The organism is Methylobacterium sp. DB0501 (assembly GCF_011043735.1).
Lineage (GTDB): Bacteria > Pseudomonadota > Alphaproteobacteria > Rhizobiales > Beijerinckiaceae > Methylobacterium > Methylobacterium alsaeris.
This window is the reverse complement of the sequence record NZ_JAAKGV010000009.1, coordinates 1-53,639: the sequence shown is the minus strand read 5'-3', so window position 1 is coordinate 53,639 and position 53,639 is coordinate 1. Positions and strand designations below refer to the sequence as shown.

Below are 53,639 nucleotides of genomic sequence, written 5' to 3'. Positions count from 1 at the left end.
CGTCGGGATCGTTCGTTCCGAGGTTGGCCATCACGGTCCACTTGCCCACCAGCGGGCGCAGGCGGGCCGGCACGCCCTTGCGAGCATCGTAGACGCCGTTGTGGTGGGATTGGGATTGGGATTGCCCCGTTTCTGCGGTTCTTGCTCATTTTGCGTGGATCAGGCAGCCAGAACCATGCGGCATTTCAGGAGATTGAGGCCTGCCCGTCCGTAGCATTGGCGCTTGATGAGCTTGAGCCGGTTGACCTGGCCTTCCGCCTGGCCGCTACTCCACGGCTCCGTGAGAGCAGCCCGGACGGCAGCGATGTCCGCCTCCAATCCCGAGGCGAACGTCGCGATGGCAGGAGCGTCGCAGCTCCGGGCTTGCGTGATCCAGGCGGAGATGTCCGCTGCGGCGTCCGCATCCTGATCATCGGTGACGGTCTTGCCCTTCCCTGCGGCGCGCACCAGGGCCGTGAAGCGGCCAGCCAGACCCGTGACTGTCCGTGCGGTGTCATCCTGCTCGACGCGTCTCACCACAGCTGCGTCGCTCGCATCCAGGCCTGCACCTCGCCAAGCCACGCGTGCGCCGGGCGCGCGGCGCGAGGAGGTTCATAGGCGTCTCGGCGAAGGTCCGGCGTCGGCAGGCCGGGTTGAGGCAGTAGAACCGCCGCACCTCGATGCGGAGCGTGGTCCGGGATGCCGATAGCGGCAGGTCGGCGGGATGGCGGTGATAGCGGCTATGGACGGACCGGCTCGCCTGCCCGCAATCGGGACATCGGCCGCTGGCTGCGTCCAGCCGCAACGGGATGACCAGGTGATCCTCATGCTGCTCTACGAACCGCGCGACATGGCACTCGGGGATGGCGAGGGGGATATCCATGTCCTCCACGATGGGGGGGAGGGCGGGCCTGCCCATCAGCGGCCCGGGTCAATCCACCGCTATCCACGCAAAACGAACAAGAACCACCAATCCGGGGCAATCCCAGATCACCTCGTCCGTGCCGAGGAGATGGATCTCGTGGTCGCGCACCAGAGCAGCGATCTGGTCCGCGCTAATCCCTGCCTCCGGCCCCTCGCTCAGCAAGCGCCGTGCTTGATCGACGAGCCGGTGCGCTTCGGCGATGTGAGCGAGCACCCGCCGATCGGCCGTCGGGCCGTCGTTGGTCTGGAGGGAGCGGATGACCTCGGTCTTGAAGCGGCCGGTTCGCACATTGACGAGAGCCGCCAGCGCCTCCGGCCAGGGGGGCGGAGCTGGTTTGCCAGCGAGATCGTCGGGCAGGGGAAAGCGAAACTCGTAACGGCCGGCGCGGCGCTGAACGAACTTCATGCGGCCCATCGTACTTGGTCCCGTAGCACGCGAGTGTAGCACACGCCGACGGGTAAGCACCTGAAAACCAACAGATTCTGGGATTGCAATGACTTAGCCACCGCATGGCGCGCCCTACGGGACTCGAACCCGTGTTTTCGCCGTGAAAGGGCGACGTCCTAGACCGCTAGACGAAGGGCGCTCAAGCGGGACGAGGGGAGCTATAGTGGGGTTCGGCCGGGAGGGCAACCGGATTGATGGGCTTGACGGGACACGAGGGCTCGGTCTTGTCGGCGCTTGGTGGGGCCGTGAACGCGGGCGGGACAACGAGATGACGACGAGGCAGGGGCCGCGCGCGGGTGGGCCGGGCAAGGTCGGGCAAGGCAAGTTCGGGCAGGGCAGGCCCGCGCAGGGGCGGTTCGGCCAGAGCAAGGGCGGCGCGGGGCGGCGGCCCGGCGGCGAGGCGTGGGGCGAGGGCGACGGGCCGGCGGTGCTGTATGGCTGGCATCCGGTCTCGGAGGCGCTGCGCAACCCGAAGCGGGAGCTGCGGCGGCTGCTCGCCACCGAGAACGCGGCACTCCGCCTCGCCGAGGAGGTGGGCGAGTTGCGGATCCCCCCTGAGATCGTCAAGCTCGGCACCATCACCGGGCTGCTCGGGCCGGACGCGGTGCATCAGGGGCTGTACCTCGAGGCGGAGCCCCTGGCGGGCCCGGCCTTCGACACGCTGCCCGACGACGCGGTGCTGCTCGCCCTCGACCAGATCACCGATCCGCACAATGTCGGCGCCATCGTGCGCACGGCGGCGGCCTTCGGCGTCACCGCCATCGTCACCACGGCGCGGCACTCGCCGACGGTCACCGGCGTGCTGGCGAAATCCGCCTCGGGCGGGCTCGAGCACGTGCCGTTCGTGGTGGTGCGCAATCTCGCCGAGGCGCTGATCGAGCTCGGCGAGCGCGGCTTCACCCGGGTCGGGCTCGATTCGGAAGCGCCCGAGACCCTCGACGCGGTCGGGCCGAAGACGCCGCTCGTGGTGGTGCTCGGGGCCGAGGGCAAGGGCCTGCGCCAGCGCACCCGCGAATGCTGCGACGTGATGGCCCGCATCCCGTTCCGCGGCGCGATCCAGAGCCTCAACGTCTCGAACGCCGCCGCGATCACCCTCTACGCCCTGATGCCCCGCGCCTGACGGAGCAGGCGCGGAAGCGGCGCGTCAGCGCCAGAACGGGCGCACGTCGATCAGCGCCGCGTGCGCCTTGGCGGCGTCGGCCAGAAGGTGCCCGGTGCGCGCCTCGGTGTCGGCGGTGGCCATGCCGGCGGCGAAGACCGCGCCTTCCGGCGCGCCCCTGGCGAGGTCGGCCGCGAGCGTGTGGGCGGTGGCGATGTCGTTGAGGTCGCCGAGGTGGTCCTGCAGGTCGGCCAGGGCCTCGACGAAGACCTTGTGGCGCCGGGCGGCCTTCTTGCCCGAATCCTTGCCGGTATAGAGCGCGGCGAAGAACTCTGCGCCGTAGCGCAGCTTCTTGGCGGCGATCCGGACCTGGTGGCGCGCCTCGGGGTCGAGCTCGGCGAGGTGGCGGCCGCGCTTCTTCACCTGGCGGCGGCGGCGCTCCAGCTCCTCGGTGGCGAAGGCCCGGGCCGGGCCGTCGCGGCGGGCGGCGTGCGGGTTGTCGGGGCCGAGCCAGGGGCCGGCCTCGATCCAGGCGACGAGATCGAGCAGGTGGTCGCGCCACTCCCGGCTCTCCAGCACCGCCCGGACGACGTTGTGGGCGGCCTCGCGCTCGGTCTCGAGGTGGCGCTCCAGGATCAGCAGGCCGGCCTCGTCCGGACGCCGCTCGCGCTCCCGCGGCAGGGTCTTGCCGAGATAGACGTCGAGGTTGCGGGCATGCCCGAAGGGCTCGCTCAGGCGCTTCAGCTCGGCCTTGATCCCCGGCATGCGCCGGTCCTCGATCACCACGCCGAACAGCGAGAAGGCCGAGCGCAGGCGGCGCAAGGACACCCGCAGCTGGTGCAGGGCCTCGACGTCGCGGCGGGCGAGCAGCACGGTCTCGTTGAGCCGCATCTGGCGCAGGCAGGCATAGGCCACGGCCTGGAACGCCCGGGCGGCACTCATCTCCGGATCGAGGGCCACCGGCTCGGCCTTCACGGCGCGGCCGAGGCGGCCCCTGACCAGGGCCTCGCCGCGCTCGGACTTGCTCAGCACGCCGAGGCGCAGGGGCACGTCGGCGGCGAGCGACCGGGCGAGGTCGAACAGGGCCGCGGGCGCGCCGCCGGTCAGTTCCAGCTCCAGCTCGCTGACCGGCGAGACGCGGTCGTCCGGCCCCCAGACCCGGCCGCGGTCGAGGGCGACCTCGATGCGGCTGCCGGCCGGTCCGGTATCGGCGAGGCGGCGCATGCTGCGGGTCACCGTGGAGGTGTAGACGGGCGCGAGGTCCTTCGCGTCGTCGAGGAGACCGGCGACGGGGGTGCCGGCGAAGGCGGCGGGCTCCGGCTCCGGCCCGGCGACGGGGCTCTCCCATTCCGGCCGGTCGAACAGGCCGGCGGCGGCCGGGCCTTGCGCCTTCACGGTCTGGATGTGGCGGTCGCCGTCGCGGCGGACCCGCAGGGTGAGGCCGGCCTCGCGCAGGCGGCCGTCCGGCGTGTCGTAATAGACGGAGGTCAGCTCGGACTCGGTCCAGTCCCCGGCGAGCAGCGGATGCTCCCGCAGGCGTGCGAGGTCGGAGGCCTCGACATCCAGCTTCAGCTCGGTCTCTCGCGGTTCGCTCGTCACGGCGGTCCTGATCTCCCGTTCGGCCCTCTCCCGCTCACGGGGGGCGTTCGAGAATCATGGACGAGGCGGAAGGTTTCGCAAAGGCCGCCGCGAAGCGACGCCTTTTTCCGGTGAAATCCGCCCCGGGGGCGGACGCGCCCCGGAGAATCGGGCGCGTCAGCGCGCTCGCAGATGGGCGAGAAGCTTCTCCGCCCCGGCCTCCGGCGTCCCGTCGTTCATCACCACGAGGTCGGCGGCGACCGAGGCCGAGCGGGAGAGCCGCGCCCCGAGATCGCCGTCCTCGCGCCGGCCGCGGGCGGCGAGGCGGGCGGCCAGAACCTCGGGCGGGGCGGTGACCTCGACCACGGTGACGGCGGGCAGGCGCCGGCGCGCCTCGGCCACGACCCGGCGCGAGACGTTGCAGACGACGACGTGCCCGTCGCGGGCGAGCGCCGCATTCTCCGCCGGCAGGGCGTAGCCGAGATTGTGGGCGCGCCAGGACAAGGCGAAGCGCCCCGCCGCCTCGCCCTCCGAAAAGTCCTCCTCGCCGATCGTGTCGTTGTCCTCGTGGACCGAGGGCGGGCGGGTGACGAGGCGGCGCGGGAAGACGTAGCGGGGATCCTCCGCCAGGGCCTCGCGGGCGAGCCGCAGGAGGGTGTCCTTGCCGGCCCCGCTCGGGCCGACGACGAGGACGAAGCCGCCGGTTCCCATCAGGCCACCCGCTGTCCCTGGCGCCAGACCTGGCGCACGACCGGCACGCCCTCGGCGAGGCGCACCCGCACGAGGTCGGCGCGTAAGCGCGGGGCGATGTGGCCGCGGTCGTCGAGGCCGGTGGCCCGGGCCGGGTTGGCGGTGACCGTCGCGATCGCCTCCGGCAGGGCGATGGACGCGACACGCTCGGGCAGGCCGAACGCCGCCATCAGCAGGCTCGCCGGGACGTAGTCGGAGGAGAGCACGTCGAGCAGGCCTTCGCGGGCCAGGTCCTCCGCCGCGACGTTGCCGGAATGCGAGCCGCCGCGGATCAGGTTCGGCGCGCCCATCATCACGGTGATGCCGGCCTCGTGGGCGGCATGCGCCGCTTCCACGGTCGTGGGGAACTCCGCGAGGCGCACGCCCTCTCCCTTCGCCATGGCGACGTCGGCGAGGGTGGTGTCGTCGTGGCTCGCCAGCGCGATGCCGCGCTCTCGCGCCAGCGCCACCAGGGCCGGGCGGTTGACCGCGTTGAAGGCCTCCCCGTCGCGGATCTTCAGTGCGGTGTTGGCCTGGATCTCGACGATCGAGCGGCCGCCCCGGGTGGCGTAGGTGTAGTATTTCTCGATGTCGCGGAACTGGCGCTGGCCCGGGGTGTGGTCCATCAAGGAGATCAGCCCGACGGGGTAGAGCGTCGTGAAGTCCCGCACCGTGTCGAGCAGGTCGGCGGAGGGGATCTCGCAGCGCAGGTGCGTCCGGTGCTCGGCGCGGAAGAGGTCGGCGCCCTTGGCGGTCTCGATCGCACCGGCGAGCTGCATCAGCTCGGGGCCGAGCCCGCTGCCGTCCGGGTCGCTGCCGGCGCGCAAGGAATCGAACACCGTGGTGATGCCCGACGCCGCGATCTGCGCGTCGTAGGCGAGCACGGCGCCGAGCGGGTGCCAGCGCACCTTGGGGCGGGGCGCGTAATGGCTCTCGAGGTGGTCGGTATGCAGCTCGACGAGGCCCGGGATCAGGTGGTCGCCGTCGAGGTCGAGGCCGCGTTCGGGCGCCCGGCCCTCGCCGATCTCGGCGATGCGGCCGTCCACCATGGCGAGCCAGCCGCGCTGGACCCGGTCGGGCAGCACCAGGGTGGCGTTCTCGAGGATCCGGTCTTGCATGGAGGGAGGTCCCCTTTTTCAGGCGGCGCGCGTCTGGGCGAAGGCGGTGACGTCGACCACCCGGGTCGCCACCGCCTCGCGGACGTCGGTGTCGTGGAAGATGCCGAGCAACGCCGCGCCGGCGGCCTGGCGGGCGCGGATCAGATCGACCACCACGGCGCGGTTCTGCGCGTCGAGGGAGGCGGTCGGCTCGTCGAGGAGCAGGATCGGCCGCTCGGCGATCAGCCCGCGGGCGATGTTGACCCGCTGCTGCTCTCCCCCTGAGAAGGTCGCGGGCGGCAGGTCCCACAGGCGCTCCGGGAGATTGAGGCGCGACAGAAGCTCCTCGGCCCGCACCAGGGCGATGTCGGCGGGCAGGCCGCCCTCGCGGCCGGCGGCGGCCACCACCTCGCGGGCGCCGACCCGCGGGATCACCCGCAGGAACTGCGACACGTAGGAAATCGTGCGCCGGCGCAAGGCCAGGATCGCGCGGGGCGAGGCGGAAGCCACGTCGACCACGGTCTCGCCGTCGCGCACCAGGATCTGCCCATGGTCGCAGCGATAATTGCCGTAGGCCATCTTGAGGAGCGAAGACTTGCCGGCGCCAGACGGCCCGCCGAGCACCACGCACTCGCCGGGATGGACGGCGAGATCGGCGCCGCCCATCACCGGCAATTGCACGCCGCCGCGCAGGTGCAGGGTGAAGGTCTTGGCGACGTCGCGGAATTCGAGAGCCGGGTTCATGCGGCGAGCACCGAGGAGACGAGGAGCTGGGTGTAGGGCTCGCGGGGATCGTCGAGCACCTGGTCGGTGAGGCCGGTCTCGATCACCCGGCCGGCCCGCATCACCATCACGCGGTGCGACAGGAGCCGGGCCACCGCGAGGTCGTGGGTGACGATGATCACCGCGAGCCCCAATTCCGCGACAAGGCCGCGGATCAGGTCGAGGAGGCGCGCCTGGACCGAGACGTCGAGGCCGGAGGTCGGCTCGTCCATCAGCACGAGGCGCGGGCCGGTGACGAGGTTGCGGGCGATCTGGAGCCGCTGGCGCATGCCGCCGGAGAACCGCGTCGGCGGGTCGTCGACCCGGTCGGCGGCGATCTCGACCTTGGCGAGCCAGTCGAGCGCGGTGCCGCGGATGGTGCCGTAATGGCGGGCGCCGGCCCCCATCAGCCGCTCGCCGACATTGCCGCCGGCCGAGACCGCCATGCGCAGGCCCTTGGCCGCGTCCTGGCGCACGAAGCCCCAATCGGTCCGCATCAGCGCCCGGCGCTCGGCCTCGCTCAGGAGGCCGAGGTCGCGCAGGATGCCATCGCGCATCCGGTAGGACACGCTGCCGGAATTGGGCTGAAGCTCGGTGGCGATGAGCGACAAGAGCGTCGACTTGCCGGAGCCGGATTCGCCGACGATCGCCAGCACCTCGCCGGGATCGAGGTCGAAGGAGACGTCGGCGCAAGCCAAGCGGGCGCCGTAACGCTTGGTCAGGCCGCGGGCCTGGAGCAGGGCGTCGCTCATGCGGTCTCCTCTGCGGTATCGCGCGTGAAGGGCGGATCGAGGCGGAAGCTGTAGCCGTAAGCCTCGAAGCCGAGACTCTCGTAGAAGCGGTGGGCGGGCTTGGCGTCGACGTTGGAGGACAGGGCGAGCTTGTAGCAGCCCTTCTCGCCCGCGAGCCGGCCGGCCTCCCGCATCATCCGCCGGCCGAGACCGGTGCCGCGCTCGGTCGCGCTCACCACCACGCTCTCGACGAGGGCGGAGGGCGTTCCCCAATGGGCGATGTTGTCGAGGATGAGGAGGCAGAAGGTGCCGACGATCCGGCCCTCGACCTCGGCGACGTAGAGCCCGTAATCGGGATAGGCGTCGAAGCGCCGGAGCAGGGCCTCGGCCCGGTCCGGGGTCGCGACCCGGCCGTCGTTCAGTTCGGCGTAGAGGCCGAGCACGGCCGGCAGGTCGGGCTCGCCGGCGCGGCGGATTGTCGGGTCAGGCATGCGCCGTCTCCATCCCGCCGGTGCCGAGATGGCCCTCCGCCCGGCGCTCCTCGCAATGGTCGGTATCCGAGCAGACGAACATCCGCCCGCCGGCATCGTCGAGCAGCACCTCGTCGAGATAGACCCCTTCCGCGCCGCAGAGGGCGCAGGGGCGATCGAAGGTCTGGACCCGGAACGGATGGTCCTCGAAGTCGAGGCTCTTCACCCTCGTGTGGGGCGGCACGGCGTAGATCCGCTTCTCGCGTCCGGCGCCGAAGAGCTGGAGCGCCGGGCAATCGTCCATCTTCGGGTTGTCGAATTTCGGCGTCGGCGAGGGATCCATGACGTAGCGGCCCGCCACCTCCACCGGATAGGCGTAGGTGGTGGCGATGTGGCCGTGGCGGGCGATGTCCTCGTAGAGCTTGACGTGCATCAACCCGTACTCGGCCAGCGCGTGGAGCTGGCGCGTCTCGGTCTCCCGCGGCTCGAGGAAGCGCAGGGGCTCGGGGATCGGCACCTGGTAGACCAGCACCTGCCCGTCGCGGAGCGGGGCTTCCGGGATGCGGTGGCGGGTCTGGATCACGGTCGCGTCGCGGGTGCGGGTGGTCACCGCGACGTCGGCCGTCCGGGCGAAGAAGGCGCGGATCGAGACCGCGTTCGTCGTGTCGTCCGAGCCCTGGTCGATGACCTTGAGCACGTCGTGCTTCCCCAGGATCGCGGCCGTCACCTGCACGCCGCCGGTGCCCCAGCCATAGGGCATCGGCATCTCGCGGGCGGCGAAGGGGACCTGGTAGCCCGGGATCGCGATCGCCTTGAGGATCGCCCGGCGGATCATCCGCTTGGTGCCCTCGTCGAGATAGCCGAAGTTGTAGCCGGTCTCGGGATTGGCGGTCGTCATTCGGCGGCCTCCTTCATCGCGGGTGCCGCGTTGCGGGCGGCGTGCTCGGCGCGCAGGCGCAGCACCAGCTCCAGCTCGGCCTGGAAATCGACGTAGTGGGGCAGCTTCAGGTGCTCGACGAAGCCGGTGGCCTGGAGCGCGTCGCAATGGGCGAGCACGAATTCCTGGTCCTGCGCCGGGGCGCCGAGCGGCTCGCCCAGCTCCTCGGCCCGCAAGGCGCGATCGACCAGGGCCATCGCCATCGCCTTGCGCTCGCTCTGGCCGAAGGCGAGGCCGTAGCCGCGGGTGAACTGGGGCGGCACCTCGGCGCTGCCGTGGAACTGGTTGACCATCTGGCACTCGGTGAGGTCGATCTCGCCGAGGGGCACGGGAAAGCCCAGCTCCTCCGGCACGAACTCGACCGCGACCGTCCCGACCCGGATCTCGCCGACGAAGGGGTGGGTGCGGCCGTAGCCGCGCTGCGTCGAGTAGCCGAGCGCCAGCACGAAGCCCTCGTCGCCGCGGGCGAGCGCCTGGAGGCGAAGCGCCCGGTCGGCCGGGAAGTCGAGGGGTTCGCGGGTGAGGTCGCCCGGCGGGGTGCCGTCGTCGGGGGCGGAGGGCTCGATCAGCCCGTCCTGGCCGAGGAGGTCGGTGACCCGGGGGGCGTGGGCGGCATCCGGCAGCGGCTCGGATTCCGCAGCCACGGGCGCCTCGCCCTCGGCGGCGAGCGCGAAGTCGATGAGGCGGTGGGTGTAGTCGAAGGTGGGGCCGAGCACCTGGCCGCCGGGCAGGTCCTTGTAGGTGGCGGAGATGCGCCGGCGCAAGCTCATGGCGCCGGTCTCGACCGGCTCGGAGGCGCCGAAGCGGGGCAGGGTGGTGCGGTAGGCGCGCACCAGAAAAACCGCCTCGATCAGGTCGCCGCGCGCCTGCTTGAGGGCGAGCGCCGCGAGATCGGGGTCGTGCAGCGAGCCCTCGGTCATCACCCGATCGACCAGCAACGCCATCTGCTCGCGGATCTGCGCCACCGAGAGTTCGGGCACCGCGGTGTCGCCCCGGCGGGTCTCGGCGAGGAGCCGGTGCGCGTTGGCGATGGCGGCCTCGCCGCCCTTCACGGCCACGTACATGGGTCAGGCTCCGGCGATGCGGGTGGAGCGCGGCAGGGCCGCGAGGCGGCCGGGGGCCGCGAAGATCAGGTCGATGCCCTCAGGGAAGCCGGCGTGGTTGCGGGCGAGGCGCGAGGCGATATCGGCCGGCAGGGGCGAGGCCGCGAGGCGGGCGCTGTCCCGGATGCCCGGGCCGTCGAGGCGCCAGCCCTCACGGTCGGAGAGGTCGGAGACCGCCAGCACCAGGGTGGCGGAGCGGTCGGGATAGGCCGGCGTGCCCTGGGCGAAGGCACCGAAATCCGGGCAGGCGGCGGGATCGGAGATTAGCGCGAAGGCGGCCTCGGCCGGATCTTCGCCGATGCGCGCGCCGGTATGGAAGCGGAGAAACCCCGCCACCGCCGGATTCCGGGCCAGGCCGGCATCGAGCCAGAGCGGCGCGTCGGCATCCGCCAGCGCCAGGGCGAGAGCGGCGAGCTCCGACGTCAGCGGCGCCGGGGGCGCGAGGTCGGTAGCGAGGGCCTGGATCGTGCCGGGACGCGCGAGCGCATCCATCACGGCGCGGAAGACGCCCTGGGCGTCGTGGACGGGGTCGGCGAAGCCGCGGGCGAGCATCGATCGTCCCGACATCAATCCTCTCCCCGGGCCATGGTGAAGAAGTTCACCCGCGTCGCCGCGATCCGGCGTGCCGCGGCCATGCGTTCCTCCGCCCGGCGGGCGGCGACGGGCGCGAGCGCCGCCTCGACCGCCTCGCGCCGCTCGGGCTGCTGCCAGAGGGCGTCGAGGGTGGCGGCGAGCCGCGCCTTCGCCCGGTCGCGGCCGAGATGGTAGGCGAAGCCGGTCTCGCCGCCGCCCAAGCGCACCGCGGCCCGGGTCACCGTCGCCTCGCCGAGGTTGAACGGCCGGCCGTCGCCGCCGATGCGGCCGCGTGTCATCACCAGGCCGGTCTCGGGCGGGCGCAGGTCCTCCACGGCGTCGGTCGCGCCGAGCCGCGTCAGCGCCCGGCGCAGCTCCTCGGGCCGGGCCTCGCCGCAGAGCGCCATCACGGCGCGGCGGGCCGTGAGTTCGGGCGAGGCGACCTTGGGCGCTTCGGGCTGACGGGCGGCCGGGTTAGGATCGGGCATCGCGGGGTCCGCTGGCATCTCGGTTGTCTAATGGTATAGACAACCGACGATCCGGGAGCAAATGAAGTTTGGATGACGGTATGAGCGCGGGCGGCGACGGCACGGTGACGGTCCTGGCGCGGGGCGAGGGCCTGGCGGCCTGGCGCCAAATCGCCGACGGCGTGGCGGCCGACATCGAGGCCGGGCGCCTCGCGGCGGGCGCGCAGCTGCCGACGGAAGCGGCGCTGGCGGCCCGGTTCGGGGTCAACCGCCATACCGTGCGCCGGGCGCTCTCGGCGCTGGCCGAGCGTGGTCTGGTCCGGGCGACGCAGGGGCGCGGCACCTTCGTGGAGACGCCGCGCCTCGCCTATCCGATCGGACGGCGCACCCGCTTCTCGGAGATCGTCAGCAAGGCCGGACGCGAGGCCTGGGGCGACCTGATCGGCAGCGAGACCGTCCCGGCCGATCCCGGGACCGCAGAGGCGTTGAGGATCGCCGCCGGGGATCCGATGCTCGAATTGCTGACGATCCACCGCGCCGACGGCACGCCGCTCTCGACCGCCCGCACCTGCCTGCCGCTGCCGCGCTTCGAGGGATTCGCGCAGGCCTACGCGACGCTCGGCTCGCTCACCCGTGCCTATGCCGAGTTCGGCGTCGCCGACTACACCCGCCTGTCGACCCGCATCCACGCCCGCCCGGCCGCCGCCGACGAGGCCGCCCGCCTCGATCTCGCCCCGGGCCGGGTGCTGATCGTGCTCACCAGCGTCAACGTCGACGCGGCGGGCGTGCCGATCCAGGCGACGCGCAGCCTGTTCGCGGCGGACCGGGTGGAGCTGGTGGTGGAGGGGTAGGGGTAGGGGCAGGGGAGGTCGCTCCGGTCGTCCACGTTCCCGTGTCCCGCAAGGCTTCCCGGGGGCGGGAAGAAGCGCGGGCGCCCCTCGCCCCGCGGGCGGGGAGAGGGGCAGGCCCACATCCACGCGCCGAACTTCCTGCCGCTACGGTCGTTACTGATGCGCCTCGCGCCGGAGTCCTCCCGATGCCCACCCGCCTGACCTGTGCCGCCCTGCTTCTTCTCTCCGGCGTCCTGCCGCTCGCGCCCGCGCAGGCCGGACCGGCACAGGATTACCAGTACCAGCGCCGGCAGCTCGGCCGGGGCCAGGTCTGCCGGCCGCCGCTGAAATTCGCGGCCGGCGCCTGCGTGCGGCGCTGTCCGGCAGGCTACCAGGACAACGGGGGCTACTGCCGCCTGCGCAACATGCAGCGCTGAACCCCTACTTCCCGGCCGCTACCAGCGGGCACCCGCCCTCGTTGAGCGGCCGGAACGCCTGGTCGCCCGGCACGGTGGCGACGAGCTTGTAGAGGTCCCATTCCCCGGTCGATTCCTTCGGGGTCTTCACCTGCATCAGGTACATGTCGTGGACCATGCGGCCGTCCTCGCGGATCCGGCCGTTCGTCGCGAACATGTCGTTGACCGGGGTCTCGCGCATCCTGGCGATGACCGTCCTGGCGTCGTCGGTGCCGGCCGCCTGCACGGCCTTGAGGTAATGCAGCACCGACGAATAGACGCCGGCCTGGTGCATCGTCGGCATCAGCCCGGCCTTCTCCTTGAAGCGGGTCGCGAAGGCGCGGGTCTCCGGCGTGCGGTCCCAGTAGAAGGCGGTGGTGAGCAGCAGGTTCTGCGCCACCTCGATGCCGAGGCTGTGGACGTCGTCGATGTTGATGAGGAGCGCCAGCAGGGTCTGGCCGCCCTGGACGATGCCGAATTCGTGCGCCTGCTTGATCGCGTTGACGGTGTCGCCGCCGGCATTGGCGAAGGCGATGAGCTTGGCGCCCGAGCCTTGTGCCTGGAGCAGGAAGGACGAGAAATCGGCGGTGGCGAAGGGCGCGCGCACCGTGGACAGCACCTTGCCGCCGGAGCGCTTCACCTCCGCGACCGCGTCGCGCTCGAGGGCGTGGCCGAAGGCGTAATCGGCGGTGACGAAAGCCCAGGTATCGAGGCCGCGCTTCACCGCGGCGCTGCCCGACACGTGCGACAGCGCGTAGGTGTCGTAGGTCCACTGGATGCCGGTGGGCGAGCATTGCGGCCCGGTGAGGTCCGAGGTGCCGCCGCCCGAGACGATCAGGAGCTTGCCCTTCTCCTTGGCGATCTGCTGCACGGCGAGCGCCACCGAGGAGGTCGGCACGTCGAGGATCACGTCGACGCCGTCGCGGTCGTACCATTGCCGGGCGATGTTGGAGCCGACATCCGGCTTGTTCTGGTGGTCGGCGAAGACCACCTCGATCGGCTTGCCGTCGAGGCTGCCGCCGAAGTCCTTCACCGCCATCTCGGCGGCGATGACCGAGCCGCGCCCGGTGGAATCGGCGTAGACGCTCGACATGTCGTTGAGCACCGCGAGCTTGACCTTGCCGTCGCTCAGGCGCGGCTCGGCGGAGAGGGCCGGGGCGGCCAGCGCGCAGAGGGAAGCGGCGGCGAGCAACGTGGCGCGGAGGGTGGTGACGGGCATGAGGGGCGTTCTCCCGGGCGCGTCCGCCTCTGGGCGAGCGGATCGTGGCGCCGTGAGCCCATCAGAGGGGGAGTGAGGGCGGTGCGCAAGCTGGGACGCGGCCTGCGAGACGGCACAATGGCGATCGATCTCGTTTCGAGACCGCTCGTCCCACCCTCCGCGTCGTTCCGGGGCCGCGAAAGCGGGGCCCGGGATGACACGGAGCGTCGGAAAGGTCGGCGCTCCTCCTGTCCGTCAAGACGATAGCGCCCTCACCGCAACGCGATCGCCAGCAGCGATCCGGCGATCGCCCACAGCGCCAGGGTCGACCACACCATCCGCTTGGTCTCGATGCGGATGCGGCGCTCGACGCGGGACACCTCGCGCAGGCCCTCCTCGTCGAGGCGGACCAGCACGCGCTTGGCGCGCTGGGCGAGGTCGGGCACGTCGGCGACCACGTCGGCGAGCGTCAGCACCGCGCGCCGCGCCTGGTCGGCCCGGCCGATCGGCCCGAGGTTGCGGCCGAGCCAGGCGCGCACCACCGGCTCGGCGGTGGTCCACATGTCGAGGCGCGGATCGAGGGAGCGGGCGACGCCCTCGACCACCACCATGGTCTTCTGGAGCATCACCAGCTCGGTGCGGGTGCTCATGTCGAAGAGCGCGGTGACGTCGAAGAGCAGGGTGAGCACCTTGGCCATCGAGATCTCGTCGGCCCGGCGCTGGTGGATCGGCTCGCCGATCGCCCGGATCGCCTGCGCGAAATCGTCGACGGAGTGGTGCGAGGGGACGTAACCGGCCTCGAAATGCACCTCCGCCACCCGGCGGTAGTCGCGCAGGATGAAGCCCAGGAGGATTTCGGCGAGGAAGCGGCGTTCCTTCAGGCCGAGCCGGCCCATGATGCCGAAATCGACCGCGACGAGCCGTCCGGCCGGATCGACGAACAGGTTCCCGGGATGCATGTCGGCGTGGAAGAAGCCGTCCCGGATCGCGTGGCGCAGGAAGGACTGGATCACGGTCCGGCCCAAAGCCGCCACGTCGTGCCCGGCCGCCACGATCGCCTCGCGGTCGTTGAGGCGGATGCCGTCGATCCACTCGCTCGCCAGCACGTCGCGGCCCGTCAGCTCCCAGACCGGCTGCGGCACCCGGAATTCGGGATCCTCCTTGATGTTCTCGGCGAGTTCCGAGAGGGCGGCGGCCTCGAGCCGCAGGTCCATCTCCATCGCCACCGAGCGGGCGAGGGTCTCCACCACCTCGCGGGGGCGCAGGCGCTCGGCCTCGGGGCGCAGGGCCTCGACCACCCGGGCCATGAAGCGCATCGCCTGGATGTCGCGGGCGAAGCGCTCGCGCACGCCGGGCCGCATGATCTTGACCGCGACGACCCGATCGGTGCCGTCGGCCTCGCGCACATGCGCCTTGTGCACCTGCGCGATCGAGGCGGCGGCGACCGGCTCGCTGAACGAGGTGAACAGTTCGGAGAGCGGCTTGCCGAGGGTCGATTCGAGGATCGCGACCGCCACGTCCTGCGGGAAGGGCGGAACCCGGTCCTGCAGGCGCTCCAGGTCGCGGGCCGCCGCCATGCCGACGATGTCGGGCCGGGTCGCCAGGAACTGGCCGAACTTGACGTAGGACGGCCCGAGCCGCGTCAGCGCCGCGGGCAGGCGGCCGGGGCCGAGGCCCGGGCGCTCCAGCTTGCGGCCGAGGCGCAGGACGAGGCGCAGGTGGGGCGGCAGCTCGGCGGCATCGACGAAGGACAGGCCGCCCTCGCGGGCCATGACCCAGCCGACATGGATGCCCCGCGCGAGGTGGGCGACGAGGCTCAGCACGGCCGGTGCCTCACGCGAGCTTCCAGCCGGAATGGATGGCGCAGATGCCGCCCGAGAGCGGCCGGTGGGTGACGTGGCCGAACCCGGCGTCCTCGATCATCCGGGAGAAGCTGCCGGGCGTCGGGAAGCGGCGGATCGACTCGACGAGGTACTGGTAGGATTCCTTGTCGCCGGCCACCATCGCGCCGAGGCGCGGGATGACGTTGAACGAGTAGGCCTCGTAGATCTTGTCGAGCCCCGGCACGTCGACGTGGGAGAATTCGAGGCACAGGAAGCGCCCGCCGATCTTGAGCACCCGGTGGGCTTCCGCCAGCGCATGCTCGATCCGCGGCACGTTCCGGATTCCGAAGGCGATGGTGTAGGCGTCGAAGGTATCCGACGGCATCGGCAGCGCCTCGGCGTTGCCGGCCACGAAGTCGATGCGCGAGCCGTACCGGTGGCCGGCCCGCTCGCGGCCGACGCCGAGCATCGCCTCGTTGATGTCGAGCACCGTCACCTTGGTGTCGGGCCCGCCCGCCTCCAGCGTGCGGAACGCGATGTCGCCGGTGCCGCCGGCCACGTCGAGCAGGCGGAACGGCCGGGTGCGCGAGGGGCGAAGCGTGGACACGAAGGCGCTCTTCCACGCCCGGTGCAGCCCGCCCGACATCAGGTCGTTCATGAGGTCGTAGCGCTTGGCCACCGAGCGGAAGACCTCGTTGACGCGCCCCTGCTTCTCCGCGAGCCGGACGCGCTCGAAGCCGAAATCGGTGCTGGTCTCGTCGCCGGCCATGCGTTCAGGTCCCCTGTCGTGGCGGCCTGCATAGCGAAGCCGGTGAGAAATCACCATCTTGGCCTGCATCTTCGCCGGGGTACGCTTCGTCGCGCCCTGAGCCCTTCTCCACGGACGAGTGATGCCCGAACTGCCCGAAGTCGAGACCGTGCGCCGCGGATTGGCCCCTGCGCTGGTCGGCGCCCGCTTCACCGAGGTCGTGCTGAACCGACCGAACCTGCGCTTTCCCTTCCCGCCGCGTTTCGCCGAGCGGGTGCGGGGCCACGCGGTGACCTCCCTGTCGCGGCGCGCCAAGTACCTCGTCGCCGAGCTGTCCTCGGGCGAGGCCCTGATCATGCATCTCGGCATGAGCGGCCGGTTCGACGTGCAGCTCCCCGACGGCCGGCACGTCTCGCCCGGCGACTTCTACCTCGAAGGCGCGCAGGGGCAGTCGAAGCACGACCACGTGCGGTTCGGGCTCTCGAACGGCGCAAGGGTCGTCTACAACGACGCCCGCCGCTTCGGCTTCATGGACCTGGTCCCGTCCGCCGGCCTCTCCGCCTGCCGCCACTTCGCCGGGATGGGCATCGAGCCGCTCGGCAACGAACTCTCGGGCGAGACGATCGCGCGGCTCTTCTCCGGCAAGCGCACGCCGCTCAAGGCCGCGCTCCTCGACCAGCGCCTGATCGCGGGGCTGGGCAACATCTACGTCTGCGAGGCCCTGCACCGGGCTGGCCTCCACCCGGAGGCCGCCGCCGGCACGCTCGCCGACGCCGCCGGCCGCCCGACCGCGAAGGCCAAGCGCCTCGCCACGGTGATCCGCGACGTGCTGACCGAGGCGGTGGCGGCGGGCGGCTCGACCTTGCGCGACTACGTCCACACCGACGGCAGCCAGGGCGCCTTCCAGCACGCCTTCCGGGTCTACGACCGCGAGGGCCTCGCCTGCACGGCGCGGGGCTGCCGCGGGGTGGTGCGGCGGCTGGTGCAGTCGGGGCGCTCGACCTTCTTCTGCGAGACGTGCCAGCCGGGGTGAGGGGGCCGATGTCCAGCTCGATCGCACCCGGCGATCACGGACTGCTCACGGTCGGCGACGGCACCCGGATCTACTGGGAGACCTCCGGGCGTCCGGACGGAATCCCGGCGCTCTTCCTGCATGGCGGGCCTGGCAGCGGCCTCGGCACCGGCGGCTATCGGCGCCATTTCGACGGCGCACGCTACCGCCTCGTCGGCATCGACCAGCGCGGCTGCGGCCGCAGCCGGCCGCTCGCGACGGCGGATCCGGCAAGCCTCTCCGCCAACACGACTCAGGCGCTCATCGCCGATGTCGAGGCGGTGCGGGTACATCTCGGGATCGAACGCTGGCTGGTCTCAGGACTCTCGTGGGGCACGACGCTGGCGCTGGCCTATGCCCAGGCGCACCCGGGACGGGTGAGCGCACTGGTCCTCGCCGCCGTCACAACCACCAGCCGCGACGAGGTGACGTGGATCACCGAGACCGTCGGCCGGGTGTTTCCCGAGGCGTGGCAGGCCTTCGCCGAGTCCTCCGGCCGGCGCGGGAACGAGCGCATCGTCGAGGCCTATGCGCGCCGCCTCGCCGGCTCCGATGCCGAGGACAGGCGGCGAGCCGTCCGGGACCGGATGGCCTGGGAAGCCGCTCACGTCTCGCTCGATGCGCCACCAGCGGCAAGCCCTTCGCAGGACGACCCGGAGCGGGACGCGGTGTTCGCGACGCTGGTGACCCATTACTGGGCGCATGACGGCTTCCTGCGCGGCCCGGACGCGATCCTGTCCCGGATGGGCCGGCTCGGCGGCATTCCCGGCGTGCTGATCCACGGCCGGCGCGACATCAGCGGACCGGCCGCGACGGCCTGGCACGTGCACGGGCTCTGGCCGGGGAGCCGGCTCTGCATCGTGGAGGCTGAAGGACATGGCGGGCCGGAGATGGCCGCGCGGATGCGGATCGCGACGGATTCATTCGCGGGGCAGGTTGACGGCTGAGCCTCGGAGGCGTGCGGGAACCTGTTTGATTGGCCCCAACGCCGGCAATACCAGCCAATTCATTCCGGAGCCGCGCAGCGGAGCCCGGGATCCGGAACCGCAGGAGGTGCAGGGAAGAGCAGATATACCTCCGCTTCCTTCTGCTTCACCTGAGCGTCTGGATTCAGGGCTCCGCTGCGCGGCACCGCAAGGACTCGGACGTTGTGGGCGTCGAGCAAGGCCGGCTTGCCAGATCAGTGGAGCATGCTTCGTCCGCCACCCGCCGAAGAAGGGCAGGGCGCCGGAGCGCCCGCCCTCAGCCTTCCGCCGGCTTTACCTCGGCCTTCGGGCCGCCCTTGGCGACGCCGACGAGCGCCGGGCGCAGGACGCGGTCGCCGATGACGTAGCCGGTCTGCACCACCTGCACCACGGTGCCGGAGGTCACGTCGGGGTTGGGCACCTCGAACATCGCCTGGTGCAGGTTGGGGTCGAAGCGCTGGCCGTGCGGCTCGACCTTCTTCACGCCGTGGCGCTCGAGGGTCTTGATTAGGTCGCGCTCGGTCAGCTCGATCCCGTCGACCAGGGCCTTGAGCGGACCGTCGGCGCCCGCGCGGGCCTCGACCGGGACGGCTTCGAGGGCGCGGCGGACGTTGTCGGCGGCGTTGAGCATGTCGCGGGCGAAGTTGGTCACCGCGTAGGTGCGGGCATCCGCCACCTCGCGCTCGGTGCGCCGGCGCAGGTTCTCCATGTCGGCCAGCGTGCGCAGCAGCTTGTCCTTGAGGTCGAGCTTTTCGGCCTCGAGGGCGGCCAGCGCGTCGCCGTTCGGCGCAGCCTCCGGCGCGGAGGCGGGAGCGCCCTCGGCAGCCGCGGGCTCGTAGGCCCGCGCGGCGTTCTCCGTGTCGTTCGGCGTCATTGTCATTCCGAAAAAGGATCTGGGAGTGACCCCGATATCAGGTGCGAGGCCGGCGAAATCAAGCTTCGCCGGCGGCAGGAGCCGTCTCGCTCGGCTCGTCCTTAAGGGCTCCCTGATGCGTTCCCTTGGCGCTGCGGCGGCCCTGGCCGCCCCGGGGCAGGTCGGCCTCGAACACCGCCATCACGGCCCGGCGGATCGTCGCCTGCCGGTCGGGCTGGGTCACCTTCGTGCCGGTGAGGTCGGTGACGTAGAACACGTCGACCGCCCGCTCGCCGAAGGTCGCGACATGGGCCGAGGTGATGTTGAGGTTGAGCCGGCCCAAAGCCGAGGTGAGGTCGAACAGGAGGCCCGGCCGGTCGAGGCCGGAGATCTCCAGCACCGTCTCGCGGGCCGAGAGGGCGTTGTCGATCGACAGATCCGGGGCGACCTGGAAGGTGCGCGGCCGGTCCTTCACCGGGTGCTTGTCGGCGACGAGGTCGGCGATGCGGATCTCGCCCTTCAGCGCCCGCTCGATCGCGGTGGCGATGCGGCCGGTCCGGCGCAGCTCGTCCTCGTCGCGCTCGAAGGCCCGCGACAGGGTGATGGTGTCGAGCACGAAGCCGTCGGCGGTGGTGAAGATCTGCGCGTCGACGATGTTGCCGCCCGAGGCCGCGCAGGCGCCGGTGAGGATGGCGAGCAGCCGCGGGTGGTCGGGGGAGTAGACGCAGAGTTCGGTCACCCCGCGCGACGGGTCGGTCTCGAAGGCGGTGGCGACGGTGTTGCCGGCCTCGGCCGCCGTCCGGATGAAGCGGGCGTTCGTGAGCTGGCGCCCGGCATCGACCTTGAGCCAGTAATGGGGATAGTGCCGGGCGGCGTAGGCGTCGAACTCCTCGGCCGTCCAGTCCGTCAGCTGCTCGCGCAGGCGCATCTGGATCAGCCGCACCCGGTCGGTGCGCGGGATCTCCGAGCGCCCGCCCGACAGGACCATCTCGGTCTCGTAGTAGAGGGTGCGCAGAAGCGTCGCCTTCCAGGCGGTCCAGGTGCCGGGCCCCACCGCCTTGATGTCGGCGATGGTGATGACGAGGAGCAGCTTCAGCCGCTCCAGGCTCTGCACCACGCCCGCGAAGGTCTCGATGGTCTTCGGATCCGAGAGGTCGCGGCTCTGCGCCGTCATCGACATCAGGAGGTGGTGCTCGACGAGCCACGCGACGGTGCTGGTCTCGGCGGCGTCCAGCCCGAAGCGGGGCCCGAGCTTGCGGGCGACCGCCGCGCCGGCGATCGAGTGGTCGTCCTTCCGGCCCTTGGCGATGTCGTGCAGGAACATCGCCACGTAGAGGGCGCGGCGGTTCTGGATCGTGCCGACGATGCGGTGGGCCAGCGGATGCTCGTCCTCCAGCTCCCCGGCCTCGATCTTGGCCAGCACGCCGAGCGAGCGGATCAGGTGCTCGTCCACCGTGAAGTGGTGGTACATGTTGAACTGCATCATCGCGACGATGCGGCCGAAATCCGGCACGAAGCGCCCGAGCACCCCGGTCTCGTTCATGTGCCGCAGGACCGTCTCGGGGGCGTTCCGCGAGGTGAGCAGCTCGATGAAGAGGCGGTTGGCCTCGCGGTCGACCCGCACCATCGGGCCGATCAGGGCGAGCGAGCGGGTCGCGAGCCGGCTCGCATCGGGATGGATCGCGAGGTCGTGCCGGTCGGAGAGCCAGAACAGCCGGATCAGGTTGACCGGGTCGCGCTCGAAGGCGGCGTCGTCGCGGACGTCGAGACGGCCGGTATGGATGCGGAAATCGTCCGCCTCGAGGTCGGGCGCGCGGAAGTGCTGCTTGAATCGGCGCAGCCAGCGGTCGAGCACCGGCGGGCGCTTGGCGTGGCGCGCCTCCATCTCGGCGCAGACGATCGCCGTGAGGTCGCCGACATCCTTGGCGATCAGGAAGTACGACTTCATGAACCGCTCGACCGCCGCGAGGCCGCCGCGGGCGCCGTAATCCAGGCGCTCGGCGATGCGCGGCTGCAGCCCGAACGACAGCCGCTCCTCGGAGCGCCCGGTAACGAAGTGCATGTGGCAGCGCACCCGCCACAGGAACTCGTCGCAGCGCTCGAACAGCCGCAATTCGTCGGGGGTGAACAGGCCGGCCTCGACGAGGTCCGCCGCCTCCTTCACCCGGAACGTGTACTTGGCGATCCAGAACAGGGTGTTGAGGTCGCGAAGCCCGCCCTTGCCGTCCTTGACGTTGGGCTCGACGAGGTAGCGCGAGGCGCCGCTCTTCTGCACCCGGGCGTCGCGCTCCTTGAGCTTGGCCTCGACGAACTCGGCCGCCGTGCCCTGCACCACCTCGCGGTCGAAGCGGGTCTCAAGCTCGGTGAACAGGGCCCGGTCGCCGAACAGGAAGCGCGATTCGAGGAGGGCGGTGCGGATCGTCATGTCGCCGCGGCCCTCGCGCAGGCACTCGGCGACCGAGCGGGTGGCGTGGCCGACCTTCAGCTTCAGGTCCCACAGCACGTAGAGCATCGCCTCGACGACGCTCTCGCTCCAGGCGGTCTGCTTGTAGGGCAGGAGGAACAGGAGATCGATGTCGGAGCCCGGGGCCAGCAGGCCGCGGCCGTAGCCGCCGGTCGCCACAACGGCGATCTGCTCGGCCGCGGTCGGGTTGTCGGCCCGGTAGAGGCGCTTGACCACCGCGTCGTAGATCGCCCGGATCACCGCATCCATCTGGGCGCAGATCAGGCCGGCGCAGGCATGGCCGTCGCGGTCGGCCAGCAGCCGCCGTTCGGCCTCGGCGCGGCCGGCCTCGATGATGCGGCGCAGCTCCGGCACCAGCCGCTCGCGCAGGCGGGTCGGGTCGCTGAGCGACTGGTCGATGCCGGCAAGCAGCGCGCGCAGGGCGGCGTCGGTGTCGGACGGGTCGATGACGAGTTCGGACATGGCAGCCGGATTCGGGCCTGGAGCGGGGGACGAGCGCGCGGCCGGGTCCCGTCGCGTCGCTTCCTGTTTCGCATTCCGGCCGGCGGAAAGCCAACGCTTCCGCGCGGCGCACAGGCGCCCACAGGAGCCTGCGTTCGCTCCAAAAGGCCAATCCGCTTCATCGGCCGTATCGTTTGACACTCCGAACGGCGCGCCCTAGCTATGACGCCGGCCCGCCCCGCCCGGTGGGCGGGTGACCGAAGGGGAGAGACGATGCGCATCCACCGTCGCGCGCTGATCGGGGCAGCAACTGGCGTCGCTCTCGGGGCCCTCTGCTTCGCCCCCGCCGGTCCGGCGCTCGCGCAATCCGCCAAGGAAGTGCGCCTCGACTGGGCGACCTACAACCCGGTCAGCCTCGTCCTGAAGGACAAGGGCCTCGTCGAGAAGGCGCTCGCGCCCCAGGGGATCACGGTGCGTTGGGTCCAGTCGCTGGGCTCCAACAAGGCGCTCGAATTCCTCAATGCCGGCTCGATCGATTTCGGCTCGACCGCCGGCGCGGCGGCCCTGCTGGCGCGGATCAACGGCAACCCGATCAAGGCGGTCTACGCCACGTCGCGGCCGGAATGGACCGCGCTGGTGACCCGGCCCAATACCGGCATCACCGCGGTCAAGGACCTGAAGGGCCGCCGCGTCGCCGTCACCCGCGGCACCGACCCGCACATCTTCCTGATCCGGGCCTTGCGCGGCGCCGGCCTGACCGAGCGCGACGTGAAGCTGGTGCTGCTCCAGCATCCCGACGGGCGCACGGCGCTGGACCGCGGCGACGTCGATGCCTGGGCCGGCCTCGACCCGATCATGGCGGCGGCCGAGATCGAGAACGGCGACGTGCTCTTCCACCGCGACCCCGCCGCCAATACCTGGGGCGTGCTCAACGTCCGCGAGGACTTCGCCAGGCAGAACCCCGACCTGACCCGCACGGTGCTGGCCGCCTACGAGGAGGCGCGGAAAATCGCGCTCGCCGACCCGAAGGAGCTGACGCGGATCCTGGTGGCGGCGACGAAGCTCCCCGAGCCGGTGGTGGCCCGCCAGCTCGAGCGCACCGACCTGTCGCAGCCGGTCATCGGCAAGCTCCAGGCCGAGACGATCCTCGATGCCGGCACCGCGCTCCTCGATGCCGGGGTGATCCCGGCCGGCACCGATGTCGGCGCCGCGGTCCAGGCGCTGATCGACCCGCGCTTCGGGCCGGCGGCGCCGTGAGGCCGGACGCCGGGGCGCTCACCGCCGCGACTGCGCCGGCCGGGACACCCTCGCGGCGATCCTGGCGCCTGCACGGCGGGCGGGGGCTCGCCGGGCTCGCCCTGCCGCTCGCCCTGGCCCTCGGCTGGGAGGCGGCGGTGCGGGCGGGCCTGGCGCAGGGGCGGCTGGTGCCGCCGCCGAGCCGGGTCCTCGCCACCCTGTGGGGCCTGGCGGAAAGCGGCGAACTCTGGACTCACGTTCTCGCGAGTCTCACCCGGGTCGCGGCCGGGTTCGGCTTCGGGGCGCTCGCCGGCATCGCGGTCGGGGCGCTCACCGGCACCCTGCCCTTGGTGCGGCGCCTGATCGATCCGAGCCTCCAGGCCCTGCGGGCGATCCCCTCGATCGCCTGGGTGCCGCTCTTCATCCTGTGGTTCGGCATCTTCGAGGCCTCGAAGATCACCCTCATCGCCGTGGGGGTGTTCTTTCCGGTCTATCTCGGGGTGGCGGGCGCCATCGCGGGGGTCGACCGCAAGCTCGTCGAGGTCGGACGGGTCTTCCGGCTCTCGCGCCCCGCGCTCGCCCGGCGCATCCTGCTGCCGGCGGTCCTGCCGGCGACCCTGGTGGCGCTCCGCACGGGGCTCGGGCTCGGCTTCATGTTCGTGGCGGCGGCCGAGCTGCTCGGCGCCTCGGAGGGCCTCGGCTATCTCCTCCTCGACGGCCAGCAGCTCGGCAAGCCGGACCAGATCGTCGCGGCGATCCTGGCCTTCGCAGGCCTGGGCAAGCTCTGCGACGCGGTGCTCGTCGGGCTGACCTCGCCCCTGGCGCGCTGGCAGGACACCGCGCGGGAGTCCCTCTGAGATGCTGATCCTCGACCGGCTGTCGAAGACCTATGCCGACGGCACGCGGGCGCTCGCCGACCTCTCGCTGGAGGTGCGGGCCGGGGAGATCGTGGCGCTGATCGGCGGCTCGGGCTGCGGCAAGACCACCTTGCTGCGCCTGATCGCCGGGCTCGACCGGGCGAGCGCCGGGGGCATCAGCCTCGACGGCGAGGCGATCGCCTCTCCGCATCCGGGCGTCGGCATCGTGTTCCAGGAGCCGCGGCTGCTGCCCTGGCTCAGCGTCGCCGACAATGTCGGGTTCGGTCTCGACGGCTTGCCCAGGGCGGAGCGCCGGTCCCGGGTCGCCCATGCCCTGGAGCGCGTCGGCCTCGCCGAGCATGCCGGGCGCTGGCCGCGCGACCTGTCGGGCGGCCAGCAGCAGCGGGTGGCGATCGCCCGCGCCTTCGTCGCCGCCCCGAAGGTGCTGCTCCTCGACGAGCCGTTCTCGGCCCTCGACGCCCTGACCCGGGCCGGGCTGCACCGCCACCTGCTCTCCTTGTGGGAGGAGAGCCGGCCGACCGTGCTCCTCGTCACCCACGACGTCGCCGAGGCGGTGGCGCTCGCCGACCGCGCCGTGGTTCTGCGCCCGAAGCCCGGCCGGATCGACGATACGATCCCGCTGCCCCTGAGCCGCCCGCGCCAGCCCTCCTCGCCGGGCAGCGAGGCCGCCGCCCGCACCATCCTGGCGAGCCTCGACCGCTCGTTGCGCCCGGAGGGCGAGGCCGACAGGGCAAGGCCCGATGCCCCCGCCCTGTGGTGGTGAACGCCTCGCCGCATGCCCTGGCACGAGGCGGCCGCCGGATGCTAAGCCGTTCGCCCATAAACCGGGAGGACACCCCATGGACGCCACCGAACTGCGCTCGCTCCAGGCCCCGATCAAGGACCGCTACCGCACCGACCCGGATGCGGCCGTCATCACCCTGAAGGCGCAGGGGTCGCTGGACGACGGCGGCATCGCCTGCAAGGTCGAGACCGGCCGGGCCCTGGCGGTGGCGGGCCTCCACCCGGCGAGCGGCGGCTCGGGCGCCGAGCTCTGCTCCGGCGACATGCTGCTCGAGGCGCTGGTCGCCTGCGCCGGCGTGACCCTGAAGGCGGTGGCGACCGCTCTCGAGATCCCGCTGCGCAAGGGCGTGGTGAAAGCCGAGGGCGACCTCGATTTCCGCGGTACCCTGGGCGTCGACAAGGGCGCGCCGGTCGGCTTCCGGGCGATCCGGATGAGCTTCGAGGTCGACTCGGATGCGCCGCAGGAGAAGCTGGACCAGTTGCTGAAGCTCACCGAGCGCTACTGCGTGGTGTTCCAGACGATCAACCAGAAGCCGCAGCTGGACGTGGTGATGACGCGGGGGTGACGGGACCCGCCTCCGTCGGCGCGCCGGCTCGCGGCCGGCCGGTGTGCCGCGGCGGTGGCCGCACGCGCGGCGGGGACGAGGGCAGGGGGCACCGGCCGGCGCTCTCGGAGCGTTGCGCTGTCACATTGAAGTTTCAAGCGGACGATGAAAAGCGAGGCGCCGAAAGGCGCCTCGCATCTCCTTTCAAAATCATGGCATGTTATTTATATCTATCTCTATATGTAAATTACGACATTTTGATTTGTATTTATCTCTGATGCGCTTATTTAAATTCTCAAGTTACTAATTCGTATCCTCATCTGCCAATTTTATATTTAGTGTGTAAGATATTGTTGCCGCGCGTTTATTGCTACGGTCCACACCCGTATAGGCAATCAAGCTGGATATTGCGATCATTCATTTTGGCGATACACTGTGCTGCGAGTCATTACGGGGCCGTCGTGGATGACTTCCGATCATCGAGGCGTTGAAATGAGCGAGATGCCGCAGCCCTGCACCGGACAGCGCCCGGATTTCGAGATCGGGCTGGCCCTCGCCGGCGCCATCTCCGCCGGCGCCTATACGGCCGGTGTCATCGACTTCCTGATGCAGGCCCTCCAGTCCTGGGAGGACGCGCGCGGCAAGGGCGCCCCCGCGCACGAAGTGAAGATCCGCACGATCGCTGGGGCTTCGGCCGGGGCGATCACAGGCGCGCTGGGCGTCGTGGCCATGGCGCGCGGCCTGCGGCCCCAGCCTTTGTCCGACGCGGAAATGCGGGTCGCGCAGGATGCTCCCCGGGATCGAATCCAGCGCATCCGCTGCGTTCTGCCGAGCCTGTACGAGACTTGGGTGATCCGCCCGACCATGGTGGCGGGCTCGGACAGCGGCAACATGGACCTGCTCGGGAACGACGACTTGGCAGTGCCCGGTCCGACTCATGACGCCGGATCGCACGCCCATCCCCCCGGGGTCGTGCAGTCGATCCTCAACGCCGCCCTCCTGGATGAGATAAAGACGAAAGCACTCGAATTTCCTGGATACGATGCAAAATACTTATCAGAAACTATAAATACCACAAATAATCAGATACCAGGCGGTCAGATATCAGATAAAAATATACAGTTTCTGTCTGAAGAGATGCACGTTTTCATGACCGTCACAAATTTAAGAGGAATTCCATTCACGGTCAATTTTGGCAACGCTCAGTACGATATGATGACGCATGGAGACCGACTTCATTATAAGATACGCGGGGTCGGCAGCCATAGCTGGCCAAAGACATCTTGGCTCGCCACCGACAAGTGCATCACGCTGGACGCCCACACGCTTCCGAAGACGGCGGATGACCAGATTCCGGACACGTGGCAATCCTATGGAAACACCGCGATCGCGTCGGCCGCGTTTCCGGGCGGCCTCGCGCCACGTCCGATCGACACGCCATTCGGCCAATACGAGGACCGGAATTATCCTCTGCCCTGGACCACCCAAAAGATCGAAGCCAAGTTCCCTAAAAACATCGACTTGCAAAGCAATTATAAATTTTTGAGCGTGGACGGCGGCGTCGTCAACAACAGCCCGTTCGATTTCGTCGAATATTCTTTGTGGGGCTGGGAATCGGAAAGAGAAGAAAAAAGAAAGACCGGCGCCGACGCGGATCGGGCCGTCATCATGGTCGCGCCATTTCCAGACCCACCCGCCTTCCTGGGCGAAGGACAACCACCGGCGGAAGTCGTCGCGGTGCTGCGAGCCCTGTTTCCAACGCTGATCAACCAAGCCCGATTCCGGGCCTCCGAACTCGGCGCCGCGATGGATCCGAGGGATCGCAGCCGCTTCCTGGTTTCGCCCCGGCGTTCGGTCGAAGGGCAGGAGCCTGCGCGGTTTCCGATCGCGTGCGGCCTGCTCGGCGGGTTCGGGGGCTTCCTGCACGAGGAGTTCCGTGCCCATGACTTCCAATTGGGACGCCGCAACTGCCAGCGCTTCCTCGAGACCACCTTCGGGTTGCCCAGCAAGGAAGGCCCACCCCGCGCAGGGGCCGGGAATGGGCCGAACCGAACCGCGGACTCCTCCGGCAGCGAGACAGCGGCCGACGTTGCGTTCAAGATCGTGCCGCTCGTCGGCGAAGCCCTCAGACCTGTCGGCTTGCCGCCCTGGCCGCGGATGACCGGCAAGGAGTTCCAGCACCTCATGGGGCGGATCAAAGGTCGGTTCACCGCCGTCAAGACACCGCTGATCAACGCGCAGCTTGCAAAAGCCGAGCTGCGCCTGACCGCGGACTTTTTATTGTGGATCGGTCAAAGCCGCGCTCTCAAGGTCGTCGAGCTGGCCATTCTCTCCGACCTCGTCCGTCGCGACCAGATCACCGGCTGGGAGCTGCCCAGTGACCTCGACGGGATATTCGAAGGGGATCCCGAGAAGAATCCTGACGCCTACATCGCGGACGATGCACGTCTGATCCTGTCTTCGTTGGTCGGCCCGATGAAGACGTCGTTGTCAGTCGCAGAACTGACCAAGGCGACGCATCTCAAGCCATGGTTCATCGAGCGCGTCCTGAACGCCCTAGCCGACCTTCCGCCCACGGCGCCTCATCGCGTGGTCACGACCGGGCAGTATCACACGCTGCAAATGCATCTTCCGACGGGATTGCGCACGGTGCCGTTGATCGGTTCGTTGATCGGCCGCTTCCGTCCACAGCCATACCATTACGGCTGAACCGGCGGAGCCGCTCCGGGGCTTGTTCGGCCGATCTCGAAGCCGGCACGCCCCCCTCGACCGCGCGGGCTGGTGATACGAATGCTGGAAGGGGGCTTCCGGACTTCGTATCACTCCCCCCGCGCCAGGAACTGCCGGAACCGCTCCGATTGCGGTGCGGTGAAGACCTGCTCCGACGGCCCGTCCTCCAGGATCCGCCCCTCGTGCAGGAACACCACCCGGTGGGCGACGTCGCGGGCGAAGGCCATCTCGTGGGTGACGACCAGCATGGTGCGGCCCTCTTCGGCGAGGGCCCGCATCACCCGCAACACCTCGGCGACGCGCTCGGGATCGAGGGCGGAGGTCGGCTCGTCGAAGAGCAGCACCCGCGGATGCATGGCGAGCGCGCGGGCGATGGCGGCGCGCTGCTGCTGGCCGCCGGAGAGGTGGGCAGGGTAGTGGTCGCGCTTGTCGGCGATGCCGACCTTGGCGAGCAGGCTCTCGGCCTCGGCGACGCATTCGGCCTTTTTTCGCCCCAGGACGTGGACAGGCGCCTCGATCACGTTCTCCAGAACCGTGCGATGGGACCAGAGGTTGAAGCTCTGAAACACCATGCCGACCCGCGAGCGGATGCGGTCGACCTGGGCGCGATCCGCCGGCACCCGGCCGCCGCGCCGGGGGCGCCAGGCCACGGGCTCGTCGCCGATCACGACCTCGCCGGCTTCCGGCACCTCCAGCAGGTTGATGCAGCGCAGAAGCGTCGACTTGCCGGAGCCGGACGAACCGAGGATCGCCACCACCTCGCCCTCCCGAGCCGAAAGCGAGACGCCGCGCAGGACCTCGAGGTGGCCGAAATGCTTGTGCAGGTCGCGGACCGCGACGGCCTCGGGACGGGTGGGCGAGGGGGCGAGCATGGGACGATCCGGTCTCAGGCGGGGCGGGCCACCGGGCGCGGGCGCAGGTCCGGCGACAGCCAGGCCTCAACGGCCCGCAAGCAGCCGATGATCACGAAGGTGAGCGCGAGGTAGAACGCGCCGGCGCAGACGAAGACCTCGAGCGCCCGGAAGCTTTGGGCGATCAGCTTCTGGGCGAGGCCGGTGATCTCCATGATCGTGATGGTGGAGGCCAGCGACGTCGCCTTGACCACCGAGATCACCTCGTTGCCGTAGGCCGGCAAGGCCTGGCGGGTGGCAAGGGGCAGGGTGACGCGGCGAAACAGCAGCCACCGCGGCATGCCGCAGGCGCGGCCCGCCACCAGCGCCCCGTGCGGCACCGACAGGACCGCGCCGCGAAAAATCTCCGCCGTGTAGGCGCCGGTATTGAGGGCGAGCGCGAGCAGCGCGCACCAGTACGGCTCGCGGAAGACGGTCCACAGGCCCCAGGCCTGGAGCGTCGGCCGGAACTGGCCGAGCCCGTAATAGATCAGGAAGAGCTGCACCAGGAGCGGCGTGCCGCGGAAGACGAAGATGTAGAGCCGGGCGAACCAATCCGCCGGCGCGAATCCGGAGAGCCGGCCCCAGGCGGCGAGCGCCGCCAGCACGCCGCCCAAAGCCACCGAGCCGGCGGTGAGGCTCAAGGTCAGCGGCAGGCCGCCGAGCAGCGTGCGCACCGTGGAGGCCAGGAAATCGAGATCGATCATGATCGTGCCGCGCTCATCGGGCGCCCCGGCGGGCACGGGTCTCGGCCTTCGCGAAGCCCCAGGTGGAGAGCGAGGTGATGGCGAGGTAGAGGGCGGCCGCCGCGAGGTAGAAGGTGAAGGGCTGGCGGGTCGAGCCGGCGCCGACCTGGGCCTGGCGCAGCAGCTCGACGAGGCCGGTGACCGAGACCAGCGCCGAATCCTTGAGCAGGATCTGCCAGACGTTGCCGAGGCCGGGCAGGGCGTCGCGGGCGACGAGGGGCGCCACGACCCGGCGCAGGATCAGCCCGCGATGCATGCCGACCGCCCGGGCCGCCTCGATCTGCCCGCGGTCGAGGGCGAGGTAGGCCCCGCGAAAGACCTCGGCCTGGTAGGCGCCCGAGATGATCCCGAGCGCCGCGACCCCGACCGCGAAGGCCGGCACCCCGACGAAGCCGGTGACGCCGAACAGGCCCGCGATGCTGCCGAGCGCCGCGCTGCCGCCGAAATACATCAGGTAGATGACGAGCAGGTCCGGCACGCCGCGCAGCAGCGTGGTGTAGCCGTCGGCCAGCGCCCGCAAGGGCAGGAGGCCCGAGAGCTTGGCCGCGGCCGCCAGGCCGCCGAGCACCGCTCCGAGGAGGAAGCCGCACAGGGCCAATGCCAGCGTGGTGCCGGCGGCGAGCAGCAGCGCGCCGCCCCAGCCGCCGGGCCCGAAGCCGAGAAGGGTGGAGGCACTCACGCGGGGCCGATCCTCGTCCGGTTCCGGGCCGTCAACCCTGCGGGGTCAGGTCGGCCTTGAACCACTTGAGCGAGAGCTTCTTCAGGGTGCCATCGGCGATCACCGCGTCGATGCCCTCGTCGAGCCGGGCCTTCAGCTTCGTCTCGCCCTTGCGCAGGCCCATCGCCACGCCGCGCCCCAGGATGCCGCCGCGGAAGCGCGGTCCGGCCAGCATCACCGTATCGGCGAATTCCGGCTTCTCGGCGGTGGCCCGCAGGGGCGCGTCGTTGGCGAAGATCGCGTCGATGCGGCCGGCGGCGAGGTCGAGGTCGTGCTGCTCGGTGGTCTTGTACTCGCGCACCTCGACGGTGCCCTTCAGGTACTTGTCCATGAAGGCGGCGTGGATGGTCGAGACTTGGACGCCGACGGTCTTGCCCTTGAGGAGCGGCTTGATCGTGTCGAGGGCCTTCTGGGCTTCGGCCTCGTCGGCCAGGCTGAACTTCTGGCCGCCGAGGGGCAGCTTCGCCAGCGGCCCGTTGCGGTCGACCGCGAAGCCGGAGGAATCGCCGCTATAGGGCTTGGTGAAATCGACCACCTTCAGCCGCGCGTCGGTGATGGTCATGCCCGACATGATGGCGTCGAACTTCTTGGCGTTGAGGCCCGGCACCACGCCGTCCCAGTCCTGGGCCACGAACTCGCATTTGAGCTTGGCACGGGCGCAGATCTCGCGGCCGAGCTCGATCTCGTAGCCGTCGAGCGTGCCGTCGGGCTTGGTGAAGTTGTAGGGCGCATAGGCGCCCTCGGTGGCGATCCGGACCGTCTCCGGCACCGTGTCGTCGGCACGGGCCGCCCCGGCGGAGCCGAGGGCGAGCGAGAGGAGGAGGGCGAGAGCAGATCGGATTCTCATGTGCGGCGTTGTCCCCCTGAGCCGTTCCCGGCCTTCACGCGCCTAGCTGTCCCTTAAGGCGTGCGCCGACGCAAGCCTGCACGCCGGATGATGCGAGGGGCGTGCCAGGATCGCTCTGGACGTGGCCAGCGACCGGCCGTTTGCACTCACATCCAAGCGCTGCTATGGCGCCCCGCGGGCGATCCTGCCCGCCGCGAGTGCGACGCTCGCCGGGAGTGACGGTCATGGCCCCGAGGGCAGAGGCGCGACGACGGATCGGTTGAACGATCCGCCCTTGATTCAACGCCCGCCCCAGACGCGCCTGCCCCGAGTGTGCCTCCGTGACCACGCTTCCCCTCGTCATCCGGTCCGAATCCCCGCGCGACAACGACGCGATCGAGCGCCTGCACGAGCGCGCCTTCGGCCCCGGCCGCTACGCCCGCACCGCCTTCCGCCTGCGGGAGGGCGTCCCGCATCGTCCCGAACTCTCGTTCACGGCTCTCGTCGGCACGCTGCTGGTCGGCTCGGTGCGGGTCTCGCCGGCCCACGCGGGGTCGAGCCCGCTCCTGGTGCTCGGGCCGCTCACGGTCGACCCGGCCTTCGGCAGCCGCGGCATCGGCGGCGCCCTGATGCGCGCCTCCCTCGACGCCGCCCGCGCCGGCGGCCACGGCCTCGTCATCCTGGTCGGCGACGCGCCGTACTATGCCCGCTTCGGCTTCTCGGTACTGCCGCCGCGCAAGCTCATCCTGCCGGGCCCGGTCGATCCGGGGCGGTTCCTAGCCCTGGAGCTGCGGGAGGGAGCGCTGGCGGAAGCGAGCGGGAGCGTGATCGGCGGGACGGTCTGAATATTGCTCGAGGTCGCCTGACGGACTTCGAGCCCTTTCGTCATCCCGGGTTCTCGCCTTGCGGCGAGCCCAGGATGACGCAGCAAGTCTTTAAGGTACGGAGTCGTTACGCAAAATGCATCGTCCCCCTCCCGCGAGGGAGAGGGGAACAGTGCCTTATCGTGAAAACTCAGTCCTTCATCACCTGGCCGTCCGGCCCGATCTTCACTTCCTGCTCCTTGTCCGCCAGCGCCACCTTGATCTCGTAGGCGACCGCCGAGCCCTCGCGCTCGACCTCGGCCTCGTAGGCCTTGCCGCCGCCGGCCTGCTTCTCGGCGAGCGCCAGGGCGTCCTTCAGCGAGACCTTGGCGTTGTTGAAGTCGGCGACCTTCAGGCGGGTGAAGTAGCGCTCGATCGGCTGGTTCTCGCTCTTGTAGAGCTCCCCGGTCTCGGCGTTGATGCCGTACTCGACCAGCTTGCCGTCCGGATAGACGACCTTGATCGCCCAGTGGGTCGGGTTCTTGCCGTCGGCCTTCTCGAAATCGGCGTCGATGGCGCGGCCCTTCTCGCCCTGCTGCTCGGCGGTGGTGATCGCCTGGGCGAGGCTGATCTTGGTCAGCTTCGCGGCCTGGAACTCCTTCATGTCCTTCATGTCGCCCGTCGCGGTGGCGGCGGGCGCGGCCGGGGCCGTACCGGGCGCGGTCGGGGCAGTCGGGGCAGTGGTCTGGGCCAGCGCCAAGCCGGTGGTCAGGGCGAGGGCGCCGGCGGTGGCGAGGAAGCGCGTCAGCATCGTACTCTCCGAGGGTGTATCGTCGCGGACACCGGAAACGCCTTTCCCCCGACTTGGTTGCCCGATGGGCAGCCTGCTCGTGTGGGCGGCACGGACCCGCCCGGAACAGGGATACCCCCCACCCGTCAGTCAGGCATCGCAACCCGCCCCGGAGCCAAGCCGATGACCGACTTCCCGAAGCCCTCCGTTCGAGCGCCCGAGCCCGGTCCCGATGCCCGGCCGCGGCGCGGGCAGGGATCCACGTGATGCTCGCGAGCGGGGAGGCGAGGACGGCTCGGGCGCCACCGTGCCGGTGACCGGCGGCAAGCCGATGATCTGATGCAAGCTTGGAACAGGCCCGACAGCGATGGACGGCGACCACGCCCTGGACTCACCTCAAGGCAATCGAGCCGGACTTGCGGGCGCTCGGCGTCGCCCAGATGGACCGCAAAGCGTCTGCGTGCTCGCCCCTCCGACCGGGATGCCCGGCATCGCTCCCTCGTCGTTCAGGGGCCGCGCAGCGCAGTCCGGGATGACCGTGTGAAGTGTCGACGTCGTTTGGGCTTCACATCCCCTCCGATCCAAGAGATGCAATGAGCATCGATCGAGGGTGACGGCGAACCGCCACCCCGCGCTCGTCCCGTCATTGCGCCGCCAGCGACACCCGGAACACCGTCCGCCCGGTCTCGTCGCGGACGTTCATGGCGAGGATCGCGCCGGCGGAGCGGGCCGGGTCGAGGGCGCAGGAGCGCAGGGCCAGGACGGCTTCGGCATGGGCGGCGCCGGCATCGTTGAGCACGACGCCGATCGTGTCGCGGGCATCCCAGGTTCCGGCATCGAGATCGAAGAAGTAGCGGTGCACGGTCTTGTCCTCCCTGCTCGCCCCGATCCTGCCGGGCCGGGCGACCCGCGCCTCGACACGGGCCGGACGAAATGACGCAAAAGTCGGGCCGCTCCCGCGCGGGTTTCCGCGCGCGCCGAATCGGCGCGGCTCTTGCCTCATCCTATCCCGCCTGCCGGGAGGGCCTCAAGCCATGCGTTACACTTTGGGTTGTCACCTCGCCTACGAGGTTGAGGCCGAGACGGTCTTCATCTTCAACCTGGAGGTCGCGCAACTGGCGCGCCACCGCGACCTCGCCGAGACGTTCCGCCTGGCTCCGGACCTACCGGTACGCCGGCACGTCGCGCCGGAGACCGGCAACCGCTACGTCGCGGTCACGGTGCCGCCCGGTCGCTTCAGCCTCGACTACGAGGCGGAGGTCACCCTCGCGCTGCACCGCGCCGACCCGATCGGCATCCGCGAGACGCCGGTGAAGGACCTGCCCCTCGACATCCTGCCCTACCTGCTACCGAGCCGCTTCGTCTCCTCCGACAGGCTCACGCCGTTCGCCGAGGCCGAGTTCGGCGACGGGCCGACCGGGTTCGAGCGGGTGAGCCGGATCTGCAACTGGATCCACGACCACATCGCCTATGTCCGCGGCGCCAGCGACGAGGAGACCACCGCCGACGAGACGCTCCTGAAGCGGGCAGGGGTGTGCCGCGATTTCGCGCATCTCGGGGCCGCCTTCTGCCGGGCGCTCGGCATCCCGGCCCGCTTCGTCAGCTGCTACGCCTACGGCCTGGTGCCGTGCGACTTCCACGCGGTGTTCGAGGCCTATCTCGACGGCCGCTGGTGGCTGTTCGACGCCACCCGGCAGGCCAATCTCGACGGGCTGGTGCGGATCGGCGTCGGGCGCGACGCGGCCGAGATCGCCTTCTCGACCCCGTTCGGCGAGATGACGCCGACCGGCATGGAGATCCGCATCGACCGGGCCGACGGCGCGCCGGAGACGGGAAGCCGCACGGTCGCGGCGATCTCGACGGCAGAGGACGGGCCCGGGGACGGATCCTGACGCGGCGGCCGGCCTGCGCTCGAGCATCCTCCGCCGAAGTGGATACCGGTTCGTCTTATAAAAAATCAAAGATCTGGAGCAGCGTTCGATTGCAACGCGATCGGGCGCTGCTCTAGGCTCGGCCCCGGGAGGCCTCGCATGAGCTACCGTCACGTCGTCGGACCCAGGACCTTCGTCTTCGCCGACCTCGCCGATCTGATGGCGAAGGCGAGCCCGCCCCGCTCCGGCGACCGGCTCGCCGGGCTGGCGGCGGAGAGCGCCGAGGAATGCGTGGCGGCCCGCTGGTGCCTCGCCGAGGTGCCGCTGCCCGAGATCCTCGCCCGGCCGTTGATTCCCTACGAGGCCGACGACGTCACCCGGCTGATCCTCGACCTCCACGACGATGCGGCGTTCCGGCCGATCGCCCACCTGACCGTGGGCGATTTCCGCGAGTTCCTGCTCGCCGCCTCGTCCGAGACGCTCGCCCGGATCGCCCCCGGGGTGACGCCGGAGATCGCCGCCGCGGTGTCGAAGATCATGCGCAACCAGGACCTGATCCTGGTCGCCCGCAAGGCCCGTGTGGTCACGCGCCTGCGCAACACGATCGGGCTGCCCGGGACGCTGGCGGTGCGGCTCCAGCCCAACCACCCCAGCGACGACCCCGCCGGCATCACCGCGTCGATCCTCGACGGGCTCTCCTACGGCTGCGGCGATGCCTGCATCGGCATCAACCCGGCCTCGGATTCGGTGCAGGGTCTCACCGGCCTGCTGCACCTGCTGGCCGAGCTGATCGACCGGTTCGCGATTCCCACGCAAGGCTGCGTGCTCACCCACGTCACCACGACGCTGGAGGCGATGAACCGCGGCGTACCGGTCGACCTCGTCTTCCAGTCGATCGCGGGAACGCAGGCTGCGAACGCCTCGTTCGGCGTCACGCTGCCGCTGCTGAAGGAGGCGCACGAGGCGGCCCTGGCGCTCAAGCGCGGCACGGTCGGCGACAACGTGATGTATTTCGAGACCGGGCAGGGCTCGGCCCTCTCGGCCGACGCCCATCACGGCATCGACCAGCAGACGCTGGAGGCCCGCGCCTACGCGGTGGCCCGCGCCTTCCGGCCGCTCCTCGTCAACACGGTGGTGGGCTTCATCGGGCCGGAATACCTCTACGACGGCAAGGAGATCATCCGGGCCGGGCTGGAGGACCATTTCTGCGGCAAGCTGATGGGCGTGCCGCTCGGCGTCGACGTCTGCTACACCAACCACGCCGAAGCCGACCAGGACGACATGGACACGCTGCTGACGCTCCTGGGCGCCGCCGGCGTGACCTACGTCATGGGCGTGCCCGGCGCCGACGACGTGATGCTGAACTACCAGTCGACCTCGTTCCACGACCAGCTCTACCTGCGCGAGGTGATGGGCTTGAGACGGGCCCCGGAATTCTCGGACTGGCTCGCCCGGATGGGACTCACGGATGCGGCCGGCGCGCTCCTGCCGGGCGGCGGCGCGCCGCTCCTCGCGGGGCTCGCCGCGTGAGCCGCGACGAGGATCCCGCCGCGGCCGGTGCCGCCGATCCCTGGCGGCGCCTCGCCGCCCTGACCCCGGCGCGCATCGCGCTCGGCCGCGCCGGATCCGGGCTGCCGACCCGCGAGGTGCTGCGCTTCGGCCTCGCCCATGCCCAGGCCCGCGACGCGGTGCATGCACCTCTCGATGCGGACGACGTGCGGGCCGGCATCGCGGCTCTGGGCTTCGAGACCCTGGCCGCGGCCTCGGCGGCGCCGGACCGGGCGACCTACCTGCGCCGGCCCGATCTCGGTCGCCGGCTCGACGCGGCTTGCGCGGCGGCGCTGGCGGCGGCCGCCCGCGACCCGGTCGACCTCGCCCTCGTGGTGGCGGACGGCCTCTCGGCCCGGGCGGTCCACGAGGGGGCGGTGCCGCTCCTCCGCGCGCTCAAGCCGGCGCTCGCCGGGTCCGGCTGGCACCTCGCGCCGGTGGTGGTGGCGACGCAAGGGCGAGTGGCCCTCGGCGACGCGGTCGGGGCTCTGCTCAAGGCGCGGGCCGTCGCGGTGCTGATCGGCGAGCGGCCCGGCCTGTCCTCGCCCGACAGCCTCGGGATCTACCTCACCTTCGACCCGCGGCCGGGCCGCACGGATGCCGAGCGCAACTGCCTGTCGAACGTGCGGGCGGCGGGATTGAAGCCCGAACTGGCGGCGTTCAAGCTGCACTGGCTGATCGACCAGGCGCTGACCCGGCGGCTGACGGGCGTGGGATTGAAGGACGAGAGCGACCGGTTGCTGGCGGGGGCGGGAGCGACGTCTCTCATCGAGGGGCTTCATCCGACCCCTTCCCCCTCTGCGGGAGAGGGGACCCCGCTTCCGGATGAAGCGGAACCGTCCTGACGGGCGCCAAGTCCTTCGGCGTCGCGCCGCCCCGCTCCCGGCCTGCTCCGCACAGGGCGAGGTTCGGGCACGCGCTCGATGTGGAACAGACTTAGAAGAACGACCGGACCAGCCCGCTCACCAGCAGGTTCCACCCGTCGATCAGGATGAAGAACAACACCTTGAACGGCAGCGAGATCACCGTGGGCGGCAGCATCATCATGCCCATCGACATCACGATCGTCGAGACAATCATGTCGATGACGAGGAAGGGCAGGGCGATGAGGAAGCCGATCTCGAAGCCGCGGCGCAATTCCGAGATCATGAAGGCCGGGATCAGGATGCGCAGGTCGATCTTCTCGCCCTCCTTGGGCTTGGGGAAGGTGCGGCTGGCGAGGTCCTGGAACGTCTGGAGGTCCTTCGGGCGCACCTGGGCCGACATGAACTCGCGGAACGGGTCGGTGATGCGGGTGAAGGCCTCCTCCTCGGTGATCCGGTTCTCCTGCAGCGGCCGCACGCCTTCGCTCCAGGCCCGGTCGAAGGTCGGCGCCATGACGTAGAAGGTCATGAACAGCGACAGGCTGACCAGGAACAGGTTGGCCGGCGTGCTCTGCAGGCCGAGGCCCGAGCGCAGGAACGAGAACGCCACGGCGAAGCGCGTGAAGCTCGTCACCATCACGAGCAGACCCGGCGCCAGGGACAGGACCGTGAGCAGGGCGACGAGCTGGAGGATGCGCCCGCTGGCGGCGCCGTTGCCGGCCGGCAGCAGCGAATCGAGGGCCGGGATGCCGGTGACGGCGCCGGCCGCCCCCTGCGCCAGCGCCGCGCCGGCGGGGAGGAGCACGAGGAGGGGAAGGAGGGCCCAGGCGAGACCGCGGCGGAGGCGCCGGCTCACTGGACCACCAACGCTTCGACGATGACCTCGCGCACGGCGCCCTTGGTGCGCAGGGCGACGCGCTCGTTGAGGTCCTCGCGCAGGTGCTGCAGGCCGCTCGCCCCCTCGATCTGCGCCGTCGAGAGCGTGCGCAGGTAGGCGACGATGTCGGCCTTGATCTCCGCCACCGTGATGTCGGGAGTCGGCAGGCTGCCGGTCTTGAACACCACCGAGGATTCGAGCCGGATCCAGGAATCCGCCGGCTCGGCGAGGTTCGTCACGACCGAGCCGACGCTGCGCAGGGTCAGATCGCCGGTGTAGTTCAGCACCGTGGCGGCCTTCTCGTGCTCCTGCGCCTCACGCGCCTTCTCGCCGGCGGCCTTCTCGACGCTCGTCATCAGGTACAGGCCGAGGGCGGCGCCGGTGCCCACCGCCACCAGGGTGCAGAGGGCGAGCGCGCCGATCCACGCCTTGCCGCCGCCCTTCTTCGTCTCGTCCTTGTCCGCCATCGCGGGTCCTTCCGGTTCGAGGCCGTCAGAACGGCGCGACGGTCTCGAAGATCTGCTGGCCGAGGGTCGGCCCCTGCACGTCGGTCAGGCGGCCGCGGCCGCCATAGGAGACGCGGGCCTCGGCGATCTTGTCGTAATCGATGGTGTTCTTGCGCGAGATGTCGCGCGGCCGCACGATGCCGGCGACGTTGAGCACCCGGACCTCGTTGTTGACCCGGATCTCCTGCGAGCCGCTGATCAGGAGGTTGCCGTTGGGCAGCACCTCGGTGATCACCGCGGCCACCGACAGGCTCAGGTTCTCCTTGCGGTCGATGGTGCCCTGGCCCTTGGTCTCGGTGCCGGAGCGGATGCCGGTATCGGCGGTGGCCGAGTCCTTCAGCCCCGAGACGCCGTAGCCGAAGTCGAAGCCGAGGCTCGACTTCTGGCTGCGCGAGCGGTCGCTGGCATTGTCGAACTGCGCCTTGTCGTTGATCAGGATGCTGACCGTCAGCACGTCGCCGATGTTGCGGGCGCGGGGATCCTGGAAGAGGTCGGCGCTCGCCGGCGTCCAGGTCGAATGGTAGCTGTGGCGGCCCTGGAGCGAGCCGAAGGTCGAGGGCAGGGCCTCGCGCGGGGCGGAGAGCCCGGTGCCGATCGGCGTCAGGGTCGGCGGGCGGCCGAACTCGTCGAGCCTGCTCTGGCAGCCGGCGAGGGACAGACTTGAAACGGCCAGCCCGAGGAGGCAGAGGGCCGGAGCTGAGCGGGTCATCACGATCTCTCGTTGTCCTTGCGGCGGCCGGCCTCGGCCATCTTGCGGGCGAGGGTGGCGGCGCGGGAGGCCTCCATCTCGGCGAGCACCGCGCTCGCCGTCCGGGCATTGAGCTTCACCAGGATCGCCGCGGCGTTGTCCTCGGGCATGTTGGAGAGCTGGAGCGCCGCGGCGTCGGCCCGCATCTTGGCGTAGACCGCCACGACGCTCTCGTCGGCCTTGGCCAGGAACTCCTTGCGGCGCTGGACCACCGCCTCGTACTCGACGCGCTTCTCCTCGAGGCGGCGGATGCGCTCCTCGACCTGCTTCTCGAGCGCGGCGAGCTGCTCCTTCTGCCAGGCGAAGCGGGCGTCGGCCGCCGCGTCCGCGATGGTGGCGCAGTAGCCGGACTTGCCCGCATCCTTCGCGTCCCGGGCGACGAAGTCCTGGGCGGTCGGCTCCTTGGGGGCGTCGCGGGCCGCGATGGCGCGCATCGCCGCGTCCTTGGCAGGGTCGCTCGCCGGGGCGCCGTGGCCGTCGCCGGCGGCGAGAGCCGGCCCGGGCAGCGCCAGGAAGAGCACCGGCAGGAGGGCGGCGAGGATCCGGGTCATTGCACGACGAGCTCTGCCTGGAGGGCGCCGGCGGTCTTCACCGCCTGGAGGATCGCGATGATGTCGGTGGGCTTGAGACCCACCTGGTTGAGGCCGCGCACCAGGGTCTGGAGGTCCGAGCCGCCGAGCACCGCGAGCCGGCCCTGCTCCTCGCGGGCCGCGACCTCGGTGCGCGGCACCACGGTGGTCTGGCCGTTGGAGAAGGGCGCGGGCTGCGACACTTCCGGCGTCTCGGTGACCCGCACCGTGAGGTTGCCGTGGGTCACCGCCACCGTGGAGATCTGGACGTTGCGGCCGATCACCACCGTGCCGGTGCGCTGGTCGACCACGACCCGGGCCGGGACGTCCGGCTGGATCGTCAGGTCGCCGATCTCGGCGACGAGGCGCGGCAGGATCATGTCGCGGGGACGCTGCAGCACCACCGAGCGCTGGTCGCGCGGGCTGGCGATGCGGCGGCGGAAACGGCCGATCGCGTAGGCGTTGATGGCGTCGGCCACCATCGTCGCCGTCTTGAAGTCGGGGTTCTTCAGCTCGAAGATCAGCTCGGGCAGGTCGCGGAACGCGCCCGGCACCTCGCGCTCGATCAGCGCGCCGTTCGGGATGCGGCCGGCGGTCGGCACCCCTTGCGTCAGCTGCTCGGCCTGGCCCTGCGCCGAGAACCCTGAGACCGCCAGCGGCCCCTGCGCGGCGGCGTAGACGTTGCCGTCGCCGCCCGACAGGGGCGTCATCAGCAGGGTGCCGCCCCGCAGGGAGGTCGCGTCGCCCAGCGAGGTGACCGTGACGTCGATGCGCGAGCCGGCGCCGACGTAAGGCGGCAGGTCGGCGGTCACCATCACGGCGGCGACGTTGCGGGTGCGCAGGCGCGCGTCGCGCACGTTGATGCCCATCCGGTCGAGCATCGATTGCAGCGACTGCTCGGTAAACTGGGCGTTGCGCAGGGTGTCGCCGGTGCCCTGCAGGCCGGTGACGAGGCCGTAGCCGACGATCTGGTTGTCGCGCACGCCCTTGAGGCTGGCGACGTCCTTGATCCGGGCGAAGCCGCCGGTGGCGATCACGGGCGCCGCGGCGTGCGCAGGGACGACCGGCGCGACGTCGAGGCCCATGACGAGGACCAGTGCCAGCGCGACGCCGGCGCGGAGGGCGCGGAGGACGGCTCGCATCAGAACCCGCCGATCTTGATGCGCCCGTCGGCCATCACGGTGCCGAGCACGATGCGGTTGGTGTCGGTGTTGCGGACCCGGATGGTCTCGCCGAGGCCGCCATTCTGCAGCGGCGACCCGACCGCCGTGATGACGAGGCCGTTCTCCTCGAAGATCATCTGGGTCGGCGTGCCGCGGGTGACGAGGCGCGGATCGTCGATGGCGTTGACCGGCACCGGCTCGCCCGGCAGCAGCATCCGGCGGGCGGTGCGGCCGACGATGGCGAGCGGCGCGTCGATCACGGCGGCCCGGGCCCGGAAGGTGGACGGGTAGGCCTGGAAGCGCAGCATCGATTCCTTGATCGTGTCGCCCGGATAGATCGTCACGACCGGCACCGGCAGCATCATCTCGTCCGCCGCGAGGGCGGTGGGCGAGGAGGTCGGGGCGGCGATGCCGAGGGCGGCCGGAAGGCAGAGGCCGACGAGCGCCAGCAGGAGACGGGAGTGCCGGAGAATGGAACGCATGGAGGTGTCGCGCCGGGAGGAGGGGCGCCGCCGGGGCCGGCGGCGTGGCAGATTCGGAGCGTGTTCGACTCGATCGGTAGAATTTCTCCCACCCGCGACCGCATCCCGAGGTGCCGCTGCCTGCAGCAGCCTCGCAGGAGGGCTCCGGAACTCTCGGCGATCTCTTCGAGCCCGAGCTTTCGACCTCCGGCGGGCCGGATCGCGGCTCGCCGGCTTCCTGTGACCGGATACCTTCTTAGCGGATACCCTTGGCGATCGTGCCCGCCATCTCGTCGACGGCCTGGATCACCTTGGAGTTCATCTCGAACGAGCGCTGGGCGGTGATCAGGCTGGTGATCTCCTTGACCGGGTCGACGTTCGAGCCTTCGAGGTAGCCCTGCTGCAGCTTGCCGTAGCTGGCATCGCCCGGATTGCCGATCACCGCCGCGCCCGAGGCCGGGGTCTCGCGGTAGAGGCCGTTGCCGAGGGGCTCGAGGCCCGACTCGTTGGCGAAGTTGGCGATGGTGATCTGGCCGATATTCTGCTGCGCCACTTGACCGTCGATCTTGGCGAAGACCTGGCCCGACAGGTTGATGGTGATCTCGGTCGCGGTCGGCGGGATCAGGATCGCCGGATCGACCGTGTAGCCCTCGAGGGTGACGAGCTGGCCGGTGGCGTTCTTGTTGAAGGCACCGGCGCGGGTGTAGTTGATCTCGCCGCTCGGGCTCGTGATCTGGAAGTAGCCGCGGCCGTTGATGGCCAGATCGAGCTGGTTCGCCGTATTGGTGAGCTGGCCCTGGCGGTGCAGGTTGCGGATCGCCGCGGCGCGCACGCCGAGGCCGAGCATCGCGCCCTCGGGGACCGCCTCCTGGCCGGACTGGTTGGGCACGCCCTGCTGCCGCTCGGCCTGGTAGAGCAGGTCGGTGAACTCGGCCCGCGCCCCCTTGAACCCGGTGGTGTTCAGGTTGGCGATGTTGTTGGCGATGACCTCGAGGTTGAGCTGCTGGGCGGACATGCCCGTGGCGGCGACGGCGAGCGCTCTCATCTTGGTGAAATCCTCAGATCGCCATGCGGCTCAGTTCGAGATAGGCGGCCACGACCTTGTCGCGGATGGCGACCGCGGTCTGCAGGCTCTGCTCGGCGGACATCACCGCCTCGACCACCTGCTGGGTCGACACCTTGCCCTGGATGCCGGCGATCGAGGCGGCCTCGCCGGTGCGCAGGTCGTTGCGCACGCCGGTAGCGAAGCTCGCCATGATCTGCCCGAAATCCGTCGGCGCGGCGGCGTCCACGCCCGGCAGGCCGGCGCCGGTCACCGGGGGCAGCACGGCGCGCTGGACGGCAGCCGCCGCCTCGGGCCGGGCGGAAGCGGCGGCCCGGTCGAAGGCCGAGAGGGTGAGGGCCTCGATCATCGGTGGCTCATGTCCTCAGGAGGTCGATCACGCTGGCCACCATCGCGCGGGCCTGCTTGATCACCTGCAGATTGGCTTCGTAGGAGCGGTTGGCCTCGCGCATGTCGGCCATCTCGATCAGGGCGTTCACGTTCGGCAGCTTGACGTTGCCGTTCTGGTCCGCCGCCGGGTTGCTCGGGTCGTACTCGACGCGGAACGGGGTCTTGTCGGTGTCGATGTCGCGCACCCTGACCGAGGCGGCGCCGATCGCCCGGTCGAGCTCGGCCTTGAAGGTCACGGTCTTGCGCGAATAGGGATCGGCCCCCGGCACGTCGCCGGTCGACTGGGTGTTGGCGAGGTTCTCCGACACCACCCGCATGCGCAGGGACTGGGCTTCGAGGCCCGCGCTCGCGAGGCGGGAGGCGGCCAGCAGGGGGTCGATCACGATCCGCTCCTCACGGCCGACATCAGCATGCGGTGGAAGCTGCGCACCACGCCGACATCGAGGTTGTGCTGGCGCGACACCTCGGAGGCCTTCAGCATCTCCTGCTCCAGGCTGACGCTGCTCGCGGTCTCGAGCACGTCCCAGCCGGCCTGGTCCTTGCGGGTCTGCACGCCGAGGCCCTGCGTGCCGAGATGGGCCGGCGTCGTCTTCGCCATGTCGGAGCCGGTGCGGGCGAGCACCAGGGCGAAGGGCACGGTGTCCCGAGCCTGGTAGCCCTGGGTGTTGGCGTTCGCCACGTTGCCGGCGATGGCCGACTGGCGCACCGACAGGTACCGGGTGTGCAGCGAAGCGAGATCGAACAGGTAGACGCCCGTCACGCGAAGCCCTCCATGTCCGTCACTCCTCGCATCGTCCCGAAACGACCCGATGGCCGGGCCTGCCGCGTAACCGAGGATTTAGGGTCGCAACCTTGCCCGAGGCTGGCGAAGCTGGCGGGCGGGGACGGCAGCCGCGCCCCCCGGTGACGCGATCGGTGCCTTGACAGGGGAGGCCCGTCCCCGGCACTGGCGCTGGGATTCCCCTCCAGGCTCTGTCCGTTCCGTCGCATCATGCTTCCGGCCCTGCCGCCCTCCGAGCCGGCCCTGCTCCCGGTCCAGGCCCGCTATGCCGGCGGGGCGGGGCCCGGCGCGCGCGAGGGCGAGCACGCGATCACCGCCAACAATCGGTGGTCGCGGGTGCTCCTGACCTTCGCCGACCTGCCGCCGGGGACCCGGTGCTGCCTCGAGGCGCGCCTCGCCTGGTCGCCCGAGGAGGAGGGGGGACAGGCCCTCGATTTCGCGCTCGCCGGCTTCGATTTCCTCGCCGCCGACGGGTCGAGCCTCGACGTCGAGCAGGTGCCCGGCCTCGCCCGCACGCTGCTCGATCCGCACAGCGCCTGGATCGCCGGGCCGGCCTGCCAGCCCGCCGGCAGCGAGTTCCTGCGGGCGGCCCCGCTGCGGGTGGCGTTCGGCGTGCCGCCCCAGGCCCGGGGCCTCGCGCTGACGCTCCGCTCCTGGCGCAACACGGAAGGATTCACGGTCGCCGACCTGCGCCTGCGTCCGGGCGCGGCCCTCGACGATGCGGCGTTCCGGCGCCGCCGCCTCGGGCCGGCGCCGGACCTCCTGCGCCATGCCCTGGTGCCCGGGCTCGGCCTCGTCGTGCGCGGGCAGATTCATGCCCCCCGGCCGAGCGAGCACGCGGCGCGGGTGAGCCTGGTCTACCGCGACCGCGACGGGACCGAGATCCCGCCGCCCTATCCGGGTACCGTCTCGGTGCCGGGCTCCGACGAGCGGCCGGGCCTCGGCGCGACGATCAACCTCCCGGCGAAGCCGCAGGCCCGCCGCTTCACCCTGGACCTGGAGCCGCCGGCCGGCGCCGCCACCCTCGATCTCGGCTTCTGCACCTGGGAGGAGGAGGGCGAGAGGCTGCCCGCGGTCGAGCTGCTCGGGGCCCCGGAAGTGGCGCTGGAGGATCGGTTCCGGCTCGAGAGCCTGTGCGGCGACGACCTCCTCGACGCGCCGGGCTTCCTCGCCCGCCTCTCGGCCCGGCTCGGGCGCGATCCCGGCGCCGAGGCCGCCTGGATCCCCGGTCCGGGCGAGGCCGGCGCCGCCACCCTGGCCCTCGCCCGCGCCCGGGCCCTGCGGGGCGAGGACCGCCCGGTCGGCTTGCGGCCCGACGGCACCCTCGTCCTGCGGCTGGCCGGCAGCCCGGACTGGCCGCTGCCGGAGGCCCCGAGCTTCCGCGAGGATCCGTTCCGGGCCAGCCCCTCCGTCTCGATTCCCTGGCGCCTCGCCTACCAGTCCCTGTCCTGGCTCCCGGCCTTGGCCGAGGCGGCGCCGGCCCGGGCGCTCGCCCTCGCGCAGGGCTGGTCGCGGGCCAATCCCTGGGGCCAGCCGGCCGACCCGCTGAGCCTGCATCCCGGGGCGCTGCCGGCCCGGGCGGAGGTCTGGATCGGGCTCCTCGCCCTGCCGGGGGCCGGGGCGGCGGCCCCGCTCCTGACCGGGGAGGCGGTGCGGCACGGCTTCGCTCTGGCGGAGATCGTCGGCCAGAACACCTTCGGGCGCAGCCTGCACCAGGTCCAGGCCGCCGCGGCGCTCTTGGGGATCGCCCGCGCCCTGCCGCGCCTGCCGCTCGCCGGCCACTGGGAGGGACTCGCCCGCGAGAGCCTGCGCGACGGCCTGCCGGCTTTGCTGCCCGCGGACGGGCGCTTCTCCGACTCCTCGCTCCACCGCCGCCTCGACCTCGTCACCCTCGGGCGGGCGCTCAAGGATCCCCTCGGCGAGGCCGCACCCGGTCCCCTCGTCGCCGCCCGGACGGAGGCGGCGCTCGCCGACCTCGCCGGCCTCCTCGATCCGGGCGGGCGGCTGCCGCCCTTCGGCGAGGTCTTTGCGGGGAGCGACGATGCCGGCTGGATCGCCCGCCTGCGCGGCAGCGCCGGGCTGGTGGCGCAGCGCCCTGCCGCCCATCCTGCCGCGTCTCCGGCGGCCGCCTCGTCGAGCCTGCGGCCCGACGGGCTGTCGGCGCGCCACGAGACCGCCGGCCGCGGCTGGGCTCATTTCGCCTGCACCTTCGCCGAGACCGCGCCGCAGGGCCACGCCGACTGCACCTCCTACGTCTACGCGGCGAATGCCACCCGCTGGATCGTCGAGGCCGGCGGCTCCGAGCAGGTCGAGACCGGGGCGGCGCGCCACTACCTGCTCTCGGCCCGGGCCCACAACGTCGCGGTGCCGGACGGGAGCGAGCCGGTGGCCGGGCGGGGCCGCCACCGCGGCAGCCTGGCGCTGCCGGGCGGGATCGCCCACGCGGTCGAGACCGACGTGCACGGGCCGGGCCTGCACCACCGGCGGATCTTCGTGCTGCCCAACGACCTCTCGGGCCTCGCCGTCATCGACCGCTTCACCGCCGCCGACGGCTCCGCCCTGGCCTTCCGGGCCTTCGCCCACCTGGCGCCGGAGAGCCTGGTGGCGATCGAGGGACCGCGGCGGGCCCAGGCGCGCCAGGGCGGCCGGCGCCTGGGCCTCGTGCCCTTCGCCATCGCCGGCAGGGTGGCGGGATTCGAGGCGGTGATCGCCCGCAGCGAGCGTCCCGGCACGATGCAGGGCTTCGTCGTCGCCCGCCCCGGCGCCCTCGAACCCGCCTGCACCCTGCGCTACGCGGTCTCGGGCCGCGGCACCGTCTGCGGCGGCCTGCTGATGGCGGTCGACGGCCCGGCGGAGGATTCCCTGGCGCGGATCCTGGCGCGGGAGGAGCTGACGCCGTTCGTGATGGGGGAGTGATACGAGATCCGGAAGATCACGTCCGGATTTCGTATCACCAGCCCGCGCGGCGCCCGAGCGAAGCCGATTTCCGCATTGCGAAGCAATCAGTCGGCAATCGTATGAGTCGAATTCGGATACCTTGATGTGCGGCCTCAGGCTACGGCCACGCATCAGGCGCAGGAATCGGTATCACAGTGCGGAACGACCAAGGCCGTCCCCGGTTCGATGATCTCCTGTCGATGATCCCTGTGGCACGTCACCCGACATGCGAGGCCGGCCGGCGTCAACCGTGCATCGATCGCAGGATCGCGCAGGACAGGTCATGATAACGGGACGCGCCCGTGCAGGCCCGGTCGTCGCACTCGCCCTGGCGCTCCTCGCCTCGATCGCCGCAGGGCCGGCATGCGCCCAGGCCAAGCGGCTCACCTGGGCGGTCTTCGACGCGCCGCCCTTCACGATCGCCGCGGGCGAGAATCGCGGCGCCGGCATCTTCGACCGGATCCGCAGCCTCCTCTCGGCGACGCTCGCCGACTACGCCGTCACGAGCGTGACGGTGCCGTTCCCCCGCATCGTCGCGTCGCTCAAGACCGGCGAGGAATGGTGCTTCGTCGGCGGCGTGAAGACGCCCGAGCGTGCGCTCTTCGCGGCATTCTCGCGGCCGGTGGCGATGTTCTACCCCTTGCGCGTCGTCGTGCGCGCGACGGACCGCGCCCGCTTCGGGGCGCTCGGGCCGCTCTTCCTGCGCGACCTGCTCACCCAGCACCGGTCCTTACGCACCAGCATGCTGCGCGACCGCGCCATCGCCCCGGCGGTCGATGCGCTGTTCCGGCAACACCCGCCGAGCCAGACCTACATCCGGTTCGAGGACGCGTACCGCATGCTGCTGAACGACCGGCTCGACTACCTCGTCGATTTCTCCAGCATCACGGCCTACAACGCCCGCCAGATCGGGGCACCGGACGCCTTCGTGGGCCTGCCTCTCGCCGAGAGCCCGGAGCCGGTCTTCGCCCGGGTGATGTGCGCCGGCACGCCCTGGGGCCGCGAGGTGGTGGCGCGCATCGACGCGGTGCTGGCGACGGAGCGGCCGAGCCCGGCCTATCGCAGCATCGTCGAGGCCTGGGCGGCGGACGCCGACCTGCCGCGCATCCGCGCCGTCTACGACGCCTTCCTGGCCAGCGATTGATGCCACCGGCCCGGGGTTCTGACGCATCGACGGGGCCGTAGACCCATCGCGAATGTTCGATGCCGAGCCCGGACGTCCGGGCCCGTGGGCCCGGCGAAGATTCGAGAACGGAACCGAGGCTCGTTTCCAACGACCGTCGGTATGACCTGTCGCGCGACAGCGCCGCCGAGGGACCGTCCCGCGATCCACACCCTAACATTGCAGCTTGCCACGACATCCGCACCGGAAGGTTTATCCCGCAGGGGTTGCGCGGCCTTTAACTTGATCTTGAAGGCGTGGCCTGCATTAACCGGCTCCTGGTCGAAGCACGTTTCGGGAAACGTCATGGTGAAGCGGTGCGGTCTCGCCGGTCTGGTCGTCGCGCTCGCCCTGACGGGGCCGGCGCGGGCCGAGGGCAAGCAGATCACCTGGACGGTCTTCGACGCGCCGCCCTACACCATCGTCGAGGGCGAGAATCGCGACAACGGCATCTCCGACCGGATCCGCCGGCTCCTGACCGCCCGGCTGACCGAGTACAGCCACTCGACGATGACGGTCCCGTTCCCGCGCGTCCTCGCCTCGCTCAAGACCGGCGAGGAATGGTGCTTCGTCGGCGGCGTGAAGACGCCCGAGCGCGAGGGCTTCGCGGTGTTCTCGCGGCCGGTGGCGATGTTCTATCCCCTGCGCATCGTCGTGCGCGCGGCGAACCGCGCCCGCTTCGAGGCGCTCGGGCCGCTCTCCCTGCGCGGCCTGCTGACCGAGCATCATTCGTTGCGCACCAGCATGCTGCGCAACCGCGCCATCGCCCCGGCGGCCGACGTGCTGTTCCGGCAATACCCGCCGGGTCAGACCTATTCCGAGTTCGGCGAGGCGTTCCGGATGCTGCTGAACGATCGCCTCGACTACCTCGTCGAGTTTTCCAGCATCGCGGCCTACCACGCCCGGGCTCTCGGCGCGCCGGATGCCTTCGTGGGCTTCCCCTTCGCGGAGGAAAACCGGGAACCGGTCTTCCCCAGGGTGATGTGCGCCGGCACGCCCTGGGGCCGCGAGGTGGTGGCGCGCATCGACGCGGTGCTGGCGACGGAGCGGCCGAGCCCGGCCTATCGCAGCATCGTCGAGGCCTGGGCGGCGGACGCCGACCTGCCGCGCATCCGTGCCGTCTACGACACCTTTCTGACGAGTGATTGAGCCGGCAATTGACTTGGTTCGGACGGTGATCGATTCGGCAAGCGATGGCGGGGCGACTGCACCGCCCCGTCCCGGCCTCGCACCACAATCGACAATTGCAATCTTGCCAAGACTTATCGTGTGAAGGCGCCCCGCCCGGATCACGATCATGCGTCTTTTAAGTTGACGTTGAAGGCGAGACCTGCATTGACCGATACTGACTCAATGACTTCGCGGGAGACGTCATGGTGAAGCGGCGCGGTCTCGCCGGTCTGGTCGTCGCGCTCGCCCTGACGGGGCCGGCGCGGGCCGAGGGCAAGCAGATCACCTGGACGGTCTACGATGCCCCGCCCTTCATGATGGTCGAGGGCGAGGAGCGCAACACCGGCATCTTCGACCGGATCCGCCGGCTCCTGACCGCCCGGCTGACCGAGTACAGCCACTCGACGATGACGGTCCCGTTCCCGCGCGTCCTCGCCTCGCTCAAGACCGGCGAGGAATGGTGCTTCGTCGGCGGCGTGAAGACGCCCGAGCGCGAGGGCTTCGCGGTGTTCTCGCGGCCGGTGGCGATGTTCTATCCCCTGCGCATCGTCGTGCACGCGGCGAACCGCGCCCGCTTCGAGGCGCTCGGGCCGCTCTCCCTGCGCGGCCTGCTGACCGAGCATCATTCGTTGCGTACCAGCATGCTGCGCAACCGCGCCATCGCCCCGGCGGTCGATGCCCTGTTCCGGCAATACCCGCCGGGTCAGACCCATTCGGAGTTCGGCGAGGCGTTCCGGATGCTGCTGAACGACCGCCTCGACTACCTCGTCGAGTTCTCGAGCAGCGTGAGCTACTATGCGGGCCTGCTCGGGCGGCCGGGCGCCTTCGTGGGCCTGCCCTTCGCCGAGAGCCCGGAGCCGGTCTTCGCCCGGGTGATGTGTGCCGGCACGCCCTGGGGCCGCGAGGTGGTGGCGCGCATCGACGCGGTGCTGGCGACGGAGCGGCCGAGCCCGGCCTATCGCAACATCGTCGAGGCCTGGGCGGCGGACGCCGACCTGCCGCGCATCCGCGCCGTCTACGACACCTTCCTGGCCAGTGATTGAGCGCTGTACGATCGCGTTGCAAGCGGACAGCGCTCTAGGCAGATTTCGCGAATGCGGTTGCCGGTTTCGCGACCAAACACCAGCCGAGCGGACGAAGCGCTGGCCTGCCAACGCAAGCCTGCTCAGGCGGCCAGAGCGGTCTCCGGCAGAACCGCCCCCTGCACGACGAACGGCTCGACCCAGACCTGCCGGCCGGTCAGATCGTGAACGCTCACCCGCCACCCGGCGCCGTCGTCGCCCGGGCCGAGGCTGCGCATCGCCGCCGCGGCGACCTGCCGGGCGCGGCGGGCGAGGGCGACCGGGCCGCGCACGAGGCTGCCTTCCGCATCGAGGATGCACTCGGAACCGTTGGTGCAGTGAAAGCGGTAGCGCGTCATGCCGTGCCTCTCTCTTCGATCCTCGGCCCGATTCCGCCGGCAATGCCGGCCAGAGTTAATGTTCACTATATGTTCTATTTCTGCAATCCGGCCAGGGCGGGGGCGTGATGCCGCAGCGGCGAAGAGGGCTCGCCGCCGGCCGGGATTCCTGCCAGTTTCAGGGGGCACCGATCGCGCCCCCGGCGGGAGACCCCATGTCCGGCCCCTTCGACACCATCCTGAACTGGCGCCTGCTGCCGGGCTCGCACGCCTTTCCCGGCCCGGACGGCGGCACCTGCATCAACGAGGCGGCGGTCGTCGCGGCGGGCCTGCCGTACCGGGCGATCCGCTCCTCGGCGGATTGCCCACCCTGCTTCTCGGGCCCGCTCGCGACCTACGCGCTCGGCCTCAACGACGCGATGCCGGATGCCGAGCGCCCGCGCCTGATGACCTTCGTGCTGCGCCTCGCCGGCTCCGCCGATGCGCCCGCGATCGAGGAGGCGCGCACCATCCACCTCGTCCTCGAAGGGGTGCGCCGCCTGCTGCCGCCGGTGCTGGAGCGGGCGGGGCTGGCGCAGCACGCCGCGGCCTGCCGGGAGGCCGCCGACCTGGACCGGGCCGTGAGGGTGGCGCGCCACGCCGCCTGGTCGGCGGGCTCGCTCGCCGAAGCAGCCGGCCGCCAGGGCACCTGGGTCCGCGGCGCCCGCGCGGCGGCCGCGTCCCGCGCCGCACTCTTCGCCGCCGAGGTCGATCCCCGTACCGCCGCCGACGCGGCCGAGGCCGCCGCCCTGTTCTGGCCCGGCACCTGGGCCGAGGCGGTGGCGATCCTCGACGAGGCTCTCGGCATCGGCCGGCAGGCGCCGCCGCTCGGGCTGGAGGAGGCCGGGATCCGGCTGGAGGCCGCGAAGCGGGAACGGGCCGGGCTGGCGGCGTGATCGCCCGCCTCTCCCGGCCCCCGCCGCTCATCGCCGGCGATAGGCCGCGAGGATCCGCTCGCCCTCCGGTCCGGTCTCCGCCACCCAGGATGCCACGGCCGCCTCGCCGGCGCGGGCGAGGGTTTCGGTGATCGTGGGTGCCGGCGGGTCGGCGATGACGACGCCGTTCTGGCGCATCCGGGAAAAGTTCTCGTCAAGGCGGGTGCGGATTGCCGCCCATTGCCGGGCCTCGGTCTCGGCGGCGGCCGCGTCGACGGCCCGGCGCACCCTCTCCGGCAGGGCATCGTAGGCGGCGCCCGAGACGACGGCGATCGAGATCGGCATTGCGTATTGCACCGCCGTGAAGTGCGGCAGCTGCTCCCACAGGCGACGCCCGACGCCGCCATCGCCGGAGGAGAGCATCGCGTCGACGGCGCCGGCTTTCACCTGCGGGATCGCGTCGGCCTGGGACAGGTTCACCGCCCGCGCCCCGGCCGCCGCGAGGATTGCGGTCGAGGTCGCATCGTAGGTGCGGATCCGCAATCCCTGCAGGTCGGCGGCGCCCGCGAGGGCGTGGCGCGACCAGATCCCCGACGGCGCCCAGGGCGTGACGTAGAGCAGCCGCTGGCCATGAACTGCGAGCGCTCGTGCATAGGCCGGCCGGGCGATCGCGGCGAGCGCCCGGGCCTCCTCGACCGAGGTCGCCAGGAAGGGCAGGGAGGACAGGCCGAAGATCGGATCGACCGCCGCCAGCGGGCCGGTGAAGGCATCCGCCGCATCGACCGTGCCGGCCTCCACCGCGCCGATCATCGCGCCCGAGCGCAGGCCCGCGGCGGCGTCGTAGCTCGGCTGCACCGCAAGCGTTCCGCCGCTGTGCTCGGCCGCCAGGCGCGCGAAGGCGGCGAGGCCTTCGCCCGGCATGGTGCTGGCAGGGTACTCGGTCGGCATCCGCCACACGATGGGGGCGCTCCCGGCCGCTCCCTCGGCGGCGAGGGGAGTGAACGGCGACAGGGCCACCAGGCCCACGCCTCCCAGACAGGCCTGCAACAGGGCGCGCCGCGTCATCTCTCGATCCTCCTTGCGATCACCCCCGGCGCTACGCCCCGATCTCTTGACGCCCCCTTCACGCCGTCGCGCGAGGACGACGAATCCGATTGCGGCGGCCGCCCTGCGCCGCCACTCTCGGGCGCGCCGTCACCCGACGAGAGGCCCCCGAACGGGTCCGACGACGACCGGGGGCCGCAAGCGGGAGGAGACGCCATGACCGAGACGATCGCGCTGTTCGGGGCCGGAGGGAAGATGGGGATGCGGCTCGCCCGCAACCTGGCGGGGTCGCCGTTCCGGGTCGCCCCGGTCGAGGTCGGGGAGGACGGGCGCCAGCGGCTCAAGACCGAGCTCGGCCTGGACTGCGTCGAGGCGGAGGCCGCCCTCGACGGTGCCGAGGTCGTAGTGCTGGCGGTGCCCGACACCCTGATCGGCCGCGTCTCCCACGCCCTGTCGCCGAAGCTCAAGCCCGGCACGATGGTGGTGATCCTCGATGCCGCCGCCCCCTTCGCCGGCCACCTGCCGGAGCGGCCGGACCTGACCTACTTCGTCACACATCCCTGCCACCCGCCGATCTTCAACGACGAGACCACGGAGGCGGGGCGACGCGACCATTTCGGCGGCGTGGCCGCGCGGCAATCGATCGTGAACGCGCTGATGCAGGGGCCGGAGGAGGCCTACGCCCTCGGCGAGCGCGTCGCGACGACCATCTGGGCGCCGATCCTGCGCTCGCACCGGGTCACGGTCGAGCAGATGGCGCTCCTCGAGCCCGGCCTGTCCGAGACCGTCTGCGCCACGCTGCTCGCGGTGATGCGCGAGGCGATGGACGAAACCGTGCGCCGCGGCGTACCGGAGACATGCGCCCGCGACTTCCTGCTCGGCCACCTCAACATCCTGGCGGCCGTCACCTTCAAGGAGATCGACGGGGTGTTCTCGGATGCCTGCAACAAGGCGATCCAGTTCGGCAAGCCGCGCCTGATGCGCGACGACTGGCTCGGCTGCCTCGACGAACCCGAGATCACCGAGAGCATCCGGCGGATCACCTGAACGCGAACAGGCCCGTCGGCAAAAGCCAACGGGCCTGTTCGTATGTTTGGTTGCGGGGACAGGATTTGAACCTGTGACCTTCAGGTTATGAGCCTGACGAGCTACCGGGCTGCTCCACCCCGCGCCAGGGTGTGATCTGCATCGTATTGAGGGAATATGACGTGCTTGGCAGGTCTGGCGGTGACCGACTCTCCCGTGTCTTGAGACACAGTACCATGGGCGCTGGGGCGGTTAACGGCCGAGTTCGAGATGGGATCGGGTTCTGATCACCCCGCTCAGACCACCAGACCGGCCAAGCACGTTCGTTGCGGCAAGCATTCGCTCTGCGGCAGCCGCTCGGCTGCGTCAGGCGTCTTCATCGTGTCGTGGTGTCGGGGTTGATCCGGACACGGATCATGAGAGCGATCAAGCCGATCGAGCGATTAGTACTGGTCAGCTCAGCGCGTTACCGCGCTT

Annotated in this window: 56 protein-coding genes, 2 tRNA genes, 1 rRNA gene and 1 pseudogene (1 of these 60 running past the window's edge); 20 read left to right on the top strand and 40 right to left on the bottom strand. The window is 71.0% G+C overall.

Going from position 1 to position 53,639, the window contains the following annotated elements:
• From G4G93_RS36755 to G4G93_RS14795, 5 genes and pseudogenes are all read right to left on the bottom strand, one after another.
• A pseudogene (locus G4G93_RS36755) lies at nt 1-91 on the bottom strand (DUF6538 domain-containing protein); its annotated part reaches 212 nt to the left of the window's first position; the annotation flags it as partial.
• A 68-nt stretch (nt 92-159) separates the two neighbouring features.
• Nucleotides 160-516: a transposase gene (locus G4G93_RS14810; RefSeq protein ID WP_165085162.1), complete on the bottom strand. Its 357-nt coding sequence runs from the start codon at nt 514-516 to the stop codon at nt 160-162.
• Nucleotides 494-862 carry a transposase family protein gene (locus G4G93_RS14805; RefSeq protein ID WP_165085160.1) on the bottom strand — a complete coding sequence of 123 codons (369 nt, stop codon included), beginning with the start codon at nt 860-862 and terminating at the stop codon, nt 494-496. Before G4G93_RS14805 ends, G4G93_RS14810 begins: the two co-directional genes overlap by 23 nt.
• Before the next feature lie 48 nt (nt 863-910).
• On the bottom strand, nt 911-1,309 hold the full coding sequence (locus G4G93_RS14800) for a DUF6538 domain-containing protein (RefSeq protein WP_165085159.1): 399 nt from the start codon (nt 1,307-1,309) through the stop codon (nt 911-913).
• A gap of 105 nt (nt 1,310-1,414) precedes the next feature.
• Nucleotides 1,415-1,490: transfer RNA gene (locus G4G93_RS14795), tRNA-Glu, on the bottom strand.
• A 129-nt stretch (nt 1,491-1,619) separates the two neighbouring features.
• On the opposite strand from G4G93_RS14795, the gene rlmB reads away from it, so the two are divergent.
• A complete protein-coding gene (rlmB, locus tag G4G93_RS14790; protein ID WP_165085158.1) occupies nt 1,620-2,471 on the top strand; it encodes a 23S rRNA (guanosine(2251)-2'-O)-methyltransferase RlmB in 852 nt (283 codons plus the stop codon).
• Between the two features lie 24 nt (nt 2,472-2,495).
• Here rlmB and G4G93_RS14785 read toward each other — a convergent pair whose 3' ends face one another.
• The 10 genes from G4G93_RS14785 to phnG all read right to left on the bottom strand — a co-directional run bounded on the left by G4G93_RS14785 (nt 2,496) and on the right by phnG (nt 10,837).
• Nucleotides 2,496-4,049, bottom strand: a complete 1,554-nt coding sequence (locus G4G93_RS14785) for a CYTH and CHAD domain-containing protein (protein WP_165085156.1) — start codon at nt 4,047-4,049, stop codon at nt 2,496-2,498.
• A 156-nt stretch (nt 4,050-4,205) separates the two neighbouring features.
• Entirely contained in the window at nt 4,206-4,739 is a 534-nt protein-coding gene (phnN, locus tag G4G93_RS14780) for a phosphonate metabolism protein/1,5-bisphosphokinase (PRPP-forming) PhnN (protein ID WP_165085154.1), read from the bottom strand.
• Entirely contained in the window at nt 4,739-5,875 is a 1,137-nt protein-coding gene (locus tag G4G93_RS14775) for an alpha-D-ribose 1-methylphosphonate 5-triphosphate diphosphatase (RefSeq protein ID WP_165085153.1), read from the bottom strand. Before G4G93_RS14775 ends, phnN begins: the two co-directional genes overlap by 1 nt.
• Before the next feature lie 18 nt (nt 5,876-5,893).
• A complete protein-coding gene (phnL, locus tag G4G93_RS14770; protein WP_165085151.1) occupies nt 5,894-6,598 on the bottom strand; it encodes a phosphonate C-P lyase system protein PhnL in 705 nt (234 codons plus the stop codon).
• A complete protein-coding gene (gene phnK, locus G4G93_RS14765; protein WP_165085150.1) occupies nt 6,595-7,368 on the bottom strand; it encodes a phosphonate C-P lyase system protein PhnK in 774 nt (257 codons plus the stop codon). The genes phnL and phnK overlap by 4 nt, the downstream gene beginning before the upstream one ends.
• Nucleotides 7,365-7,838 carry a GNAT family N-acetyltransferase gene (locus G4G93_RS14760; protein WP_165085148.1) on the bottom strand — a complete coding sequence of 158 codons (474 nt, stop codon included), beginning with the start codon at nt 7,836-7,838 and terminating at the stop codon, nt 7,365-7,367. The genes phnK and G4G93_RS14760 overlap by 4 nt, the downstream gene beginning before the upstream one ends.
• Nucleotides 7,831-8,715, bottom strand: coding sequence for an alpha-D-ribose 1-methylphosphonate 5-phosphate C-P-lyase PhnJ (locus tag G4G93_RS14755; protein WP_165085147.1), 885 nt, complete (start codon nt 8,713-8,715; stop codon nt 7,831-7,833). Before G4G93_RS14755 ends, G4G93_RS14760 begins: the two co-directional genes overlap by 8 nt.
• Entirely contained in the window at nt 8,712-9,818 is a 1,107-nt protein-coding gene (locus G4G93_RS14750; protein ID WP_165085145.1) for a carbon-phosphorus lyase complex subunit PhnI, read from the bottom strand. The genes G4G93_RS14755 and G4G93_RS14750 overlap by 4 nt, the downstream gene beginning before the upstream one ends.
• A gap of 3 nt (nt 9,819-9,821) precedes the next feature.
• A complete protein-coding gene (gene phnH, locus G4G93_RS14745; RefSeq protein WP_246736783.1) occupies nt 9,822-10,424 on the bottom strand; it encodes a phosphonate C-P lyase system protein PhnH in 603 nt (200 codons plus the stop codon).
• Entirely contained in the window at nt 10,424-10,837 is a 414-nt protein-coding gene (gene phnG, locus G4G93_RS14740) for a phosphonate C-P lyase system protein PhnG (protein ID WP_165085372.1), read from the bottom strand. The genes phnH and phnG overlap by 1 nt, the downstream gene beginning before the upstream one ends.
• A 161-nt stretch (nt 10,838-10,998) precedes the next feature.
• On the opposite strand from phnG, the gene phnF reads away from it, so the two are divergent.
• Nucleotides 10,999-11,748 carry a phosphonate metabolism transcriptional regulator PhnF gene (phnF, locus tag G4G93_RS14735; RefSeq protein ID WP_165085144.1) on the top strand — a complete coding sequence of 250 codons (750 nt, stop codon included), beginning with the start codon at nt 10,999-11,001 and terminating at the stop codon, nt 11,746-11,748.
• A 185-nt stretch (nt 11,749-11,933) separates the two neighbouring features.
• Nucleotides 11,934-12,164 carry a hypothetical protein gene (locus tag G4G93_RS14730; protein WP_165085142.1) on the top strand — a complete coding sequence of 77 codons (231 nt, stop codon included), beginning with the start codon at nt 11,934-11,936 and terminating at the stop codon, nt 12,162-12,164.
• Nucleotides 12,165-12,168: 4 nt separating this feature from the next.
• Here G4G93_RS14730 and G4G93_RS14725 read toward each other — a convergent pair whose 3' ends face one another.
• The 3 genes from G4G93_RS14725 to ubiE form a co-directional block, all read right to left on the bottom strand.
• Nucleotides 12,169-13,401, bottom strand: a complete 1,233-nt coding sequence (locus tag G4G93_RS14725; RefSeq protein ID WP_165085141.1) for an ABC transporter substrate-binding protein — start codon at nt 13,399-13,401, stop codon at nt 12,169-12,171.
• Nucleotides 13,402-13,652: 251 nt separating this feature from the next.
• Entirely contained in the window at nt 13,653-15,203 is a 1,551-nt protein-coding gene (gene ubiB, locus G4G93_RS14720; protein ID WP_165085139.1) for a 2-polyprenylphenol 6-hydroxylase, read from the bottom strand.
• Between the two features lie 10 nt (nt 15,204-15,213).
• Nucleotides 15,214-15,972 carry a bifunctional demethylmenaquinone methyltransferase/2-methoxy-6-polyprenyl-1,4-benzoquinol methylase UbiE gene (gene ubiE / locus G4G93_RS14715; RefSeq protein ID WP_165085138.1) on the bottom strand — a complete coding sequence of 253 codons (759 nt, stop codon included), beginning with the start codon at nt 15,970-15,972 and terminating at the stop codon, nt 15,214-15,216.
• A 121-nt stretch (nt 15,973-16,093) separates the two neighbouring features.
• Here ubiE and mutM point away from each other — a divergent pair, with 121 nt between their 5' ends.
• Nucleotides 16,094-16,984 carry a bifunctional DNA-formamidopyrimidine glycosylase/DNA-(apurinic or apyrimidinic site) lyase gene (gene mutM, locus G4G93_RS14710; RefSeq protein ID WP_165085137.1) on the top strand — a complete coding sequence of 297 codons (891 nt, stop codon included), beginning with the start codon at nt 16,094-16,096 and terminating at the stop codon, nt 16,982-16,984.
• Between the two features lie 8 nt (nt 16,985-16,992).
• Nucleotides 16,993-17,949 carry an alpha/beta fold hydrolase gene (locus G4G93_RS14705; protein ID WP_165085136.1) on the top strand — a complete coding sequence of 319 codons (957 nt, stop codon included), beginning with the start codon at nt 16,993-16,995 and terminating at the stop codon, nt 17,947-17,949.
• Between the two features lie 295 nt (nt 17,950-18,244).
• Here the strand turns inward: G4G93_RS14705 and grpE are convergent, their stop codons facing one another.
• Together grpE and G4G93_RS14695 are read right to left on the bottom strand one after the other, a co-directional pair.
• A complete protein-coding gene (grpE, locus tag G4G93_RS14700; RefSeq protein ID WP_165085135.1) occupies nt 18,245-18,841 on the bottom strand; it encodes a nucleotide exchange factor GrpE in 597 nt (198 codons plus the stop codon).
• A 58-nt stretch (nt 18,842-18,899) separates the two neighbouring features.
• Nucleotides 18,900-21,746: a [protein-PII] uridylyltransferase gene (locus tag G4G93_RS14695; protein WP_165085134.1), complete on the bottom strand. Its 2,847-nt coding sequence runs from the start codon at nt 21,744-21,746 to the stop codon at nt 18,900-18,902.
• A 252-nt stretch (nt 21,747-21,998) separates the two neighbouring features.
• On the opposite strand from G4G93_RS14695, the gene G4G93_RS14690 reads away from it, so the two are divergent.
• From G4G93_RS14690 to G4G93_RS14670, 5 genes are all read left to right on the top strand, one after another.
• The gene (locus G4G93_RS14690; RefSeq protein WP_165085133.1) at nt 21,999-22,982 is read left to right on the top strand and encodes an aliphatic sulfonate ABC transporter substrate-binding protein; all 984 of its coding nucleotides are present in this window, start codon (nt 21,999-22,001) and stop codon (nt 22,980-22,982) included.
• Nucleotides 22,979-23,818, top strand: a complete 840-nt coding sequence (locus G4G93_RS14685) for an ABC transporter permease (RefSeq protein WP_165085132.1) — start codon at nt 22,979-22,981, stop codon at nt 23,816-23,818. The genes G4G93_RS14690 and G4G93_RS14685 overlap by 4 nt, the downstream gene beginning before the upstream one ends.
• Nucleotide 23,819: 1 nt before the next feature.
• Nucleotides 23,820-24,602, top strand: coding sequence for an ABC transporter ATP-binding protein (locus tag G4G93_RS14680; protein WP_165085131.1), 783 nt, complete (start codon nt 23,820-23,822; stop codon nt 24,600-24,602).
• Between the two features lie 76 nt (nt 24,603-24,678).
• On the top strand, nt 24,679-25,188 hold the full coding sequence (locus G4G93_RS14675; protein WP_165085130.1) for an OsmC family protein: 510 nt from the start codon (nt 24,679-24,681) through the stop codon (nt 25,186-25,188).
• Nucleotides 25,189-25,659: 471 nt separating this feature from the next.
• Nucleotides 25,660-27,876, top strand: a complete 2,217-nt coding sequence (locus tag G4G93_RS14670; protein WP_165085129.1) for a patatin-like phospholipase family protein — start codon at nt 25,660-25,662, stop codon at nt 27,874-27,876.
• A 110-nt stretch (nt 27,877-27,986) separates the two neighbouring features.
• Here G4G93_RS14670 and G4G93_RS14665 read toward each other — a convergent pair whose 3' ends face one another.
• Genes G4G93_RS14665 through G4G93_RS14650 form a run of 4 tightly spaced genes read right to left on the bottom strand, consistent with a single transcriptional unit; the run spans nt 27,987 to nt 31,098 of the window.
• A complete protein-coding gene (locus tag G4G93_RS14665; RefSeq protein ID WP_165085128.1) occupies nt 27,987-28,769 on the bottom strand; it encodes an ABC transporter ATP-binding protein in 783 nt (260 codons plus the stop codon).
• A gap of 14 nt (nt 28,770-28,783) precedes the next feature.
• Nucleotides 28,784-29,494: an ABC transporter permease gene (locus G4G93_RS14660; RefSeq protein WP_165085127.1), complete on the bottom strand. Its 711-nt coding sequence runs from the start codon at nt 29,492-29,494 to the stop codon at nt 28,784-28,786.
• Nucleotides 29,495-29,507: 13 nt separating this feature from the next.
• On the bottom strand, nt 29,508-30,212 hold the full coding sequence (locus G4G93_RS14655; protein ID WP_165085126.1) for an ABC transporter permease: 705 nt from the start codon (nt 30,210-30,212) through the stop codon (nt 29,508-29,510).
• Nucleotides 30,213-30,243: 31 nt separating this feature from the next.
• The gene (locus G4G93_RS14650; RefSeq protein WP_165085125.1) at nt 30,244-31,098 is read right to left on the bottom strand and encodes a transporter substrate-binding domain-containing protein; all 855 of its coding nucleotides are present in this window, start codon (nt 31,096-31,098) and stop codon (nt 30,244-30,246) included.
• 320 nt (nt 31,099-31,418) lie between these two features.
• Between G4G93_RS14650 and G4G93_RS14645 the strand changes: the two genes are divergently transcribed.
• Nucleotides 31,419-31,922: a GNAT family N-acetyltransferase gene (locus G4G93_RS14645; protein ID WP_165085124.1), complete on the top strand. Its 504-nt coding sequence runs from the start codon at nt 31,419-31,421 to the stop codon at nt 31,920-31,922.
• A 169-nt stretch (nt 31,923-32,091) separates the two neighbouring features.
• Here G4G93_RS14645 and G4G93_RS14640 read toward each other — a convergent pair whose 3' ends face one another.
• Nucleotides 32,092-32,691: a PepSY domain-containing protein gene (locus G4G93_RS14640; RefSeq protein ID WP_165085123.1), complete on the bottom strand. Its 600-nt coding sequence runs from the start codon at nt 32,689-32,691 to the stop codon at nt 32,092-32,094.
• A gap of 622 nt (nt 32,692-33,313) precedes the next feature.
• Entirely contained in the window at nt 33,314-33,532 is a 219-nt protein-coding gene (locus tag G4G93_RS14635; RefSeq protein ID WP_165085122.1) for a DUF6894 family protein, read from the bottom strand.
• A gap of 172 nt (nt 33,533-33,704) precedes the next feature.
• On the opposite strand from G4G93_RS14635, the gene G4G93_RS14630 reads away from it, so the two are divergent.
• The 3 genes from G4G93_RS14630 (at nt 33,705) to eutC (ending at nt 36,934) form a co-directional block, all read left to right on the top strand.
• A complete protein-coding gene (locus G4G93_RS14630) occupies nt 33,705-34,562 on the top strand; it encodes a transglutaminase family protein (RefSeq protein ID WP_165085121.1) in 858 nt (285 codons plus the stop codon).
• A 138-nt stretch (nt 34,563-34,700) separates the two neighbouring features.
• Nucleotides 34,701-36,071 carry an ethanolamine ammonia-lyase subunit EutB gene (locus G4G93_RS14625; RefSeq protein WP_165085120.1) on the top strand — a complete coding sequence of 457 codons (1,371 nt, stop codon included), beginning with the start codon at nt 34,701-34,703 and terminating at the stop codon, nt 36,069-36,071.
• Nucleotides 36,068-36,934: an ethanolamine ammonia-lyase subunit EutC gene (eutC, locus tag G4G93_RS14620; RefSeq protein WP_165085119.1), complete on the top strand. Its 867-nt coding sequence runs from the start codon at nt 36,068-36,070 to the stop codon at nt 36,932-36,934. Before G4G93_RS14625 ends, eutC begins: the two co-directional genes overlap by 4 nt.
• A gap of 91 nt (nt 36,935-37,025) precedes the next feature.
• Here eutC and fliP read toward each other — a convergent pair whose 3' ends face one another.
• The 10 genes from fliP to flgB all read right to left on the bottom strand — a co-directional run bounded on the left by fliP (nt 37,026) and on the right by flgB (nt 43,489).
• Entirely contained in the window at nt 37,026-37,808 is a 783-nt protein-coding gene (gene fliP / locus G4G93_RS14615; RefSeq protein WP_165085118.1) for a flagellar type III secretion system pore protein FliP, read from the bottom strand.
• A complete protein-coding gene (fliL, locus tag G4G93_RS14610) occupies nt 37,805-38,296 on the bottom strand; it encodes a flagellar basal body-associated protein FliL (protein ID WP_165085117.1) in 492 nt (163 codons plus the stop codon). Before fliL ends, fliP begins: the two co-directional genes overlap by 4 nt.
• A gap of 25 nt (nt 38,297-38,321) precedes the next feature.
• On the bottom strand, nt 38,322-39,044 hold the full coding sequence (gene flgH / locus G4G93_RS14605) for a flagellar basal body L-ring protein FlgH (protein ID WP_165085116.1): 723 nt from the start codon (nt 39,042-39,044) through the stop codon (nt 38,322-38,324).
• On the bottom strand, nt 39,044-39,634 hold the full coding sequence (locus G4G93_RS14600) for a MotE family protein (RefSeq protein ID WP_165085115.1): 591 nt from the start codon (nt 39,632-39,634) through the stop codon (nt 39,044-39,046). Before G4G93_RS14600 ends, flgH begins: the two co-directional genes overlap by 1 nt.
• Nucleotides 39,631-40,794, bottom strand: coding sequence for a flagellar basal body P-ring protein FlgI (flgI, locus tag G4G93_RS14595; RefSeq protein ID WP_246736782.1), 1,164 nt, complete (start codon nt 40,792-40,794; stop codon nt 39,631-39,633). The genes G4G93_RS14600 and flgI overlap by 4 nt, the downstream gene beginning before the upstream one ends.
• On the bottom strand, nt 40,794-41,297 hold the full coding sequence (gene flgA, locus G4G93_RS14590) for a flagellar basal body P-ring formation chaperone FlgA (RefSeq protein ID WP_165085114.1): 504 nt from the start codon (nt 41,295-41,297) through the stop codon (nt 40,794-40,796). Before flgA ends, flgI begins: the two co-directional genes overlap by 1 nt.
• Nucleotides 41,298-41,532: 235 nt before the next feature.
• The gene (flgG, locus tag G4G93_RS14585) at nt 41,533-42,321 is read right to left on the bottom strand and encodes a flagellar basal-body rod protein FlgG (RefSeq protein WP_165085113.1); all 789 of its coding nucleotides are present in this window, start codon (nt 42,319-42,321) and stop codon (nt 41,533-41,535) included.
• Nucleotides 42,322-42,334: 13 nt separating this feature from the next.
• A complete protein-coding gene (locus G4G93_RS14580) occupies nt 42,335-42,688 on the bottom strand; it encodes a flagellar hook-basal body complex protein FliE (protein WP_165085112.1) in 354 nt (117 codons plus the stop codon).
• Between the two features lie 7 nt (nt 42,689-42,695).
• Nucleotides 42,696-43,112 (bottom strand): flagellar basal body rod protein FlgC, encoded by a 417-nt coding sequence (flgC, locus tag G4G93_RS14575; RefSeq protein ID WP_165085111.1) that lies wholly within the window; start codon nt 43,110-43,112, stop codon nt 42,696-42,698.
• Nucleotides 43,109-43,489: a flagellar basal body rod protein FlgB gene (gene flgB / locus G4G93_RS14570; protein WP_165085110.1), complete on the bottom strand. Its 381-nt coding sequence runs from the start codon at nt 43,487-43,489 to the stop codon at nt 43,109-43,111. The genes flgC and flgB overlap by 4 nt, the downstream gene beginning before the upstream one ends.
• A gap of 231 nt (nt 43,490-43,720) precedes the next feature.
• On the opposite strand from flgB, the gene G4G93_RS14565 reads away from it, so the two are divergent.
• From G4G93_RS14565 to G4G93_RS14550, 4 genes are all read left to right on the top strand, one after another.
• Nucleotides 43,721-46,426, top strand: a complete 2,706-nt coding sequence (locus G4G93_RS14565) for a heparinase II/III family protein (RefSeq protein ID WP_165085109.1) — start codon at nt 43,721-43,723, stop codon at nt 46,424-46,426.
• Between the two features lie 304 nt (nt 46,427-46,730).
• Nucleotides 46,731-47,591: a transporter substrate-binding domain-containing protein gene (locus tag G4G93_RS14560; protein ID WP_165085108.1), complete on the top strand. Its 861-nt coding sequence runs from the start codon at nt 46,731-46,733 to the stop codon at nt 47,589-47,591.
• Between the two features lie 324 nt (nt 47,592-47,915).
• Entirely contained in the window at nt 47,916-48,758 is an 843-nt protein-coding gene (locus G4G93_RS14555; protein WP_165085107.1) for a transporter substrate-binding domain-containing protein, read from the top strand.
• Between the two features lie 224 nt (nt 48,759-48,982).
• Nucleotides 48,983-49,822, top strand: coding sequence for a TIGR02285 family protein (locus tag G4G93_RS14550; RefSeq protein WP_165085106.1), 840 nt, complete (start codon nt 48,983-48,985; stop codon nt 49,820-49,822).
• 122 nt (nt 49,823-49,944) lie between these two features.
• Here the strand turns inward: G4G93_RS14550 and G4G93_RS14545 are convergent, their stop codons facing one another.
• Nucleotides 49,945-50,199: a DUF6894 family protein gene (locus tag G4G93_RS14545; protein WP_165085105.1), complete on the bottom strand. Its 255-nt coding sequence runs from the start codon at nt 50,197-50,199 to the stop codon at nt 49,945-49,947.
• Nucleotides 50,200-50,393: 194 nt separating this feature from the next.
• On the opposite strand from G4G93_RS14545, the gene G4G93_RS14540 reads away from it, so the two are divergent.
• The gene (locus G4G93_RS14540) at nt 50,394-51,113 is read left to right on the top strand and encodes a hypothetical protein (RefSeq protein ID WP_165085104.1); all 720 of its coding nucleotides are present in this window, start codon (nt 50,394-50,396) and stop codon (nt 51,111-51,113) included.
• A gap of 27 nt (nt 51,114-51,140) precedes the next feature.
• Here G4G93_RS14540 and G4G93_RS14535 read toward each other — a convergent pair whose 3' ends face one another.
• Nucleotides 51,141-52,157, bottom strand: a complete 1,017-nt coding sequence (locus G4G93_RS14535; RefSeq protein WP_165085103.1) for a TRAP transporter substrate-binding protein — start codon at nt 52,155-52,157, stop codon at nt 51,141-51,143.
• Nucleotides 52,158-52,352: 195 nt separating this feature from the next.
• Here G4G93_RS14535 and G4G93_RS14530 point away from each other — a divergent pair, with 195 nt between their 5' ends.
• Entirely contained in the window at nt 52,353-53,183 is an 831-nt protein-coding gene (locus G4G93_RS14530; protein WP_165085102.1) for a phosphogluconate dehydrogenase C-terminal domain-containing protein, read from the top strand.
• A gap of 47 nt (nt 53,184-53,230) precedes the next feature.
• Here G4G93_RS14530 and G4G93_RS14525 read toward each other — a convergent pair.
• A tRNA-Met gene (locus G4G93_RS14525) sits at nt 53,231-53,307 on the bottom strand.
• Nucleotides 53,308-53,355: 48 nt separating this feature from the next.
• Nucleotides 53,356-53,471: ribosomal RNA gene (gene rrf / locus G4G93_RS14520) — 5S ribosomal RNA — on the bottom strand.
• Nucleotides 53,472-53,639 lie beyond the last annotated feature (168 nt).

Coding starts and splice junctions, on each gene's coding strand:
- rlmB (WP_165085158.1), top strand. CDS start 1,620: ATGACGACGAGGCAGGGGCCGCGCGCGGGTGGGCCGGGCAAGGTCGGG.
- G4G93_RS14555 (WP_165085107.1), top strand. CDS start 47,916: ATGGTGAAGCGGTGCGGTCTCGCCGGTCTGGTCGTCGCGCTCGCCCTG.
- mutM (WP_165085137.1), top strand. CDS start 16,094: ATGCCCGAACTGCCCGAAGTCGAGACCGTGCGCCGCGGATTGGCCCCT.
- G4G93_RS14725 (WP_165085141.1), bottom strand. CDS start 13,401: ATGCCCGTCACCACCCTCCGCGCCACGTTGCTCGCCGCCGCTTCCCTC.
- G4G93_RS14730 (WP_165085142.1), top strand. CDS start 11,934: ATGCCCACCCGCCTGACCTGTGCCGCCCTGCTTCTTCTCTCCGGCGTC.
- G4G93_RS14580 (WP_165085112.1), bottom strand. CDS start 42,688: ATGATCGAGGCCCTCACCCTCTCGGCCTTCGACCGGGCCGCCGCTTCC.
- G4G93_RS14800 (WP_165085159.1), bottom strand. CDS start 1,309: ATGAAGTTCGTTCAGCGCCGCGCCGGCCGTTACGAGTTTCGCTTTCCC.
- G4G93_RS14640 (WP_165085123.1), bottom strand. CDS start 32,691: ATGCTGACGCGCTTCCTCGCCACCGCCGGCGCCCTCGCCCTGACCACC.
- G4G93_RS14535 (WP_165085103.1), bottom strand. CDS start 52,157: ATGACGCGGCGCGCCCTGTTGCAGGCCTGTCTGGGAGGCGTGGGCCTG.
- G4G93_RS14760 (WP_165085148.1), bottom strand. CDS start 7,838: ATGCCTGACCCGACAATCCGCCGCGCCGGCGAGCCCGACCTGCCGGCC.
- phnF (WP_165085144.1), top strand. CDS start 10,999: ATGAGCGCGGGCGGCGACGGCACGGTGACGGTCCTGGCGCGGGGCGAG.
- G4G93_RS14750 (WP_165085145.1), bottom strand. CDS start 9,818: ATGTACGTGGCCGTGAAGGGCGGCGAGGCCGCCATCGCCAACGCGCAC.
- G4G93_RS14530 (WP_165085102.1), top strand. CDS start 52,353: ATGACCGAGACGATCGCGCTGTTCGGGGCCGGAGGGAAGATGGGGATG.
- G4G93_RS14550 (WP_165085106.1), top strand. CDS start 48,983: ATGGTGAAGCGGCGCGGTCTCGCCGGTCTGGTCGTCGCGCTCGCCCTG.
- G4G93_RS14600 (WP_165085115.1), bottom strand. CDS start 39,634: ATGACCCGGATCCTCGCCGCCCTCCTGCCGGTGCTCTTCCTGGCGCTG.
- fliL (WP_165085117.1), bottom strand. CDS start 38,296: ATGGCGGACAAGGACGAGACGAAGAAGGGCGGCGGCAAGGCGTGGATC.
- G4G93_RS14545 (WP_165085105.1), bottom strand. CDS start 50,199: ATGACGCGCTACCGCTTTCACTGCACCAACGGTTCCGAGTGCATCCTC.
- phnH (WP_246736783.1), bottom strand. CDS start 10,424: ATGTCGGGACGATCGATGCTCGCCCGCGGCTTCGCCGACCCCGTCCAC.
- G4G93_RS14650 (WP_165085125.1), bottom strand. CDS start 31,098: ATGAGAATCCGATCTGCTCTCGCCCTCCTCCTCTCGCTCGCCCTCGGC.
- grpE (WP_165085135.1), bottom strand. CDS start 18,841: ATGACGCCGAACGACACGGAGAACGCCGCGCGGGCCTACGAGCCCGCG.
- flgA (WP_165085114.1), bottom strand. CDS start 41,297: ATGCGTTCCATTCTCCGGCACTCCCGTCTCCTGCTGGCGCTCGTCGGC.
- G4G93_RS14805 (WP_165085160.1), bottom strand. CDS start 862: ATGGATATCCCCCTCGCCATCCCCGAGTGCCATGTCGCGCGGTTCGTA.
- G4G93_RS14705 (WP_165085136.1), top strand. CDS start 16,993: ATGTCCAGCTCGATCGCACCCGGCGATCACGGACTGCTCACGGTCGGC.
- G4G93_RS14690 (WP_165085133.1), top strand. CDS start 21,999: ATGCGCATCCACCGTCGCGCGCTGATCGGGGCAGCAACTGGCGTCGCT.
- G4G93_RS14665 (WP_165085128.1), bottom strand. CDS start 28,769: ATGCTCGCCCCCTCGCCCACCCGTCCCGAGGCCGTCGCGGTCCGCGAC.
- phnK (WP_165085150.1), bottom strand. CDS start 7,368: ATGAGCGACGCCCTGCTCCAGGCCCGCGGCCTGACCAAGCGTTACGGC.
- ubiE (WP_165085138.1), bottom strand. CDS start 15,972: ATGGCCGGCGACGAGACCAGCACCGATTTCGGCTTCGAGCGCGTCCGG.
- phnN (WP_165085154.1), bottom strand. CDS start 4,739: ATGGGAACCGGCGGCTTCGTCCTCGTCGTCGGCCCGAGCGGGGCCGGC.
- phnL (WP_165085151.1), bottom strand. CDS start 6,598: ATGAACCCGGCTCTCGAATTCCGCGACGTCGCCAAGACCTTCACCCTG.
- G4G93_RS14630 (WP_165085121.1), top strand. CDS start 33,705: ATGCGTTACACTTTGGGTTGTCACCTCGCCTACGAGGTTGAGGCCGAG.
- flgI (WP_246736782.1), bottom strand. CDS start 40,794: ATGCGAGCCGTCCTCCGCGCCCTCCGCGCCGGCGTCGCGCTGGCACTG.
- G4G93_RS14660 (WP_165085127.1), bottom strand. CDS start 29,494: ATGATCGATCTCGATTTCCTGGCCTCCACGGTGCGCACGCTGCTCGGC.
- G4G93_RS14670 (WP_165085129.1), top strand. CDS start 25,660: ATGAGCGAGATGCCGCAGCCCTGCACCGGACAGCGCCCGGATTTCGAG.
- G4G93_RS14755 (WP_165085147.1), bottom strand. CDS start 8,715: ATGACGACCGCCAATCCCGAGACCGGCTACAACTTCGGCTATCTCGAC.
- G4G93_RS14560 (WP_165085108.1), top strand. CDS start 46,731: ATGATAACGGGACGCGCCCGTGCAGGCCCGGTCGTCGCACTCGCCCTG.
- G4G93_RS14680 (WP_165085131.1), top strand. CDS start 23,820: ATGCTGATCCTCGACCGGCTGTCGAAGACCTATGCCGACGGCACGCGG.
- G4G93_RS14675 (WP_165085130.1), top strand. CDS start 24,679: ATGGACGCCACCGAACTGCGCTCGCTCCAGGCCCCGATCAAGGACCGC.
- phnG (WP_165085372.1), bottom strand. CDS start 10,837: ATGGCGCTCTGCGGCGAGGCCCGGCCCGAGGAGCTGCGCCGGGCGCTG.
- flgG (WP_165085113.1), bottom strand. CDS start 42,321: ATGAGAGCGCTCGCCGTCGCCGCCACGGGCATGTCCGCCCAGCAGCTC.
- G4G93_RS14540 (WP_165085104.1), top strand. CDS start 50,394: ATGTCCGGCCCCTTCGACACCATCCTGAACTGGCGCCTGCTGCCGGGC.
- flgH (WP_165085116.1), bottom strand. CDS start 39,044: ATGACCCGCTCAGCTCCGGCCCTCTGCCTCCTCGGGCTGGCCGTTTCA.
- G4G93_RS14565 (WP_165085109.1), top strand. CDS start 43,721: ATGCTTCCGGCCCTGCCGCCCTCCGAGCCGGCCCTGCTCCCGGTCCAG.
- G4G93_RS14775 (WP_165085153.1), bottom strand. CDS start 5,875: ATGCAAGACCGGATCCTCGAGAACGCCACCCTGGTGCTGCCCGACCGG.
- G4G93_RS14625 (WP_165085120.1), top strand. CDS start 34,701: ATGAGCTACCGTCACGTCGTCGGACCCAGGACCTTCGTCTTCGCCGAC.
- G4G93_RS14695 (WP_165085134.1), bottom strand. CDS start 21,746: ATGTCCGAACTCGTCATCGACCCGTCCGACACCGACGCCGCCCTGCGC.